General features: G+C 54.2%; 60 protein-coding genes, 1 tRNA gene and 3 pseudogenes (1 of these 64 only partly in view). 19 read left to right on the plus strand and 45 right to left on the minus strand.

From position 1 onward, the window contains the following. The 19 genes from secY to rplC form a co-directional block, all read right to left on the minus strand. The coding region (gene secY / locus JX360_RS07685; protein WP_244350071.1) for a preprotein translocase subunit SecY at positions 1-895 on the minus strand (895 nt) is incomplete at its 3' end. A 116-nt stretch (positions 896-1,011) separates the two neighbouring features. Then, entirely contained in the window at positions 1,012-1,467 is a 456-nt protein-coding gene (gene rplO / locus JX360_RS07690; RefSeq protein ID WP_244350072.1) for a 50S ribosomal protein L15, read from the minus strand. 37 nt (positions 1,468-1,504) lie between these two features. Beyond that, positions 1,505-2,041, minus strand: coding sequence for a 30S ribosomal protein S5 (gene rpsE, locus JX360_RS07695; RefSeq protein ID WP_244350073.1), 537 nt, complete (start codon positions 2,039-2,041; stop codon positions 1,505-1,507). Positions 2,042-2,151: 110 nt separating this feature from the next. Then, entirely contained in the window at positions 2,152-2,520 is a 369-nt protein-coding gene (rplR, locus tag JX360_RS07700) for a 50S ribosomal protein L18 (protein ID WP_244350074.1), read from the minus strand. A gap of 2 nt (positions 2,521-2,522) precedes the next feature. Further along, positions 2,523-3,068: a 50S ribosomal protein L6 gene (rplF, locus tag JX360_RS07705; RefSeq protein ID WP_244350075.1), complete on the minus strand. Its 546-nt coding sequence runs from the start codon at positions 3,066-3,068 to the stop codon at positions 2,523-2,525. Positions 3,069-3,103: 35 nt separating this feature from the next. After that, positions 3,104-3,508 carry a 30S ribosomal protein S8 gene (rpsH, locus tag JX360_RS07710; RefSeq protein WP_244350076.1) on the minus strand — a complete coding sequence of 135 codons (405 nt, stop codon included), beginning with the start codon at positions 3,506-3,508 and terminating at the stop codon, positions 3,104-3,106. Between the two features lie 65 nt (positions 3,509-3,573). Then, the gene (gene rplE / locus JX360_RS07715; RefSeq protein WP_244350077.1) at positions 3,574-4,116 is read right to left on the minus strand and encodes a 50S ribosomal protein L5; all 543 of its coding nucleotides are present in this window, start codon (positions 4,114-4,116) and stop codon (positions 3,574-3,576) included. A 61-nt stretch (positions 4,117-4,177) separates the two neighbouring features. Further along, positions 4,178-4,576 (minus strand): 50S ribosomal protein L24, encoded by a 399-nt coding sequence (rplX, locus tag JX360_RS07720; protein ID WP_244350078.1) that lies wholly within the window; start codon positions 4,574-4,576, stop codon positions 4,178-4,180. Then, the gene (rplN, locus tag JX360_RS07725; protein ID WP_244350079.1) at positions 4,576-4,944 is read right to left on the minus strand and encodes a 50S ribosomal protein L14; all 369 of its coding nucleotides are present in this window, start codon (positions 4,942-4,944) and stop codon (positions 4,576-4,578) included. The genes rplX and rplN overlap by 1 nt, the downstream gene beginning before the upstream one ends. Continuing rightward, a complete protein-coding gene (gene rpsQ / locus JX360_RS07730; protein WP_244350080.1) occupies positions 4,941-5,192 on the minus strand; it encodes a 30S ribosomal protein S17 in 252 nt (83 codons plus the stop codon). The genes rplN and rpsQ overlap by 4 nt, the downstream gene beginning before the upstream one ends. Next, complete coding sequence (gene rpmC / locus JX360_RS07735; protein WP_244350081.1) at positions 5,192-5,413, minus strand: 50S ribosomal protein L29; 222 nt, start codon at positions 5,411-5,413, stop codon at positions 5,192-5,194. The genes rpsQ and rpmC overlap by 1 nt, the downstream gene beginning before the upstream one ends. A 3-nt stretch (positions 5,414-5,416) precedes the next feature. Continuing rightward, positions 5,417-5,890 (minus strand): 50S ribosomal protein L16, encoded by a 474-nt coding sequence (gene rplP, locus JX360_RS07740; RefSeq protein WP_244350082.1) that lies wholly within the window; start codon positions 5,888-5,890, stop codon positions 5,417-5,419. A gap of 44 nt (positions 5,891-5,934) precedes the next feature. Further along, positions 5,935-6,681 (minus strand): 30S ribosomal protein S3, encoded by a 747-nt coding sequence (gene rpsC, locus JX360_RS07745; protein WP_244350083.1) that lies wholly within the window; start codon positions 6,679-6,681, stop codon positions 5,935-5,937. 51 nt (positions 6,682-6,732) lie between these two features. Then, the gene (gene rplV / locus JX360_RS07750) at positions 6,733-7,104 is read right to left on the minus strand and encodes a 50S ribosomal protein L22 (RefSeq protein ID WP_279611339.1); all 372 of its coding nucleotides are present in this window, start codon (positions 7,102-7,104) and stop codon (positions 6,733-6,735) included. A gap of 46 nt (positions 7,105-7,150) precedes the next feature. Continuing rightward, positions 7,151-7,432 (minus strand): 30S ribosomal protein S19, encoded by a 282-nt coding sequence (gene rpsS, locus JX360_RS07755; protein ID WP_244350084.1) that lies wholly within the window; start codon positions 7,430-7,432, stop codon positions 7,151-7,153. Between the two features lie 60 nt (positions 7,433-7,492). Next, a complete protein-coding gene (gene rplB, locus JX360_RS07760; RefSeq protein WP_244350085.1) occupies positions 7,493-8,377 on the minus strand; it encodes a 50S ribosomal protein L2 in 885 nt (294 codons plus the stop codon). Between the two features lie 55 nt (positions 8,378-8,432). Next, positions 8,433-8,732, minus strand: coding sequence for a 50S ribosomal protein L23 (locus tag JX360_RS07765; RefSeq protein ID WP_244350086.1), 300 nt, complete (start codon positions 8,730-8,732; stop codon positions 8,433-8,435). Next, positions 8,719-9,525, minus strand: a complete 807-nt coding sequence (rplD, locus tag JX360_RS07770) for a 50S ribosomal protein L4 (RefSeq protein ID WP_279611340.1) — start codon at positions 9,523-9,525, stop codon at positions 8,719-8,721. The genes JX360_RS07765 and rplD overlap by 14 nt, the downstream gene beginning before the upstream one ends. A gap of 58 nt (positions 9,526-9,583) precedes the next feature. Beyond that, the gene (gene rplC / locus JX360_RS07775) at positions 9,584-10,228 is read right to left on the minus strand and encodes a 50S ribosomal protein L3 (RefSeq protein WP_244350087.1); all 645 of its coding nucleotides are present in this window, start codon (positions 10,226-10,228) and stop codon (positions 9,584-9,586) included. A 414-nt stretch (positions 10,229-10,642) separates the two neighbouring features. Between rplC and JX360_RS07780 the strand changes: the two genes are divergently transcribed. Further along, complete coding sequence (locus JX360_RS07780) at positions 10,643-12,715, plus strand: hypothetical protein (protein WP_244350088.1); 2,073 nt, start codon at positions 10,643-10,645, stop codon at positions 12,713-12,715. 14 nt (positions 12,716-12,729) lie between these two features. On the opposite strand, the gene JX360_RS07785 is transcribed toward JX360_RS07780, so the two are convergent. After that, positions 12,730-12,954 carry a hypothetical protein gene (locus JX360_RS07785; protein WP_244350089.1) on the minus strand — a complete coding sequence of 75 codons (225 nt, stop codon included), beginning with the start codon at positions 12,952-12,954 and terminating at the stop codon, positions 12,730-12,732. Positions 12,955-13,776: 822 nt separating this feature from the next. Here JX360_RS07785 and JX360_RS07790 point away from each other — a divergent pair. Further along, positions 13,777-14,187 (plus strand): transposase, encoded by a 411-nt coding sequence (locus tag JX360_RS07790; RefSeq protein WP_244350090.1) that lies wholly within the window; start codon positions 13,777-13,779, stop codon positions 14,185-14,187. A gap of 153 nt (positions 14,188-14,340) precedes the next feature. After that, the gene (locus tag JX360_RS07795; RefSeq protein WP_244350091.1) at positions 14,341-15,003 is read left to right on the plus strand and encodes a class I SAM-dependent methyltransferase; all 663 of its coding nucleotides are present in this window, start codon (positions 14,341-14,343) and stop codon (positions 15,001-15,003) included. A 93-nt stretch (positions 15,004-15,096) separates the two neighbouring features. Here the strand turns inward: JX360_RS07795 and JX360_RS07800 are convergent, their stop codons facing one another. Beyond that, positions 15,097-15,597, minus strand: a complete 501-nt coding sequence (locus JX360_RS07800; RefSeq protein ID WP_244350147.1) for an FHA domain-containing protein — start codon at positions 15,595-15,597, stop codon at positions 15,097-15,099. Positions 15,598-15,822: 225 nt separating this feature from the next. Here JX360_RS07800 and JX360_RS07805 point away from each other — a divergent pair, with 225 nt between their 5' ends. Then, positions 15,823-16,599, plus strand: coding sequence for a hypothetical protein (locus JX360_RS07805; RefSeq protein WP_244350092.1), 777 nt, complete (start codon positions 15,823-15,825; stop codon positions 16,597-16,599). Here the strand turns inward: JX360_RS07805 and JX360_RS07810 are convergent. Beyond that, entirely contained in the window at positions 16,581-17,858 is a 1,278-nt protein-coding gene (locus JX360_RS07810; RefSeq protein ID WP_244350093.1) for an AGE family epimerase/isomerase, read from the minus strand. The two genes, JX360_RS07805 and JX360_RS07810, sit on opposite strands and share 19 nt — an antisense overlap. 54 nt (positions 17,859-17,912) lie before the next feature. After that, a pseudogene (locus JX360_RS17870) lies at positions 17,913-19,185 on the minus strand (RNA-guided endonuclease InsQ/TnpB family protein). Between the two features lie 520 nt (positions 19,186-19,705). Here JX360_RS17870 and JX360_RS07825 point away from each other — a divergent pair. From JX360_RS07825 to JX360_RS07835, 3 genes are all read left to right on the plus strand, one after another. After that, entirely contained in the window at positions 19,706-19,867 is a 162-nt protein-coding gene (locus tag JX360_RS07825; protein ID WP_244350096.1) for a hypothetical protein, read from the plus strand. Between the two features lie 137 nt (positions 19,868-20,004). Continuing rightward, complete coding sequence (locus tag JX360_RS07830) at positions 20,005-20,196, plus strand: hypothetical protein (RefSeq protein WP_244350097.1); 192 nt, start codon at positions 20,005-20,007, stop codon at positions 20,194-20,196. Beyond that, on the plus strand, positions 20,181-20,528 hold the full coding sequence (locus JX360_RS07835) for a cytochrome P450 (RefSeq protein ID WP_244350098.1): 348 nt from the start codon (positions 20,181-20,183) through the stop codon (positions 20,526-20,528). Before JX360_RS07830 ends, JX360_RS07835 begins: the two co-directional genes overlap by 16 nt. Before the next feature lie 34 nt (positions 20,529-20,562). Here the strand turns inward: JX360_RS07835 and JX360_RS07840 are convergent, their stop codons facing one another. Next, complete coding sequence (locus JX360_RS07840; protein ID WP_244350099.1) at positions 20,563-21,480, minus strand: 5'-nucleotidase; 918 nt, start codon at positions 21,478-21,480, stop codon at positions 20,563-20,565. Positions 21,481-21,825: 345 nt separating this feature from the next. On the opposite strand from JX360_RS07840, the gene JX360_RS07845 reads away from it, so the two are divergent. Beyond that, entirely contained in the window at positions 21,826-23,682 is a 1,857-nt protein-coding gene (locus JX360_RS07845) for an ABC transporter ATP-binding protein (protein ID WP_244350100.1), read from the plus strand. 29 nt (positions 23,683-23,711) lie between these two features. On the opposite strand, the gene JX360_RS07850 is transcribed toward JX360_RS07845, so the two are convergent. Then, positions 23,712-25,511: a DUF3352 domain-containing protein gene (locus tag JX360_RS07850; RefSeq protein ID WP_244350101.1), complete on the minus strand. Its 1,800-nt coding sequence runs from the start codon at positions 25,509-25,511 to the stop codon at positions 23,712-23,714. 128 nt (positions 25,512-25,639) lie between these two features. Beyond that, on the minus strand, positions 25,640-26,257 hold the full coding sequence (locus JX360_RS07855; protein ID WP_244350102.1) for a hypothetical protein: 618 nt from the start codon (positions 26,255-26,257) through the stop codon (positions 25,640-25,642). Positions 26,258-26,532: 275 nt separating this feature from the next. On the opposite strand from JX360_RS07855, the gene argB reads away from it, so the two are divergent. Further along, positions 26,533-27,435 carry an acetylglutamate kinase gene (argB, locus tag JX360_RS07860; protein ID WP_244350103.1) on the plus strand — a complete coding sequence of 301 codons (903 nt, stop codon included), beginning with the start codon at positions 26,533-26,535 and terminating at the stop codon, positions 27,433-27,435. Positions 27,436-27,441: 6 nt separating this feature from the next. Here the strand turns inward: argB and JX360_RS07865 are convergent, their stop codons facing one another. After that, positions 27,442-28,227: an AAA family ATPase gene (locus JX360_RS07865; protein ID WP_244350104.1), complete on the minus strand. Its 786-nt coding sequence runs from the start codon at positions 28,225-28,227 to the stop codon at positions 27,442-27,444. Between the two features lie 190 nt (positions 28,228-28,417). Between JX360_RS07865 and JX360_RS07870 the strand changes: the two are divergent. Both JX360_RS07870 and JX360_RS07875 read left to right on the plus strand, forming a co-directional pair. After that, positions 28,418-28,919 (plus strand): annotated as a pseudogene (locus tag JX360_RS07870) (transposase); the annotation flags it as partial. Positions 28,920-29,124: 205 nt separating this feature from the next. Continuing rightward, on the plus strand, positions 29,125-29,784 hold the full coding sequence (locus tag JX360_RS07875) for an OB-fold-containig protein (protein WP_244350105.1): 660 nt from the start codon (positions 29,125-29,127) through the stop codon (positions 29,782-29,784). A gap of 253 nt (positions 29,785-30,037) precedes the next feature. Here the strand turns inward: JX360_RS07875 and JX360_RS07880 are convergent, their stop codons facing one another. The 7 genes from JX360_RS07880 to clpX form a co-directional block, all read right to left on the minus strand. Next, positions 30,038-31,672 carry a DUF3352 domain-containing protein gene (locus JX360_RS07880; RefSeq protein ID WP_244350106.1) on the minus strand — a complete coding sequence of 545 codons (1,635 nt, stop codon included), beginning with the start codon at positions 31,670-31,672 and terminating at the stop codon, positions 30,038-30,040. Between the two features lie 86 nt (positions 31,673-31,758). Next, positions 31,759-32,253 carry a ribonuclease H family protein gene (locus tag JX360_RS07885; RefSeq protein WP_244350107.1) on the minus strand — a complete coding sequence of 165 codons (495 nt, stop codon included), beginning with the start codon at positions 32,251-32,253 and terminating at the stop codon, positions 31,759-31,761. Between the two features lie 450 nt (positions 32,254-32,703). Continuing rightward, the gene (locus JX360_RS07890) at positions 32,704-33,810 is read right to left on the minus strand and encodes a phosphotransacetylase family protein (RefSeq protein ID WP_244350108.1); all 1,107 of its coding nucleotides are present in this window, start codon (positions 33,808-33,810) and stop codon (positions 32,704-32,706) included. Between the two features lie 205 nt (positions 33,811-34,015). Continuing rightward, positions 34,016-35,188, minus strand: coding sequence for an RNA-guided endonuclease TnpB family protein (locus JX360_RS07895; protein WP_244350109.1), 1,173 nt, complete (start codon positions 35,186-35,188; stop codon positions 34,016-34,018). A 181-nt stretch (positions 35,189-35,369) separates the two neighbouring features. Next, complete coding sequence (locus tag JX360_RS07900; protein ID WP_244350110.1) at positions 35,370-36,794, minus strand: TrkH family potassium uptake protein; 1,425 nt, start codon at positions 36,792-36,794, stop codon at positions 35,370-35,372. Positions 36,795-36,803: 9 nt separating this feature from the next. Next, positions 36,804-37,469 (minus strand): potassium channel family protein, encoded by a 666-nt coding sequence (locus JX360_RS07905; protein WP_244350111.1) that lies wholly within the window; start codon positions 37,467-37,469, stop codon positions 36,804-36,806. 76 nt (positions 37,470-37,545) lie between these two features. Beyond that, positions 37,546-38,895, minus strand: a complete 1,350-nt coding sequence (clpX, locus tag JX360_RS07910; RefSeq protein WP_244350112.1) for an ATP-dependent protease ATP-binding subunit ClpX — start codon at positions 38,893-38,895, stop codon at positions 37,546-37,548. On the opposite strand from clpX, the gene JX360_RS07915 reads away from it, so the two are divergent. Together JX360_RS07915 and JX360_RS07920 are read left to right on the plus strand one after the other, a co-directional pair. After that, on the plus strand, positions 38,894-39,037 hold the full coding sequence (locus tag JX360_RS07915) for a hypothetical protein (RefSeq protein WP_244350113.1): 144 nt from the start codon (positions 38,894-38,896) through the stop codon (positions 39,035-39,037). The two genes, clpX and JX360_RS07915, sit on opposite strands and share 2 nt — an antisense overlap. An 86-nt stretch (positions 39,038-39,123) precedes the next feature. Continuing rightward, positions 39,124-40,011, plus strand: coding sequence for a Rieske 2Fe-2S domain-containing protein (locus tag JX360_RS07920; protein ID WP_244350114.1), 888 nt, complete (start codon positions 39,124-39,126; stop codon positions 40,009-40,011). A gap of 478 nt (positions 40,012-40,489) precedes the next feature. On the opposite strand, the gene ligA is transcribed toward JX360_RS07920, so the two are convergent. The 5 genes from ligA to JX360_RS07945 form a co-directional block, all read right to left on the minus strand. Next, a complete protein-coding gene (gene ligA / locus JX360_RS07925) occupies positions 40,490-42,586 on the minus strand; it encodes an NAD-dependent DNA ligase LigA (protein WP_244350148.1) in 2,097 nt (698 codons plus the stop codon). A gap of 10 nt (positions 42,587-42,596) precedes the next feature. Continuing rightward, the gene (gene gndA / locus JX360_RS07930; protein WP_244350115.1) at positions 42,597-44,006 is read right to left on the minus strand and encodes an NADP-dependent phosphogluconate dehydrogenase; all 1,410 of its coding nucleotides are present in this window, start codon (positions 44,004-44,006) and stop codon (positions 42,597-42,599) included. Between the two features lie 147 nt (positions 44,007-44,153). Next, positions 44,154-44,690 carry a pentapeptide repeat-containing protein gene (locus JX360_RS07935; protein WP_244350116.1) on the minus strand — a complete coding sequence of 179 codons (537 nt, stop codon included), beginning with the start codon at positions 44,688-44,690 and terminating at the stop codon, positions 44,154-44,156. A gap of 27 nt (positions 44,691-44,717) precedes the next feature. Then, entirely contained in the window at positions 44,718-45,920 is a 1,203-nt protein-coding gene (locus tag JX360_RS07940) for a carbohydrate ABC transporter permease (RefSeq protein ID WP_244350117.1), read from the minus strand. A gap of 165 nt (positions 45,921-46,085) precedes the next feature. Next, entirely contained in the window at positions 46,086-47,438 is a 1,353-nt protein-coding gene (locus JX360_RS07945; protein ID WP_244350118.1) for an extracellular solute-binding protein, read from the minus strand. Between the two features lie 211 nt (positions 47,439-47,649). On the opposite strand from JX360_RS07945, the gene JX360_RS07950 reads away from it, so the two are divergent. The 4 genes from JX360_RS07950 to JX360_RS07965 all read left to right on the plus strand — a co-directional run bounded on the left by JX360_RS07950 (position 47,650) and on the right by JX360_RS07965 (position 50,665). Next, the gene (locus tag JX360_RS07950; RefSeq protein WP_244350119.1) at positions 47,650-48,351 is read left to right on the plus strand and encodes a hypothetical protein; all 702 of its coding nucleotides are present in this window, start codon (positions 47,650-47,652) and stop codon (positions 48,349-48,351) included. Between the two features lie 291 nt (positions 48,352-48,642). Beyond that, positions 48,643-49,293: a Uma2 family endonuclease gene (locus JX360_RS07955; protein ID WP_244350120.1), complete on the plus strand. Its 651-nt coding sequence runs from the start codon at positions 48,643-48,645 to the stop codon at positions 49,291-49,293. A gap of 31 nt (positions 49,294-49,324) precedes the next feature. Further along, positions 49,325-50,260 carry an ADP-ribosylglycohydrolase family protein gene (locus JX360_RS07960; protein WP_244350121.1) on the plus strand — a complete coding sequence of 312 codons (936 nt, stop codon included), beginning with the start codon at positions 49,325-49,327 and terminating at the stop codon, positions 50,258-50,260. Between the two features lie 180 nt (positions 50,261-50,440). After that, positions 50,441-50,665, plus strand: coding sequence for a hypothetical protein (locus JX360_RS07965; RefSeq protein ID WP_244350122.1), 225 nt, complete (start codon positions 50,441-50,443; stop codon positions 50,663-50,665). On the opposite strand, the pseudogene JX360_RS17875 reads toward JX360_RS07965, so the two are convergent. The 4 genes and pseudogenes from JX360_RS17875 to JX360_RS07980 all read right to left on the minus strand — a co-directional run. After that, positions 50,657-51,124: pseudogene (locus JX360_RS17875) on the minus strand (RNA-guided endonuclease TnpB family protein); the annotation flags it as partial. The gene JX360_RS07965 and the pseudogene JX360_RS17875 overlap by 9 nt on opposite strands. 241 nt (positions 51,125-51,365) lie before the next feature. Continuing rightward, on the minus strand, positions 51,366-51,941 hold the full coding sequence (locus JX360_RS07970; protein WP_341830541.1) for a transposase: 576 nt from the start codon (positions 51,939-51,941) through the stop codon (positions 51,366-51,368). Positions 51,942-52,214: 273 nt separating this feature from the next. Next, positions 52,215-52,565 carry a Nif11-like leader peptide family natural product precursor gene (locus JX360_RS07975; protein WP_244350123.1) on the minus strand — a complete coding sequence of 117 codons (351 nt, stop codon included), beginning with the start codon at positions 52,563-52,565 and terminating at the stop codon, positions 52,215-52,217. A gap of 338 nt (positions 52,566-52,903) precedes the next feature. Beyond that, a complete protein-coding gene (locus JX360_RS07980; RefSeq protein WP_244350124.1) occupies positions 52,904-53,245 on the minus strand; it encodes a Nif11-like leader peptide family natural product precursor in 342 nt (113 codons plus the stop codon). 458 nt (positions 53,246-53,703) lie between these two features. On the opposite strand from JX360_RS07980, the gene JX360_RS07985 reads away from it, so the two are divergent. Together JX360_RS07985 and JX360_RS07990 are read left to right on the plus strand one after the other, a co-directional pair. Then, complete coding sequence (locus tag JX360_RS07985) at positions 53,704-55,173, plus strand: MBL fold metallo-hydrolase (protein WP_244350125.1); 1,470 nt, start codon at positions 53,704-53,706, stop codon at positions 55,171-55,173. A gap of 148 nt (positions 55,174-55,321) precedes the next feature. Next, positions 55,322-55,570, plus strand: a complete 249-nt coding sequence (locus tag JX360_RS07990) for a hypothetical protein (protein WP_244350126.1) — start codon at positions 55,322-55,324, stop codon at positions 55,568-55,570. A 13-nt stretch (positions 55,571-55,583) separates the two neighbouring features. Here the strand turns inward: JX360_RS07990 and JX360_RS07995 are convergent. Together JX360_RS07995 and JX360_RS08000 are read right to left on the minus strand one after the other, a co-directional pair. Continuing rightward, positions 55,584-55,655: transfer RNA gene (locus tag JX360_RS07995), tRNA-Val, on the minus strand. Between the two features lie 108 nt (positions 55,656-55,763). Further along, positions 55,764-56,007, minus strand: the 3' portion of a protein-coding gene (locus tag JX360_RS08000) for an antibiotic biosynthesis monooxygenase family protein (RefSeq protein ID WP_244350127.1). The gene runs 68 nt beyond the window's last position; only the last 244 of its 312 coding nucleotides appear in the window; its start codon lies beyond the right edge, outside the window; its stop codon occupies positions 55,764-55,766.

Below are 56,007 nucleotides of genomic sequence, written 5' to 3' on the forward strand. Positions count from 1 at the left end.
CCAAGGTCAGGTTCTGAGTGTACTGGGCCAAGGCCAGCGGCAAGGACATCACCGAGTAGGCGAAGATGATCGGCATCACGCCCCCTTGATTCAGGCGCAAGGGCAGGTAGCTTTTCTGCTCCCGGAATAGCTTGTTGCCCACTTGACGTTTGGCGTAGACAATCGGGATCTTGCGGCTCCCCTCCTGCACAAACACGATGCCGACAATCGTGGCTAAAAATATAGCCGTCAGCAGAAGAATCCCCCCAATACTACTGCTATCAGCACGGGCCAAACTAATGGTTTGCCCTAGGGCACGGGGCAAACTGGCGACAATGTTCACAAAAATCAACAGGGAAGGGCCACTCCCTACCCCTCGTTCCGTAATCAGCTCCCCCAGCCACATCACAAACATGGATCCCGCGGCCAAGGCCAAGGTGGTGGAGGCCATAAAGGCCAACTCGTTGGTGGTACTGGCAAACTCGCGTACCCAGAAGGAAATACCAATGCCCTGGATGATGGCCCATGCCAAAGTGACATAGCGGGTGTACTGAGAAATTTGTCGCCGCCCCTGCTCCCCTTCATTTTTCTGCAGATTCTCCAAAGCCGGAATGGCTGATGTGAGCAACTGCATGATGATCGAGGCGTTGATGAAGGGCAGGATCCCTAGGGCAAAGATCCCCAGGGCAGAAATCCCCCCGCCTGAGAACACGTCCAACAGCCCGAATACAGGGCTATTGGCAGCTTCTGCTGCAAATCGGGCTCGGTCAATGCCGGGGATCGGGATATAAATACCGAGCCGTACCAGCAATAACAAACCCAGTGTCAGAAATAGACGACCGCGCAGCCCCGCTGCTTGAGCCATCTGCATAAACGTCTCTTGAGCAGAGGGAGTAGAACCTCGTGTGTCAACCATGGGAAGGAAAACCTCGCGGGAGCGAAAAAGGCAAGCTGGTGAGCTATTTACCACTCTACGCCTAGGGTAGGGCAGTCGGCAAAAACCAGCCGTTTCGGATAGAGATCATTTAGAGATCATCGGGCATTGAGAATCTGCACCTGACCTCCCGCTGCCTCGATCTTGGCTTGAGCAGAAGGGGTAATGGCTGCGGCACTCACCGTCAGAGGAACGTTCACCTCTCCGTGTCCAAGGATTTTCAAGGGGCCATCGTTGGTGGTGACGATCCCCAGCTCCATCAAGCTTTCTAGGCTGACCTGTGTACCGGAGGGCAGCTCTGACAGAGAGCGCAGATTGATTAGGGTATAAACTGGGCGCCGCGTGTAGCAGGGAAAATGCTTCAGCTTGGGAACGCGGCGATAGAGGGGGGTTTGGCCTCCTTCAAAACCGGGCCGAGTACTACCCCCTTTACGGGCCTTTTGTCCACGCATGCCTTTGCCACAGGAGGCTCCCTGCCCTGCAGCGATGCCACGACCCAGTCGCCGCCGCCGTCGAGTGGATCCCGCTTGGGGTCGAATGTCTTCCAGTCGCATGGTCACCTCTGCTTCACGGATTCACGTTGTTTGATCTTCATTTGCTAAACAGACGACGCACATCGATGTCTCGATCTTGAGCCACCTGTTCAAAAGTTCGCATCCGTCGCAAGGCATCGACGGTGGCACGGGCATTGTTGAGGGGATTACTGGATCCCAGTTGCTTGGCCAAGCTATTCCGTACACCCGCTAGCTCGAGAACGGTTCGTACCGCCCCCCCTGCAATCACCCCAGTACCGGGGGCAGCCGGCATCACCAGTACTGCCGCACCGCCCCCGGCCCCGCGCATGGGATGCGGGACAGACAGGCCGTTGGTGAGGGGCACATCGATTAAGTGTTTCTTGCCATCCACAACCCCTTTGCGCACAGCCCCGATCACATCATTGGCTTTGCCCACGCCAACGCCCACCTGACCGCGCTCGTTGCCGACCACCACTACAGCCCGGAAGCTCAGCTTTTTACCGCCTTTGACCACTTTGGTGACCCGGCGGATCTGGATAACCCGCTCTTGCCACTCGCTGGGTTGCTCTTCGCGATTTTTCTTGTTTCTACGACGCTCTCTCTGCTCAGCCATGTGCGATTATCCTCAGTGACACTTGGGATCCCTTGGGAATGTTTGCAACCTGTACCCTACTTCTGTAAACAGGATCCGAATTCCTCCGATCCCGCTTGCCGAAGCTGCCTTTAGAACTGCAACCCTGCCTCTCGGGCAGCTTCGGCCAAGGCGCGAATCCGCCCATGATAAAGCTTGCCCCCCCGGTCAAAGACCACTTGGGAGATGCCCACCTGTAAGGCCCGTTCGGCCACAGAGCGCCCAATCAGGGTAGCCGCCTCTTGTGTGGCAGTCCCGATTTCCCTTAACTCCTCTCGTAGCTCGGTGTCGAGGGTGGAGGCGGAGGCCAAGGTATGTTGAGCTACATCGTCAATCACCTGGGCGTAGATATGCTGATGGGAACGAAACACAGCCAAGCGGGGCCGCTCGGGGGTACCAAAGACTTTGCGGCGAATGCGCCGATGGCGGTGTTGGGTGGTGGTCTTGCGGTTGGTTTTCATGGTTATTTCTTCGCTTTCCCAGATTTACCTGCCTTGCGGCGAACTTGCTCCCCTTGATAGCGGATCCCTTTGCCCTTGTAGGGTTCGGGTGGGCGGATAGCCCGAATGCGTGCAGCGGTATTGCCCACCAGCTCTTTATCAATGCCCGAAACCACAATCGTGGTGTTGTTTTCAACAGCCATTTGGATCCCTGGGGGAAACGGGATCTCCACCGGGTTGCTGTAGCCAACATTCAAAATCAACTTGTTGCCCTGAATGGAAGCCCGGTAGCCCACACCCACCAGTTCCAGCTTGCGCTCAAACCCTTTGGATACCCCGTCTACCATATTGGCAACCAAAGTGCGGCAGAGGCCATGCAGTTGGCGGGCCGGACGAGACTCGTTTACCCGGCTAACGGTGAGCATCTGTGCCGCCTGATCCACCGAAATCAGGGGGGGCAAGCTGCGGGAGAGTTGTCCTTTCGGGCCCTTCACCGAGATCTGCCGACCTTCGATTTGGATCTCAACCTTGGCAGGAAGGGCTATGGGACGTCTACCGATACGGGACATGGGAATACTCCTGACAAGACAATGACTCAAATGACTTAATACACAAAGCAGAGCACTTCACCGCCAATGCCGTTCTTACGGGCTTCTCGGTCGGTCATGATACCGCTGGAGGTGGAAATAATGGCAATGCCAATGCCTCCCAACACGCGAGGCAGGTCTTTGTGGTTGCGATACACCCGCAGTCCCGGTCGGCTCACCCGCTTCAGGCCATTGATGATCGGTTTACGACCTTTGCCCTTGTACTTCAAGCGCAACACCAGCTGAGCCTGGATCCCTTCCCCCTCTTCCTTCCATTCGCTCACAAAGCCCTCCTCATGCAGGACGCGAGCGATGTTGCGAGTCATACGAGTTGCAGGGATCGCCACCGACTCGTGCCGAGCCATTGTGGCGTTGCGAATGCGGGTGAGCATATCGGCGATCGTGTCGTTGGTGTGGGCCATGGGTGGGTCGGTGCTCCTCGGGAGATCGGTCAATATAAGACGGGCGTGAACAGTTAACAATGATGCTAGGAGGTAAAGGGCATGCCAAATTCTTTGAGCAGGGCGCGACCTTCCTCATCGGTTTTGGCGGTGGTCACAATTGAAATATCCATACCCCGCAGCTGGTCAACAGAGTCGTAGCTGATCTCAGGGAAAATCAGCTGCTCTCGAATGCCCAGGGTGTAGTTGCCCCGTCCATCAAACGCTTTGGGGCTGACGCCCCGAAAATCCCGGATACGGGGTAGAGCAACATTGATCAAACGGTCGAGAAAAGCATACATGCGCTCCCGCCGTAGGGTTACCATCAACCCCACCGGCATACCCTTGCGAATCTTGAAGCTGGCAATCGCTTTCTTAGCACGGGTGATCACTGGCCGTTGACCCGTGATGGCACTGATCTCCGCGATTGAGGATTCCAGGGCTTTGGCGTTCTGGGAGGCATCGCCCAACCCCCGGTTAATCACAATTTTCTCAAGACGGGGTACTTGGTGGATGTTGGTGTAGCCCAGATCCTTCTGCAACTTGGGGAGGATAACTTTGGTGTAGTGGGTTTGAAGACGTTGGGGCATCGGGGTTTCTCCTTACGGCTCTGGGCTGGGTCAGAGCCAAACCTTTTGGAAGAGAAGCGGGTTAATCGAGGATTTCACCCGTTTTCTTGAGCACACGGACTTTGCGGCCATCGGCAGTGATTTGATAGCCAATGCGACTGGCTACTTCCTGTTTTTTGGAATAAGCCATCACCTTACAAACGGGAATGGGGGCTTCTTTGGTTTCAATCGTGCCGCTTTCCCCTTCCCGTTGGGGTTTGCGGTGGTAGGTGACGATATTCACACCTTCCACCAAAACCATATTGCGCTCGGGGAAGGCACGCAGCACTTCGCCAATTTTGCCTTTGTCATCTCCGGAGATTACCTGAACAGTATCTCCCTGCTTAATGCGCATCTTGTATCGCAGCCCATTGCGGTGCTTGCGAATACCAGGGCGTTCGGTCAATCGGCGAATTTGGCTGGGTTTCAGGGGACGAGCCATTACAGTACCTCCGGCGCTAGCGAGATGATCTTGGTGAAGTTTTTCTCGCGTAGTTCACGGGCCACAGGACCAAAGACCCGTGTACCACGCGGGTTACCTTCGTTGTTGATGATCACAGCAGCATTGTCATCGAATCGAATGCTCATACCATCGGGACGACGTACAGTATCCACGGTACGAATGACAACGGCTTTGACAACATCGGATTTTTTAACGGGCATATTGGGCAGGGCATCTTTGACGACCCCGATGATCACATCCCCTAAGCTGGCATAGCGGCGACCACTACTGCCCAAGACTCGGATGCACATCATTTTGCGCGCCCCAGTGTTATCAGCCACCGTCAACATGGTTTGCTGCTGAATCATAGTTTCTTCACCTCCCGTAGGATTTCGGCCACTTGCCAACGCTTGGTGCGGCTGAGGGGACGAGTTTCAGTAATCCGCACCAAATCTCCCTCTTGACAGCGCTCTTCCTCGTCGTGAGCCTTGAAGTGCTTGGTTTTAACGACGATTTTTCCGTACTTGCTGTGGGCAACTCGGTTTTCAACCGCTACGACCACTGTTTTTTGCATCTTGTTGCTGACAACAATGCCAACCTTTTCCCGAACAGCCATTATTCCTTCTCCTTAGGACGTTCGCCCCGCTTGCGTTCCCCTTCCACAGTTAACAACTGGGCTAGCTTGTGTTTGCGCAGCCGAATCAGGTGAGGTTGATTCAATTGCCGTGTGGCTTGCTGCAGACGCAGTTCAAACAACTCTTTTTTGACCGCATAGATCTCGTTGCTTAGCTCCTCATCGGATAGAGCGCGGGCATCAGCAATTTTTGGCATTGGCATGGCTTACTCTCCTTGGACGCTGGTAGCGAGTTCTACGGCCCCACGCTTGGCCGACTCTTCTTCCACAAAGTCTGCCTTAGTAACAAATTTGACTTTGATAGGCAGCTTTTGGGCAGCAAGGCGCATCGCTTCTCGAGCAATGGGCTCGGCGACACCTCCCATTTCAAAGAGGATCCGACCGGGCTTGACTACGCAAACCCAAAATTCGGGGTTACCCTTCCCGGATCCCATCCGAGTTTCAGCTGCACGCTGGGTAACAGGCTTATCCGGGAAGATACGAATCCAGATTTGCCCCCCCCGGCGAACATAACGGGTCATGGCACGGCGGCTGGCCTCGATTTGCCGAGCGGTGATCCACGCCGGCTCGGTGGCTACCAAGGCGTATTCCCCGAAGTTGATGCGATTGCCTCGGGTGGCTTTGCCTTTCATGCGCCCGCGCTGTTGCTTGCGGTATTTGGTACGTTTGGGGCTTAACATGGCCGTTCCTCAACTGTGAACCGATAGGGATCCCTGACAAACCCTCAAGCATCTGCTGCCGAGCGATCTTCGAATGTGGGTCGCCGCCGTTGTTGCCGACGTTTGGGCTGTTGTAGCGGGGCCTTTTGTTCAGGACGCTCCTGTCCAGGGAGAACCTCTCCTTTGAAGACCCAAACCTTGACCCCGATGATGCCAAAGGTGGTACGGGCAACGTGCTCGGCGTAGTCGATATCCGCCCGCAGAGTATGCAGAGGGATCCGTCCTTCCCGAGTCCATTCGCTGCGAGCAATTTCTGCCCCATTCAATCGACCGGCAATTTGGATTTTGATCCCTTGTACACCTGCCCGCTGCGCCCGCTGAATCACCTGACGCACAATGCGACGAAAGGCGATCCGCCGCTCCAACTGCTGGGCGATGTTTTCTGCTAGCAAGGCTGCTTCTGCATCGGCACGGGTCACCTCCACCACATTGATGCGAATCGCTCGCTCGGTGCCACCCTGGAGGCCGAGTTCCTTTTGCAAACCCTGACGCAAGGCGTCTAATCCAGATCCACCTCGACCAACGACCACCCCAGGCCGGGAGGCACGGACTTCCAAGTCAATTTGATCGGCTTTGCGCTCAATTTGGATATCCGCCAAGCCAGCACTGCTCAGTTGTTTACTCAAGTAGGTACGAATGTGCTCGTCCTCTTGCAACAAGGCCGGATAGCGAGCTGGATCGGCAAACCAGCGGCTGCGATGTTCTTTAATCACGCCGAGGCGGAAACCGTTGGGGTGGATCTTTTGTCCCATGGTGGTGTTGTTTGAAAGGTCAAGGGCTAGGAATCAATGCGGAATAGAAAATTAGGAGGCTGTTGCTGCTTCGGTTTCCATGGGCCGGACAGCAATGGTGATGTGACAGGTACGCTTGCGAATTTGGTAGGCCCGACCCTGGGCACGGGGCCGGAATCGTTTCAGCACTGGCCCCTGATCGGCGTAGGCTTGACTCACCACCAAGTCGCGGGGATCCAGTCCGTTGTTGTGTTCTGCATTGGCCACTGCTGAGCGCAGCACCTTGCGGATGGGTTCACAGGCGGCATAGGGCATAAACTCCAACAGGATCAGGGCATCGGCATAGGTGCGCCCACGGATTTGATCCAGCACCCGACGCACCTTGAAAGGCGACATACGGATGTAGCGAGCTACTGCTTTGATGTCAGATGAAGAATCAGCCATGATGCTCTCCTGTTGGGATCACTCTCCGATAGACTGCCCGCCTACTTCAGCGGCGAGACGCTTTTTTATCGCTACCCGCATGACCGCGGAAGGTACGAGTCGGGACAAACTCCCCCAGCTTGTGGCCAACCATCTGATCGGTGATGAAGAGGGGCACATGCTGCTTGCCGTTGTGAACGGCGATGGTGTGACCGATCATCACAGGCAGGATGGTGCTGGCCCGCGACCAGGTTTTTAGCATTTGCTTCTCATTGCGCTCATTCATCCGCTCCACTTTGAGAAGTAGTTTGGCATCGACAAAAGGGCCTTTTTTTAGTGAACGTCCCATGAGAACCTCGACAGTCTGGCAAGCGAAAAAGATCAAACTGATAAGTAGGCAGATAGGCTGCTATTGAGCTGCCCGTCCACCTTTGTTGCGACGGCCTCCGCGACGACGCCCCCGCACCACCAATTTGTTGCTGGCTTTGTTGCGTTTGCGCGTCTTGTATCCCAAGGTGGGTTTACCCCAAGGGGTAACAGGGCCACTGCGCCCAATCGGAGCCCGCCCTTCCCCGCCTCCATGGGGGTGATCCACGGGGTTCATCACTGACCCCCGCACTTTCGGGCGACGACCCAACCAGCGGCTGCGACCGGCTTTACCTAGGCTGAGGTTGCTGTGGTCAACGTTGCCCACTTGCCCGATGGTGGCGTAGCACTCAGCCCGAATCATGCGTACCTCGCCGGAGGGCAGCTTGAGGGAGACATACTTACCCTCTTTGGCCACCACCTGAGCCCCAGCCCCGGCAGCCCGGACAATCTGTCCGCCACGACCGGGATACAGCTCAACATTGTGTACCACGGTTCCCAACGGGATCCGCTCCAGAGGCATGGCATTGCCAATCTCAAAAGGAGCCTCAGGCCCAGCCACGATGGTGGAGCCGACCTCTAAATATCGAGGAGCCAGAATGTAGCGTTTTTCCCCATCTTCGTACTGCACCAAGGAAATGCGGGCGTTGCGGTTGGGATCGTACTCAACAGTTTTCACCAGCGCAGGGATCCCGCGCTTATCGCGACGAAAATCAATCACACGGTACAGCCGTTTGTGGCCGCCGCCCCGCCGCCGACTGGTGATGACACCCCGGTTGTTGCGTCCCTTTTTGCGATGGATAAATTGCAGCAGCGACTTTTCCGGTCGGTGGCGCTTACCGTTCTCGTCCCGAGACAGCTCCTCAAAACTGGAAACTGTCATTTGACGGGTGCTGGGGGTATAAGGTCGGAAGGTACGAATGCCCATGGTTGCAGCGGTGGTGGAGGACTTAGTGCACTTAGCTCAAGCAGGAAAGGATTGCTTAGGTGTCGGGGAAGAGGGTGATGGAATCTCCCTCGGCCAAAGTGACCACAGCCCGCTTAGGACGGGTGCGATAGCCGACGAAACGACCGACTCGCCGTTGCTTACGGGCCGGTTTTAAAGTGTTCACCGAAGTCACTCGTACCCCAAACATCTCTTCAACAGCTGCTCGGATCAAAGGCTTAGTGGCAGTGGGCATGACTTCAAAGGTGTACTTGCGCTGTTCCATCAGCACCGTTGCTTTTTCGGTGATGATCGGGCGCAACAGGACATCCGCCAGGATCCGCTTACTCTCGGTCATCGCTTTGCTCCTCCACTTCCGCTTCTACTGCCTCTACGACCTCTCCCGCTTCTACTGTTTCTGTATCTACTTCTGTATCTACAGCCTCTGTAGCAACAGCTTGGGCTGACTCGACCGCTACGGGAGTGGAGGGGGAATCTACAACTCCAGATGCAGTAGATTCGGATCCCCAACGGGCCTTGAATTGTTCCAAAGCAGAGGTGGTGATCAGTACCCAATCCACGTTGAGCAGATCAAACACATTGATTTGATCCAGACCAACCAACTTGACTCGAGCAATGTTGCGAACGGCCCGTTCTAGAGTTTCCGTGCGCTCTGGCACGATTAACAAAGCCGATTGATCTTCCATTACCCCCCACCGCAGCAGGGCTTTAGCCACCTCGCGGGTTTTGGGCGGATCCAGCTGGGCCAGGAAATCCTGCACCACAATCAGATCCTCCACCCGGCTTTGCAAAGCGGTACGCAGAGCCAGTTGCCGCTCTTTGCGGTTCATGGCCAGGTTGTACTCCCGCTTGCGAGGGCCGAAAATAACACCCCCCTTCCGCCATAGAGGGGAGCGAATCGAACCGGCACGTGCCCGCCCTGTCCCTTTTTGCTTCCAAGGTTTGCGCCCGCCACCCCGCACCTCAGCACGGGTTTTGGTGTGGGCATTGCCCTGGCGAGCATTGGTCATCTGCCGACGCACCGCCAAGTGGAGAATATGGGCAGCCGTTTCGGGACGAGCCACTTTCAGGCTCAGTTCCGCACTACCCACCGTCTCCCCTTGCCAATCTTTAACCACACAACTTGCCATTGTTCCCTCGTCTTTGCAGATGCTTAGCGGCTTCGGTCTCTACAGGGATCCCTTCCCCCTAGCGCTTGTTCCCCACTTGCTTGGCGGGGGTAATTTCCAACAGTCCACCCTCAACACCGGGCACGCAGCCTTTGATCAAGAGCAGATCCCGCTCCACATCCACTTGCACCAACTGCAACTTACGGGTCGTAACCCGAGTGGCTCCCAGCCGTCCTGCCATCCGCAACCCTGGAAACACACGACCGGGGGTCGTGCCGGCACCGATGGAACCCGGTTCACGATGGTTTTTGGAACCATGAGACATCGGGCCACGACCGAAGTGGTGACGCTTTTGGTTACCCGCAAAGCCTCGCCCAATGGAGGTGCCCGCCACATCCAGCAACTGTCCGGGGGTGAACATCTCTACCGTCAGGGACTGACCCAGCTGGTAACGCTCTGGCTGCTCAACGCGAAACTCGCGCAAATGGCGCAGCATCTGAGACACACCTGCTTTGTTGAGGTGACCCCGCTGCGGTTGGGTGAGGTGTTTCTCGGCAGTAGGCAAGTAGCCGACCTGCAGAGCGTTATAGCCATCAGTGGCTTGGGTTTTGATTTGCGTGACGGTACAAGGCCCTGCCTGCACCACCGTGACAGGAATGGCCAAACCCTCTGGAGAGAAGATCTGGGTCATGCCAACTTTTCTTCCAAGGATGCCAAGCACCACAAGAGCCTCCCATCGAGCCAACAGACTCGCCTTGATCAACTTGCATTTGGCTCAACGAGCCGGAGTTGGGTAGAGATACGCGCAGCAGCACCATCGGGTTGAAACCAACGCTGCTGAGAAGCTTCAAGGTGAGGGAATCACACTGGATCCCTAGAGAAAACAAAAGAGCACAACTGCTGCTGAGCTTCTTGCTTCAACTACCCCTGAGTTACACGCCAAACTGCTCTCTCAGACTGCTCGGACTTGCCTGCTAAAGAAGGCAGTATCCGGGATAGCAGTACCCTACAGGTTGCCGGAGATCTTCGCCGCAATGGGCAGATTCAATTGGCAACAGTAGTACATCATAGTGAAGTGAAGACCCCTTTGTCCAGATCTTGACGCAACAAATCTGCTCCTGTTGGGAGGACAGTATCGATGATGATAGCTCCAGCCCAGGTAGAACCATACCCTGAGGGGAAATCCTCTCGGTTTCAGAGTGTGATTGGATGGGCAGGCAGTGGCTTGACTCAGGCGTGCATCCAACGCTACTCGAATTTGCTGAAAACGGGAGCCGATTCAGGGCGGATTTTGTTTTTGGTGCGTAGCCAACGACAAGCGCGTGAGATTTTAGAACGTCTGCAACGGGAAAATAACTGCTTAGTGGGGCCGTGGCGGGTGGAGACTTTTTTGCAGCGGGTGGGACGTTCTTTGGCAGACCACTGGCCGCAGGTGCGAGCCGGGATCCCGCAGTTACCGGCCAGGTTTGAGCCGGTGCCTTTGGCCAAGGACTTGACCCAGTTTCTTTGTGCGCGGGTGTGTACCCTTTGCCCTCGCCATGGAGAAGCTTTTGCCAATATCGGCCTGAAGGAGTTTCAGGTTTGGGACCAAATCAGCAGTGCGGCCTATATTGCTGGGGCCTCTGGCTTGCCTGCCGAAGCGGTGGGATCCCGTTTGGCACAAGCTTGGCCAGAAGATGCCAGTGCCCCAGGTCGGGCAGAGGCTTTACAGGCCATGAGTTGTTGTGTGGGACGGTTGTGGGCGGCAGCTCTTGAGCTGGGATCCCTGGACTTTGGCTTGCAAATTCGTCTATTTCAGGAACATATTCTACCTCTGGCGGACTTTTGGGCGGAGTGGGATCACTTGATCGTGGATCAAGCGGAGGACAGTTGTGCTGTGGCCTTGGAATTTTATCGACAGGGCCAATCTCATCTGCAAAGCCAATGGTTTAGCTACACGATTGGGGGTGGAGCCTCTTTCACGGGAGTCCCGGAAGGGGTGGCCCGTTTTTTAATGGAACAGACTCAATTCCAGCTTCTTGAGAATAGCCATCGAGCCTCAAAGGGGATGATTCGGCTAGGGTTAAAAATCGCGCAGGTGCTGGATCCGCAGTTTTCTCATCCTCTGTCAACACCAGACCCTCATTGTGTTAGCGGGACGGATTCTTCCGAGTTGCCTTCCCTCCAGGTTTTGGAAGGAGAAACCCAGTTTGCGGCGGTGGAGGTGATGGTGGCCCAGATCAAAAACCTGCTGGCGGCTGGTGTTCAGCCCTCTCGCATTGCCATTCTTTTACCCCGTATGGATGCGGGGGTTAGCCTCCGTCTCCAGGAACAGTTGCCTGAGGCATGGCCGATTGCTCCGTTTCCGGCCTTGATTCGCTACCCTCTGGTGCGGGCAGTGTTGACGGTGGCGGAATTGGCCCATCCAGAGTGGGGTACTTTTCCCACTCTGCCAGAATGGCGGCTGATGCTAGGGCTGGTGCTGGGGCTGGATCCGATACGGGCGGCTTTGTTGGCCGAAGATACATTAGATCCGGTTGGACGTTCTTTACGCCCAAAAACGGCGATACGGCAACCGGAGCGGGTCGGGTTTGCCAACTTAGAGCGCTACCAAAAGCTATTCACTTGGTTGCAAGGGTATCGATCGTGCTCCGCAAGGGCCGGAGGGCCATCCGGATCCCCGCTGGCTCACTTCTTCCAACGGCTTTTTGCGGATCATCTGGCCAATGGAGTCACTTCGCCACAGGAACAGGAATTGCTGCAACTGTTGATCGAGGCGGCCCAACGGTTTCGGCAAGCCTTTCCCACTGAGACGGATCCCTCTTTTTTGGCCATGATCCGTTCGGGGCAAACCCCCAGTAGCAGTCGCTATGAGCCTAACTATTCCCAACATTTGGTTGTGGCTACACCTGTAGCTTATATCAATCGGGGGTTAGAGGCCGATTATCAATTTTGGTTTGATATCACCAATCCCAGTTGGTCCCGCTCTCTCTGGCACACCCTCTACAATGACCGGGTGCTCACCCCAGATTGGGACGGGGGGGTTTTTGATCCGGTTCAGGATTTACAAGCTCGGCAACAAGTTCTAGCCCGTACTTTACTCAATCTCTGTTGTCGGAATCGTCACGGCTTATGGCTGGTACGCTCGACCTTTAATTATCGGGGTGAGGAGAATACCGGTATTTTAGATCATCTAATTTTGAAAGGATTTCGGGCGATGGCACCTATTTGAATAATGACAGCCAGCTAACCAGAGAATGGGATCCCTGTAGACTGAGTTTGAGGAGGCATATAGGGCAACTCACAAGTAGGCGGATCCAGGGTTGAGATATCGGCCTTATCCCTTGTCCAGTAGGTCGGGCAGTCGGGAGGACTGGGAAGTGGAGCCGGAGAAGGTGTTGGGGTAGGTCTGGGGGTGGGTTGTTGCTCCAGTTGGCGGATCAGGTTCTCAAGATAGGCAAGAAACGTCACCTTCGTGTAGCCAGAACTAGGATCCAGAACAATCACTCCCTAATTGATGGCCTAGATGAGCGTTCTCGGGACAGAGGGCAACCGCAAACAGGCATTGAACACCCGACGTGGATCTGCCGTTAAAAGGCTCAGGAAGGATATCTTCCTCCACAAGTGTTGCACGATAGCTTAAAGGGAAAAAGGAAAGGGCCAGATATGATAATCTAGGCCCCACAAACAAAATATTTAGCAATGACTAGCTTAAGCTCTTTTCCGAGGATTGTCAAACCTCTACTGGCTAGCCTCCCTAGCCACGACTATCCGGTGATGAACACCCAATTGTTCGTCAAGATCTGGCTGACCTATATTTTCGATAAATCAGTCACAAGCCTGAGAGACCTATTCTTCCAACTTAACCACAGCGGTGTGAAAGGTAGTTTATCTTCATTCTCTAGAGCGTGTTCAAGCCGGGGATTACAGTCTATCAATCGCTTATTTGTGGAATTGCTCCATCAAGTTCGTCATCGATCCAGCCGAAAAGATGTGATTATCTGCCCCTTTGACTCAACAATAATTGGATTAACGAGTAAGCTCTTTTGGGCGGAGCACTATCATCAGGTCAAGCTGTTAACTTCATTAAATCAAGAGACACGAGCACCTAGCGAGTTGTTAATCCATTTTGGAGAGAGACATGACGCATATTTTGGGGAGTTAGTCTTAGGAATGATGAGAATGGCTTAGCAGTAGGGGATAGAGGGTTTGCGAGCAAAGAATTATTCAAGCAGTTTATCGACAGTGAAAATTTATTTCTAGTTCGCATCAATAGCCACTGGACTATCCATAATGATAGTTAATGATAGTTGCATTGATGTGGATGGGAAGAAGGTGAGGGTGGTTAGTTTTTGTGACCTAGAAAAGCGGACAGAGTATCGTTTAGCCACGAATGTGCCCCAAGAAGTGATGGGAGATGAAGAGATTATTGAAGCGTACAGACAGCGATGGGGAATAGAGCTGCTATGGAAGTTTCTCAAGAGCCATCTAAAACTTGAGCGACTTGCGACAAAGAGTGTGAATGGAGTAACGATTCAAATATACATGGTGTTGATAGAGTATCTAATCTTATTGATGATAGAAATTCCGAAAGTGTATGGACAGAAATTACTAGACAAGTTGAGATACATTCAACTGATTATCTATCAAGAAGGCAGTTTTGTGGCTTGGATAACCCGCATAGCTGGAGACCCTAAAATGTAAAGTATTGTGTCTGAATGCAACACTTATGGGTAAGAAGAGATTGCCCATTTATCTGTGCGGCATCGTTCGCGAAGCGTCTTTGCAGGAGAAACCGCTTGCTTGGCGCTCCTATCCCTCCGCATCCACAAGGGGATGCGGTTTCCCGGAGGTCACATGAATATCTATCGTCGGGTGATCTTCCCGCGGCTGTTGGATCTATCCCTCTCTGGAGAAATCGTGGGATGCTATCGGCGGGAGCTTCTGGCCAATGTGCAGGGGGCTGTTCTGGAGATTGGGTTTGGTACCGGTCTTAACTTGCCCCACTATCCGCAGCACGTCGAAAACATTACTGCGCTCGATCCTAACCCCGGTATGGGATCCCTGGCTCGTCGGCGCATCGCTTGTGCTTCTATTGCGGTCGATTGGCAGGAGGGGGATGCACAAGAATTGCCTTTCCCAAATCAAAGCTTTGACAGTGTTGTCAGCACCTGGACGCTGTGTAGCATTCCGGATTTGGCCAGGGCTTTGCAGGAAATTCAGCGGGTGTTGCGAGGAGGGGGCAAACTGTTTTTTCTCGAACACGGCCTCAGTGAGGATCCCGAGGTTCAGAGATGGCAAAATCGCCTGAATCCCATCCAGAAGGTGATCGCAGATGGCTGTAACCTGAATCGGGATATGGCCCAATTGATCCGTGAGGCAGGGTTCCAGTTTGAGGAACTGGAGCGATTTTATATGCCCAATGAGCCTAAGTTTATTGGCTACATCTATCGAGGCATCGCGATTCCTGCTCCCGCGAGGAAACCAGAGCTTAAGGAGGAAGCTGACAAACCGAGGTAGAGGCAAGTGCCAGAACTCATCCACTCAAGAGGGGAGTGTCAAGCATTGCTGACGAATCCTCGGGTAAAGCTTGTCCCATGATTTTGTGAGCACTCACTCTTTAGAGGCTTTAGAAGGGCGCTCCAGCCGGGTTTGATGAGGATCGGAAATCTCTGCCTTGACACTGCGAAAATCCACCCGTTCGGTGTAGCGGGCAAATTCTTCATCCGTCAAATTGGCACTGGCATAGTAGCCTGCTGTTACATCGCTGCTGAAGATGATGATGTCCCCGTGAACCAAATCGTGGCTCTGGCATCGGTGGCCGTTGACGGTGATGCCGTTGGTGCTGGGCTTGCCCTCCAGGTTGCCGTCGATAATGCGAAACCGGTAGCCCTTGCCCTGTGGCCCTGGCATACGCAGCAAAATGGCATGTTGGCGGGAGGCAAAGTTGGAATTGAGCAGGATGGCACTGGCGGGATCCCGTCCGATGGAATAAGTAGCGGCCTCTAAAGAGATGGTGCGCCGTCCCTTGGTATCTTCCACAACCAAGACATGGCGAACCTGTCGGCGTTGGCCCTGTGTATCGCTATCTTTGTCGAGCGGCACCACTATCACTCCTGGCAAAAGAATCGGATCCCACGCGGGTCGGGAATGTCTTGTTTGTATCATCATCGACGTTTGCCCCCCAAGCCATTAGCTTGATAGTGGCAGGCTCACAGGTGTCCAAGCGGTGATCCAGATCGCTTGGCCCGTCAGGTTTTGGCCAGATCTACCCAAGTTTGCCTTGACAAAGCAATACCTCTGAACATGTATTGAATTCTACGCCCTCCTCACAATCTCATGTCTCCTTTTCAGCGACGCACCGTACGGCTTTCGGTCATCGGCTGGGCCATGGCCCTGATTCTGATTGTGGCCGGTTGGGGATCCCTGCATCCTTGGGTTCCCCACCTGTTTGGGGTAGAAGCGCTCCAGGCACAAGCCCAAACTCAGGCCCTGCCAGAACCGGTTCGCCTGCAGTTGCCCCCCGGATTGGCGCGCTATACCTATGATCGCTCTGCTGGAGATTATCTGGAGGAGATTGACCTGCGCTTGCCGGGTGGGGCTTATGTGCAGTGGGCGATCTACCCGATTCCGGTTTACATCCAAGCGGATCACCCCCAGTGGAAAACCTTTGTCGAGCAGGCAGTGAAGGAATGGTCGGCTTATATCCCGATGAAGGTGGTGGCCAAGGAAGAAGATGCTTTTTACGGGCTGAGCATTTACCGTGTCCCTCCAATTGGGGGTGGGGTGGCGGGGGCGGCCCGTCCGGAGTTTTTCTTTGCTTCGGATGGCTCTTTGCAGCAGCGAGTACACATCATCATTGGGGAAGGACAGGGGTTGGCGGAAGTGACAGCGGTAGCCCGGCATGAAATTGGGCACGGCTTGGGGTTGTGGGGACATAGCCCGAATGTGCGGGATTTAATGTATGGCGGTCACCATGCGGCGGCCACAGGCAATCGACGGGTTTTACGGGTACCTAACATCACCAACCGCGACTTGAATACTCTGAAACGGGTTTATGAACAACCGACGTTGATTGGGCAAGTGTTTCCAGAAGCCTATCGCCGCTTGTTTTGAGGGTTCACTCCCTGTACCTGCAGATCTAGGGCACGACCAAGCCATTGATCCGCCCACATCAAGGCACGCGGAACATGGAAGCACCCTTTGTAGGGGCCACCCTTGAACCGTTGGGACACCTGCCCTTGTCGATCCAAATAGCCAAACCACTCTCCATACTCGGGATCCGGAAAATGGGCAAAAGTATAGTTTGCTACTTGCTCAAAACGCTGCCACCACTCTAGGGATCCCGTTATCCCATAGGCTGCCAGGGTTGCCACCATCGCCTCACAATGGGGCCACCACAGCTTCAGACTCCATTCCAGCTGCACCGGAGAATAGCCCTGCCGATCCAGAAAATAAAATAGTCCCCCATATTCTGCATCCCAACCGACAGCCAACGACCCAGCAATCATTTCCAGGGCCATCGTTTGCAGGGATCCCTCGGGATCCCCTGTCCGCTCCCCGTACTCCAGCAAAAACCAGCCCGCTTCAATGGCATGACCTGGATTCAGTAGCCGCCCTTCCGGGGTATTCAACAGAGTTCCATCCGCAGCCACCGTTTCCAAAACCAGGTTCAGCTCCGGGCGATGGTGCAGTCGGATGCGGGCCAAACACCACTGTTCCTGCTCTGGGTAGGATCCCGCCAATTCCCCGATCACATTCAGCAGGATCATCGGCACTGCCAACTCGCTTACCTCGGGGGATCCCGGCCAACGGGGACGGCCAGGCGGGATTGAATCCTGCGCCCAGTCGGTCTGACTCTGGCTCACCCAACTCCAGATGGCGGCAAACACCTGTTCCGCTTCCTGCATCAGGGTGGGATCCGCGAACAGACGAGCGCACTCCGCCAACGCCATCACATAAAAGCACTCGGAGAAAATCTTGCGCTGTAGATAAACCGGCTGTCCCTCCCGGCTCAGGCAAAAATACACCCGCTGATCCTGAGGACGATAGGCAAACCGACGCAAAAAATGCAGACCCAACGGAACGGCTTCCAGCCATCGCTGCCGCTCAGGGTGCTCGGGGTACATTCGGCAAAGGCGAGCCAACATCCACACCTGCCGCCCCTGTAGCCAGACGTATTTTTTGTCGTCATAGCGTTGGCCATTGCGATCCAGGCAATTGAAGTAGCCGCCCCACTGCCAGTCGAGGGAGTGATTGAGCCAAAAGGGGATGACCTGTTGCCAGAGTTCCTGTCGGATGCGCTGCTGCCAGGTTTTGAGCGAGGTGGACAAGTCTGTGGGCATCAGGGGGCTTGCTTCTGTAAACTCCATCATTTTCGTGACATCCTCCCGACGCTGACTCTACGTTCGCGCTAGCGGCGCGGAGCGCTAGTACAGCGCGGGCTTCCCAACCTCGCGGTTGGGCATTCCTGCCCCACGCCACTTGTCTAGGTCATAGACCCCCGACAGACCGACTTGGCAGGCGGTTTCCCTTCCCCAGAGTCCCTGGGCTACTACGTTCTCTAGTCCACGATGCAACACCATCTCGGCGGCGGCATGATCCCGATGGGTGCGATACCCACACTCAGGACAATAGTGCTCCCTGACTTCCAAGCCTTTACGCACAGTGGCAAAGCAGGATGGGCAGGTTTGACTGGTGCCGTTGGGGTTGACTTTAGCAAAGAACACTCCCCGTTTCCAGCACACCCATTCCAGCAAAGCGAGAAACTGCCCATGGGCAGCATCAACACAATCTTTCCGCAATATCCCCCGCACCAACCCTTTGGCGTTGAGGTCTTCGGCGAAAATGGTCTGCGCTTGGTCACACAGCTTATGAGCCGTCTTCAGATGAAAATCTTTGCGACGGTTGGCAATCCGATGGTGCATCCTAGCCACTTTCGTTTGCGCTTTCTCCCAGTTTTGCGACCCCTTCTGTTTCCGTACCGCTCTGCGTTGCAGCAATTTCAGCTTGCGGTGCATCGACCTGAAAAACTTGGGGCGCTCCTGGAAGCTGCCATCCGAAACCGTCAAGAATCGCTCCAATCCGAGGTCAATGCCGATGGCACGACCATGAATTGGAATGTATTGTAACCACCACGTACCACTGTGTACCCCGCACCCTAGACACCACTCGCACCTGCTTCACCTTGAACCCGTCAGGGATAGGGCGATGCAGGCAAATCGGCACTTCCCCAATCTTGGGCAGCTTGATCGTGCTCCGCACGGCGCGGAGCGCCATCATGTTGCCTTGAATAGGGTTTTGCTTGAACTGCGGGAACACAAAGGACTTGAATTGCCCCCACTTTTTGAATCGTGGGAACCCATACCCCCGCTTCTGAAACGCTTCCCAGGTATCGTGCAGTCTACGAATCGTAGTTTGCAAAACCTGAGAATGCACCTTACCCAAATGCGGGAATTGCTTCTTAGCTTGGGGCAGGTTGTTTTGCTGACGGTGGTAAGACGGGAATGGCTCGTCAGCGGGAATGATGTACTCCTTCTCCAACGAGCATCGGTCTAGCGGACACTTACGCGAAGCAATCCAGTCTTTGAGTTCGCGCAAAGCGTAGTTATACACGCCTCTGCATATCTCAAGCCACTCCAGCAACTGAGCTTGCTGCGTGGCAGATGGATAGATTCGGTAGGTGTAGTTCAGGGTCAGCATAGCTACAGTTTACCACAACTAGAGCGCGGTGGTAAATGCTTGCTTCGGGGGTATCGTTGGCTCAGCCTGCGCGAAGCGCATACCCCACTGCTACAGCAAGCGGCGAGACTCCGTCTTGCTACGCACGGCCCGTAGGGCTTTGTATCCCGACGCTATGCCTACGGCACGCTAGGCGAAGACCTTTCAGGTACAGCGCGGGACTTATGTTCTCGCGCTCTTAGGAGTTAAAACCAAAAGGGAAGTGCTGACGTAATCAACTAGGATGCAGGATTTTAGATGCTTTCAAGGACTGAGGCAGAACAATGCAGGCTAGGAATTTTGAGCTTCCAATCGCCTCATTGCATGAGTTTTGTCTCAGGGAGATTTAGTCCCAATCTAAGAAAGGCCTCATCCTCAGTTCAGACAGCATTGGTTTGATCAGAATATCAGGTTCACAGTTAAGCAAATCCAGGAAAGCCTTCCTAAGATTTTGAATTTCTTAAGGACTTGGTGCCATTCACTCACCCTCAAGGAGATTACCATGACCGCATTGTTTTTGGGCAATACCTACCCCTACACTCAGTCCAGCAACCGCTGCTCAACTTATAAAGGACAATTTCGTGGCATTGCGTTTGAAGTCAAGTCTGCTTCTGCTCAGCTCACTTCCAGTACTCCGGTTGTCTATCGAGGTGTGGCTCACTAAACCCTAAAGGTCTTATCAGGATTGGATCCCGAATGGTTTCACCCTCAGTTCGGGATCCCAATCCAATTTTTCAGATTGCAAAGTAGTTCCATTGGTTTAAATAAATCTCTGTAAACTAACCTATCTAGGATTAAGTCATGAGTAACCATGAGCTTCTCTCTTGGAGTGGATCCCTTTTGGGTGTGGGTTTGCTCTCCAGTTGGGGGCTGCTGCGGCTGTGGTATTTTTCCCGCATTCGCCGCCTACAGACGCAGGTGCAACATTCCAATGGCCAGCCAATGGCCAGCCATTACCCGGACGGGATCCCCGCTTTTTGGTGGGCAATCTAACAGAGGTTTATGGTTCAGCCAATCGGCTATCGGGTTATCTCAGTTTTCACGAGAATTTCGGCAAGATCGTACAAATTTTTTGGTTGTGGAAGCAGCAGATCTCGGTCGCTAGCTATGCCATGGCCCATCATATCTTGCAAGCTCGGGCGAGCCATTATCAAAAATATCACCCCAATGCCCTAACCTTTTTTACCGATGGTGGCCATTTTACCTTTGATGTCTTTTTTTTGGATGTGGTTATATTGGCGTTATCGAGATTGACTCAGCATTATTGCCATGCACATTGTGATCGACTGGATCACGGTTGGTCATTTGTATTTTCCCTGGTTTGAACCTTTTCAGCTTGCCTAGAAGTTCTGAGGGATCCTATTCATGGGTCACGGTCGAACGAGTGAGATAGGGAACTCTGCCTGTCGGTACAAATTGGGCGGCATGATCACAATGAACCGTCTGATCATCAAAATAGATATGTGGGCGAAAGGCTTTCAGCACCTCTCCTTTCGGCATTCCCCCTAAGAAAAAGGTTTCATCCAGGCGGACACCCCATTCCCGTAGGGTACGGATCACCCGTTCATGGGCAGGACTGCTGCGGGCGGTCACCAGAGCTGTGCGAATCGGGGATCCCTGACTGCAACCTTGGTTTTGTAGGCTGGAAATAGCTCGCAGTAACTTGGCAAACGGCCCTTCCGGCAACGGTTGACGCGCATTCTCTTTTTCGTGGGCGACGAAGGCTTCTAAGCCCTGTTCTTGGTAAATGCGCTCCGACTCATCCGAAAACAACACCGCATCTCCATCAAAAGCAATACGAATTTGTTGGATCTCAGTTTCGATCGGATCGGTTGGCTTCTCGTACACCAGCGCACTGGCTACCCCAGCATCAATGGCCGCCTGTACATCATCTTCGTAAAGGGATAGGAACAAATCCACACGAAATGCCTGCAAATAGGGGGCCAAAGCAGCTCCTCCAGTCAAAGCGGCACGGGTAATATCCAGCCCATAATAATCGATAGAATTGAAAATACGCAGACTGGTTTCAGCCGCATTACGGGACATGATTACCACTTCCGTTTGACGGGATCCTGGAGAGAGAGCATTGAGGCTCAGCAAGGCTTTAACTAAAGGAAAAGCGGCCCCAGGTTTGAGGATATACTGTTCGTTTTCCAGTTGGTGATCTGCGTAAGCGGCTAGCCCTTGAGTGCGGAAGATCTCATCTTCGTAGGAAAGATCAAAAAGAGCGCGGGAGGAGATCCCGACCACTAGATATTGACTGAGATCAACAGGCATTCTTATGAAACGGATCACAAAGAAACTGAGTTCTTTTTCATGGTACCCTGCACGAGGTCGCCTGACACATTCCGTTTTCCGTTCGCTCGGTTAGAATCATGAAGGATGAGTGAGGATTCCTATATCTTCTTGTATCCCTTGTATCTGGAGTAGAAGCGGCTCCTGCATGCAGCTTTTTTATTTTCTTTTCTATAGTGACATTCTCCCGACCTGACCCTAAGGGTTGTTGCTCCGCAACCCTATGTAAGCAGCGCGGGTTTCCCGTCACGCCAACCGCACGATCCGAATCCCTCAAAAGTTAACCTCCTGCCGTGAATTGGATCCTATGGGATCCCTGAGTGGCCCATGTCAGAGTCTCGCTTGCGCACTCGCTATCAACCTTCCCCCAATTGGCGGGATATGCGTTCGTTTCAATCTCCTGTGTCACTACTGGGTTACGGTTGGCGAGCGGTCGGGTTGGTGTGGAGAACCCACCGTTGGCTGACCTTGATCCTGGCAGTGTTGACGGTGATCTCAGGTTTATTACCAGCGGCCATCGCCTATACCGGCAAGCTGATCGTGGATGGAGTGGTATTGGCAGCTCAGACCGGGGAGGCGGTGGATCGACACTGGGCCCTGCGCTACGTGGCCCTGGAAGCTGGGATCCTGGTGGTACAATCGGCTACTCAGCAGGGGATGCAAACCTGTCAGTCCTTGCTGCGGGTGTTACTGGGCCAACAAGTGAATGTGCTGATTTTGGAGAAGGCCCTGACACTGGAGCTGGCCCAATTCGAGGATTCAGAAATTTATGACCAGATGACCCGCGCCCGCCAAGAGGCTTCTAGCCGACCGATCAGCTTGGTGACCGGTAGCTTTGCTTTGGCGAAGCATCTGCTCGCGTTGCTGACCTTGGGAGGATTGTTGCTCGCCTTTTCTCCCTGGGCGGTGGGGATCCTGTTTTTAGCCGCTTTGCCCAGTTTTATTGCTGAGACTCGTTTTGCCGGGGAAGCCTTTCGCATTTTTCGTCGACGCGCCCCAGAAACCCGACAGCAGGTGTACCTCGAAACCCTGATTGCCCGTGAGGATTTTGCTCGTGAGGTGAAGCTTTATCAGCTGGGGCCGCTATTTCTGGATCGTTATCGAGAGATCTTTCAGCGGCTGTACCAAGAGGGGCGGGATCTCACGTTGCGGCGGGGTTCCTGGAACTTTGGTCTGGGGGCACTGGGTACGCTCACCTTCTACGGGGCCTATGCCTGGATTGTTTTGGAAACGGTGGCCGGCAGGATCACACTGGGGGATATGACCCTTTATTTGACGGTTTTTCGCCAGGGCCAGACCACCCTTTCGACTCTGCTGGGATCCCTGGGGGGTTTGTATGAAGATGCCCTGTATCTCTCCAATTTGTATGAGTTTTTGGAGTTGCGGATCCCACCCTGCCTAGGGGGCGCCGATCATGGCCCGATTCCGGGAGATGGCATTCGCTTTGAGGGGGTGAGCTTTCGGTATCCTGGTAGCTCTAAACCGGCGCTGCAAAACATTACGTTGCACATTCGCCCTGGGGAAAAGTTGGCTTTAGTCGGCAAAAATGGCTCCGGAAAAACCACGTTAATCAATCTTTTGGTGCGGATGTACCCACCGGATTCCGGACGCATCACATTGGATGGCCTGGATTTGCAAAAGTGGGATCTGGAGGTACTTCATCGCCGCATTGGGGTGATTTTTCAAAACTTTGTCCGCTACCAGTTTACTGCTGGAGAAAACATTGGCTTGGGGGATGTCCAGCATTTACAGGAGCGCCCCCGCTGGTTTTTGGCTGCCGAAAAAGGAATGGCACGACCTTTTATTGAAGAACTGCCGCAGGGGTTCGATGCCCAGTTGGGCAAGTGGTTTCGGGATGGGGAGGAACTCTCGGGGGGGCAGTGGCAGAAGATTGCTTTGTCCAGAGCTTTTATGCGTTCTCAGGCGGATATTTTGGTGTTGGATGAACCCACTGCTGCTATGGATGCCGAAGCAGAATATGAAATTTTTGAGCGCCTGCATGCCCTCACCCAAGACCAAATTGCCATCTTGATCTCCCATCGGTTTTCCACCGTGCGCATGGCGGATCAGATCGCGGTGATGGAGGAGGGGCGCATCGTTGAGCAGGGATCCCATGCCGAGCTGTTGGCCTTGGGAGGACGCTATGCCCATTTGTTTTCCCTACAGGCGGCAGGGTATCAATAGCCTCCCCAGCAACCGAGCTCAATACCAGCTCAATACCACTGCCAAAACAGTTTGCCCACTTGCGTGATCCAACCGCCTTGGTCAGGATAGGGAGCGGCAGCCGCGGTGAGGGCAGTCGTGGTGAAAACCACCCGTGTGGAAGTCAGTCGAGCTCCTTTGAACTCCTTCAAAAAGGGCAACTCTGCAAAACCCAACAGGGATCCCAGAGAGGTGTAACCATAGCCAAGATTGCGGTGCGGCAAAGGAGACACCAGCTTGCGCCAGCTCCGCTCAGCACTGAGGGGGGGATCCTGCAAGGCCGCTTCCAAAACCGCCAGAGAAGAAGCCAGATAGCAGTACCCATTCCGGTCAACGTGATAGACCTGGGCCAGCAACGGGGGCGGTTCCGGGATCCCTTCCAGGTTGTCGGGGATAGCCTCTGCCAAAGGGGACTGACCGGCAGAAAAAGCACTCACTTCCGGTTCTGAGATTGCCAGGATCGGAGCCTCGGAGCGATAGGTCGATTGGGTGGACTGGGATGCTGCAGGGGAATCGGGTTCAGCCCCCTCCTGCTTCACCGGTTTGGCCCAAGCTGTTGCTGTACCTTGGGCCATGGGAATGGAAACCACCTGCCAGCCTTGGGCTTGCACGGCCTCTTCTAAAGTAGTGCTCGATTCTGCTGGGATTTCGCTCACCAACAACCAGGAGGGATCCGCTTCTTCGGTTGGGGATCCCAGGCGGGCTAGGGCAAATTCTCCCCTTTTCGGCAACAGGGGCTGCCACTCCAGATCCACCTGGGTGGCCAGCGTGCTCAGCCACTGACCGGGATCCACCTGTAACCCCAGCGAGCCGATAGAAAGGGGTTGAATCTGACCCAAGCTGCTCCACACCTGCGCCAAGTTTTGCCCGGAAATCAAGGCCGAGGTTTCATCCGGCAAGTGTTTGAGAATCTGCGGGCGAAAGGCTTCCGTGCTCGGTAATGAGAACCCTGGCCGGGCATGCCAAAGGGCCGCGCTTTGGGCCACTAGGCCCTGAAAATTCAGCCCCAGAGCCAAGCCGACCGCCTCTAACCTGAGCGCCTGGTCCTCTCCGTCCGGCAGAGCAGGATTGACAGCAGGGGAGCCGCCGTTTCGCCAAAAGGCCCAACCCACATGCGCCTCCTGCAACGGCTCGATCACCTGTTGAAACTGTGGCTGAGTCACCAAAGACAGCTGCGGCAGCTGCCAGGCATCGATCGCCTGCCGGATGGCGGCGGCTTGCTCCGCCAGCAACACATACCGTTCGCCAAACATCGCTGCGGAAAATCCATCCAACCGCGGCAACGGGCTAGATACCACCTGAATGCCTTTGTAGGTTTGGACCTGCACCGGGATCCCGGCCAAGCTCTGCCGTTCCCACAACAGATTCAGCTCAAATTGTGCGGCTGCTGGATTACGGGTTTCTAAAGCAACCAAGGTGCCCAACTGGGGCAACTGGGCTAGGAGCGTGCTCTGCCCCAGCCAGGGACGAACTTCCCGCTCAAAATCAAGGGATCCCCCGGCCAGGATGGATCCCAGCCAAGCGGGGCCTTGGGGTGAGAAAAACTCCCGCCAGCGCTGACGAGTGGCCCGTCGTTTTGCAGGGGGGGTAGCGGCTTGCAAAAAGGCTTGCAGATCCTCGAGGGGGGTAGCCAGCACCAGCATCGCCTCCGTAGAACGGGGGGCTAAACCCACAATCGGCGGCAAATCGGGGTGAGCCAGCAGCAAAGCCACTGGACTTTGGGTCAGCAGCCACGTCACAACCCATACGGTCATGGCCACCAAAAGCCCCAGCCCAATCAGGATCCCGCGTAAGAGTCGCCGTTGCCCCATAGCCCTATTCCCCAGACACAAGCCTGTGCCGTCCTGCCCTTAGCAAGCCAATGCCAACAGGTGAGCGGTGCGTAACCATCTTACCTGTGAGGGGGACTGTGCTTATGCCCAACCTTCCTCCCCCTGGCCTAGGTGCCAGGTGTGGGTGCTGGCGGATCGGCTTCCTCTGACGCATTCTGCAACATCCAGGCCAAATTATTGCCCGTCACTGCCCCATTCAAAACGCCCCGCACCAACAACAAGGCCACCACAGCCCAAACGTTTTCCGGCAAGTTCCCTAGAATCTGCTCAGCCAACTGACCTAGCCCAAAGGCTGTTACCCAAGTGGCCATCCATAACCACACCGTTACCCGCGAGGCAAACTGACGCAACACCAACCACTGCGCCAAACCGAGAATGGCTCCGGCCACCCCGACTCCCAACCAAGCATTTCCCGTTTGTTGCACCAACCACAGGCTGGCGCCAGCCGCGGCTGCCCAACCCAAAGATGTAGCCCCAACCCAAGCCACAGCTCGCTCTGTTGTCGCCAAAATTTGGGATCCCAAGGCCACCCCTTGGCCGATTCCCACCCCCAAACCGCGGGAGAAGCCCAGCAGCAACCCCAATACCCAAAGTGGGGGACGAAAAAACTGTGTCAACAGCAACACCATCAGGCCGAAAAGGACTAAGCCAGCCCCCTGCCCCAGTAGCGTGGCCAAAGTCCATTCCAGCCAAAATCTCTGCCAACGGGATCGCAGTACAGTCATGGGAGCTTTCCTCCGAATCAGATGGCCAAGATGTTCCCATCAAGATGCCCCTATGATAAGCGGCGGATTTTGCCGATCGGTTCGAGCTAGGGATCCGTCGTGGAGCCGGACATTGAGTCTCAGGGCTTACCGATCTGGGCCATGGCTGGGACAACCCAGCAGGTTGAGTCCGAAACCTGCAGAATGCGATAGTCTAGGTCAAGTTTTCTTACTTATTGGGACTGACGGCAGTGCTGACCAACTCTTCCCTTTCCGATCCAGCCGGATCGCAGGTCATGCAATGTGATCCTCTGACGCGGGCTCAAATCCTCAGCGAAGCGCTGCCCTACATCCAGCAATATCAAGGTCGAGTCGTGGTGATCAAATATGGCGGTGCCGCCATGGTGCATCAAGAGCGACGAGCTGAGGTGCTACGGGATATTGTCTTTCTCTCCTGTGTTGGTATTCGTCCGGTGTTGGTGCATGGAGGGGGGCCGGAGATCAACAGTTGGCTGCAAAAGCTGGATATTCCCTTCAAGTTTGTGGATGGCCTACGGGTGACGGATGGCGCCACCATGGAAGTGGTGGAAATGGTGTTGGTGGGTAAAGTCAACAAGCAAATTGTGCAGTTGATCAGCTTGGCGGGCGGATCTGCAGTGGGGTTGTGTGGACGGGATGGCAACTTGATCAAAGCACGCTCCCAGGGTCGGGCGGAAATCGGCTTTGTGGGGGAGGTGAGCAGCATTAACCCCAATTTGATTCAAACCCTGTTGGAGGGCGGACAAATTCCGGTGATCTCCAGTGTGGCTGCGGATGAAACGGGCCAAGCCTACAACATCAATGCCGATACAGTGGCCGGGGAACTGGCGGCTTCTCTGGGAGCAGAAAAGCTGATTTTACTCACCGATACCCCTGGCATTCTTAGAGATCCACAGGATCGCAGCTCTTTGGTTACCTTGGTGGATATCGAAACTGCCCGCCGACTGATCCAAACGGGTGTCGTCAAGGGAGGCATGATTCCCAAGGTACAGTGTTGTATCCGGGCTTTGGCCCAAGGGGTACGGGCTGCCCACATTCTGGATGGGGGATCCCCGCATTCCCTGTTGCTGGAGATTTTGACCGATGCTGGGGTGGGTACTAAGTTGGTTCCCTCCCAGTATTCCGCCCAGGTGGGGGAAGCAGGTAACGGATCCCGGTGAGTCTGTTCAAGCCTCCTTCACAAAGCGCAAGATCTCCCGCACATGGCTGAGAAATTGGCTGTCAATGCTCAGCTGAGCCACCGCTTGTTGGGCCTCTCGCCGCAGTTGCTCATGGTCTAGGTCGTTGCTGGCTCGCAATTGCTCCACTTGCGCTTGGGTTGTGGCCAGTTCCTGTCGCAGGTAGCGCCGGGTTTCTTCTTCCCGTTGGGCCCAAGAATTGGGATAATGGGGATCCAACTGGTTTTGCATGACCTCCACTTGGCGCTTCAGATTCTTCACCTGAAAAGCCAGCTCAATCGCATCTTCTCGGGGCACCAAAATTTGTCGTTGCAATTGCGTCAAACGATCCGCCAGATATTCATATCCCCGCAAGGCAGGACGTAACGCCGTGAGCAACAATGCTGCCACAGAACTGACATAACCAATTGGGGTAATTTGCCAAAAGGCCAACCCGTAAAAAACCATTGCCGAAACCAAATGCAGAGCAATGGCGATCCGCAGGGACCAGTAGGTGAGCTTACGAATGTAAGTGAATGCCTCTGCTTCAACCGGGATCCCTCGCTGCTGAGAAACCTGCGCCTCCCGATGGACAGCCTTGGCCTGAAAGTAGATAGTCCAGGGAATCGTAATGATTACCACCAACCACCAAAAGCTCGCAATGCCGATTGCCCAATCCGCCAATTCCCCAATTTGTAAATTCAAGGCTCGAAAGATCCCAAAGAGGATCCCTCCGAAAACCACCAAAAATAGCCCTGCGCCCCCAACGGGATAAAACATCCTGTAGTAGTCCATCGCCGCAACCTCCTCAATTCAGATGTGTTCAGCCTGGCTGGATTTGGCTTAATGGGGCGTGAGAAGGGGTCAGTTTTCCATCTGTCCCGGAGTTTCCAACGTACTAGGGATCCGCTCAGGAATTCAGGGCCTGGAGTATTCAGAGGAGCAGGCCAACTTGGCTGCTTACACCTATCTACTGGGTGGGTGGATAAGGTATCGAGAACGAGACCAGCAAGAGAGAATCAAATACTACAGGGTCTTGCGAGAGCTCATACAGAAATATGGCAGTGATAGCTTAGTTTATATTGACGAGACGAGTTTTGATGAGATATGTACATGTGTTTATGCTTGGGCAAAGAGAGGGAAGAGAGAGAGCCTAGTGGCAGGTAGGAGGAAAAAGAAGAAGGACTTGATAGCACCTATGCTTTTTCAAGGCAGCTTAAATGCAGAAGGATTTGAAGGGAGGCTGGAGCGATACTTAATACCGAGCTTAGAGAGGCCATCTGTTTTAATTATCGTAAGGGTAGGATAAAGGAGTTGGTGGAAGCTGGGGGACATGAAGTAGTCTTTCTGCCCAGGTACTCCCCAGACCTAAATGACATAGAGCATGATGTTAGTGCTCTCAAGAGGGCAAGGATGCATGACCAAGGATGCATGCCGACATTGGAACTTCTATTGATGAAGTGATCCGGAACTACTGTGCTTGCTAATGTCTCATTCTTATTTTTCTTATTTGAATTGACTGTGGTTCCAGTCAACATATCCCGTCAAGGTGCTGTAGGCATATCCGAAGGGATCCCCTGCCATAGGATGGGCTCTAGATGGCTCTAGATCTTTCTCCAAGCTGATACGGTAGAGGTAAGAGATAAGCGGGGCGAGTGGCGCAGATGTTTGAGTGTCGTATTGAGGCCCGTTATGCTCTTTAGCTTGCTGAATTTGCCCTATTGGATCCTGTTGGGAGTTGGGGTCGGCCTGTTTCTATTGGTGATCCTGGCGGGTGGGGGAGATGAAGATCTGGAAGTGGAGTCTAACTTGGATCCAGAGCTAGATGCGGATAACGGATCCCTATTGGGGTGGTTGGGGGTGGGGGAGGCACCGTTGGTTTTGCTGCTAGCCTTGGATTTTTCCCTCTGGGGGTTACTGGGCTGGGGGCTTCAGGTGGCGTTGCTGGGTTGGTTGGGATCCCTCGGTAGTATGGGGCAGTTTGGGATTTTGATGGGATCCCTAGTGGTTTCTATCGGCTTGGGGCGTTGGATTGCCCGTCCGATAGGTTTGGCATTCGCCGGGTTTGGGGAAGATACCAGCGAGGAACGGTTGATTGGGCGGGTGGGCACAGTTAGCTCACAGGAAATCCCCCTGGGAGGGCGCATCGGCCAGGTGGATGTCTTGGATGCCCACCGCAATCGGGTTACCGTCAGCGCCCGACTGCCTGAATGGGCCACCACCGCACCGAAAAGAGGCCAAGAAGTCATCTTGATTGAGCACGGATCCCAGGGATATGTGGTGATCTTAAAAGATGGGCCCGATGAGGCCCGCTGGCTACAATCTGGCTCTTCTCCCGTTTTGCCGAAGTAGACTCTGTCTTAATTCACATATTTCACATATTCAGGTAGAGCGTCCCTAATCATATGAATCCACATGAATTGAATCCACATGAATTGGATGACTGGTTAAGCATTGGCATGATAGGCAGGGATCCGACTGGGTTGGATGACCCTTCGAGATCTGCTTGACCCTGACATTGTGTGAGGCTTTTGACTTCAAGTCGCCAATGGAGCCGACATGATGCCTAAATGCCTTGCAGCAGCAGGGGAGTGAGGGGATCCGGCTAGGGCTTCGCTGGCACCGTCACCAGGAATTCCAGACCCAACCCATGCCCCCCAACGGGATAACTGGTCACCCCTAGCCCGTCAATGCGAGTCAACAAATCCTGTGCTTCTGGATCCAGTGTGGCCAACCCACCCGGCAAGGCTGCTTCCAAAAGGGTACGGATCCCTTGCCAGTTGAGCAAAAAGTAGCCGTAGTTGGGCTTGTGCAGTTGATCGTAGAGGGTTTTTAGGGGTTCGGTTTGGGGCAGAAGGTTGCCCTGCCGTTGGGCAATGGTTTGTAAGGCGCCAGTGCTGCTGGTGATGATTAAGTAATTGCCTTCCCAAGCCCGAATCAGCAGCGGCTGGTTAAACAGCGAATCCGCCCAAATCACTTGGCCATTGGCTTCTGTCACCCTTGCCCCCGATTCCTGGGCCAGTTGATCCAACTGAGCTAAGGCGGTGTTGGCCTTGTCTTTTTGGCTGCTCTCGATCACCAAAGCTGCCCCCATACCCTGTAAGAGCGGATGGGCCTGAGCATCTGGCGCCACCAACAGAGCCAGTTCCCCATCCATCCAGGCGAGCACATCTTGTTCCAAATCCAGTTGGGTACTGGCGCGAAACTCAGCCCGCAGCTCCTCCAGCGACTCTTTCACCAGCGGATCTTCCTCTAGCTTAGGCAACAGGGCTTGCCAACGTTGGGCAATCTGTTGGGTGCTGATCACGGTCAGAGCGTTACCTGGCAGGCGTTGGATCAGCTCCCCACGGGCAGGTTGCAATCCAGCTTGTAAATTGGCCTCCGGATCGGTTTGGGTGAGCATCCGGACTCGTAAGCCCTGCTCCTGCCAGTGGGCAGCCATGGCCAAGGAGCGAATCGGCTTCAGAGACTTCAGTGCCGCTGGATCGACTTCCTCCATCCAGCCCCCCCATTCGGGGTTGTCCTGTAAAGTCTCAAAGTTAAGGTAGGCAAAGGCCAGGGCTCCATCGGTATACAGCTCGGCAGCGGCAGAGCGGAAGCGTTCAGAACGGCTGATGGATTCTGCTTCACCACGATAAACAGCCACCGCCTGCTGCATCACGCTTGGATCGTTGGCCACAGCCACAAAACGGTTGCCAAATTCTGCGGTCACCCACTGTTCGCCGGGATCCCCGTTGGTTTGGACGTGGAGGGTCACCCCTTGCTCTTGGCGACGTTCGAAGTTAGCCCCTTCTGCTTCCGCTTGTTGCCGCACCTGGGCCAAAAATTGCCCAGACAAATCGGTGTTGCGGGTACTGGCCCCGAACAGGATCCCAGGGATAGGCTCAGAGGCAGTCGGCACCAGATTGGGCACCACCACCGCCATCGTAAACTGCTCCCCAGCCCAGTTTTGGATGTCCTCTCTGGGAAACTCGCTGCCGGTTTCTGCCAAGGCTTCTGAGGTCCAGGTTTCCCATTGTGCCAACAGATCAGGATGGGTGCTGAACGCTGCTTCTGGGTTGGTGGCAAAGGCCAACACCATCGGTACAGATTGGGGAACCAACACCGTCTCCGGCAGAATATCCCCTGGCAGTTGGGCTTCTGGAGCTTTTCGCTGACAGGCCCCGACCAGCCAAGCCCCTCCCAAAGCCAGCAGGGTCAGGGAGAGAGGGCGAAAACCACGATGAAGTTGGGCCTGCATGGAAACACCTGCAACGAGCCATCTCTCTGAGCATAGGCGATGGGCTGGAACCTTGTCTGCTACTATCGGCTTAGATGTGATCTGAATCACTTCGCCTGCAGCCGACCGCGGGCCACCAACTCATCTGCATATTCGTTCCAACGCATCCCTTTGTGGGCCTGAATCCAGCTCACCTGGATGTGGGGGCACTGCTGTTGTAATTGATGCAGCTGTTGCACCAAATCCAAGTTCTCCACGGGGCCAGTGCGTCGCCGCCATCCCTGCGCAGCCCATTGGGACATCCAACTGTTGTAGGTTTGTACGCACAGGTTGGAATCGCTGTAGATGGTGTGAATGGTGTTGTTTTCAGTGTCGCGGCAATACCGCAATGCCTGAATTAAGCCGGTTAACTCCATACGGTTGTTGGTGCTAGCGGGATCCCCACCGTACCACTCCTCCACAATTTGATCCTCCTGAACCACCACAACAGCCCATCCCCCTGGCCCCGGATTGGGAGAACATCCTCCGTCGGTGAAAATGCCAGTGCGAGGACAAGTCACCAATCGAGTCGGTCGTGCCGCTTTGCGAGAAACTGTGGCCATGCTCAAGGGATCCCTTCAAACCTTGCAAGGACAGAACCTGCATCCTATCGCCTTGCGGTGTGCCGTCGCTACTGCCCTAGGATAGTGTTAATAGCCGCAAGAATGAAGGCTGTCACACTATCGGTAGTAGAAACCTAAGCATTCTGTTGTCAATCCAGCAAAACTCTATTCAAAATCGTCCAAACAAAAACCCCCAGATAATCTGGGGGAGGAGTGGTGTGTTGAGGTGATGAATACGTGCATGATATCCCTCGAATCCAGTGAGTAGGCTAGGCTGGTGAGAGATTCCTGCGTTTTTTTGCAGAAATGATTGCAGGCGTTGGAAAGTTTCCAACACTAGAAATAGATCAACAAGAAATGAGCTCTTTCTCGCTGTCTCAGGTATAGTGCTTAGATTGATATTTTTTCTTTACTAACACTAAATGCAGACAGGTTGACACTGTAGCCTTTTTACGTCCGCGCCGCCGACACTAGGGATTGTGTCAGGCCAAGGTGGGCATAAAGACGGGAAAAGTCAAAATTTGATGACATTAGCTCCTGGATGCAGCGCACCTTAACCTCTTCGTGGAGGCGGATTTGTCCGAAGACCCGTTCGATACGATTGATGGTGGTGAAGGTATCCAGATCGACTGAGAGGATCGGTACCTCCAACTCTTCCGCCCGCGACTGAATGCGGGGATCCAAGGGCAACTTGCCGGTCAGGATCAGACAAAGCGTCGAGGTTTCCAGGGCGGCCAATTGGATATCGGTGCGATCTCCACCCGTGATCACCGCTTTGTGTTCCGATTTACGGAAATATTTCAGAGCCGAGTTGACGTTCATTGCCCCCACCGCAATATCCTCCACCATCAGATCCAGCCGATCCGAGCAACAGAGCACCTCCGCTTCCAGTTGTCGAGCCAGTTCTCCGACACTGATGCTGCGTAAAATGCGGTGGGAGGGCAGTACACCCAACACCGGGATCCCGCGGCCCTCCAGGAAAGGCTGGATCACGGTTTTCACCTGTTGCAGTTGGTTTTGCGGTACATCGTTCAGTAAGACCCCCGCCAAATGGGATCCCAGTTGGGTATGGGCAGCAAGGATAGAATCGACCGCCAATGGCGAGTGGTAGCGGCTGATCAACAGGACAGGGGCTTGCAAAGCTTGGGCCATTTTAGCCAGTGACAAACCAAACAGCTCCCCTTCGTAGAGATCGGCAGGGCCTTCCAGCAACACCAAATCCGCAGGGGATCCCTGCACAAATTCCAACAGAGGCGCAATCGGATGGTCTGGGGCAGACTCCCCAGGATTTTGCTTCATTTGCGCCAGCAGAGCATCTCCGTTCAGTTGTAGAAGCATCGGCGGCATTTGGGCAATGGTGAGCCGTAGAGACTCCGCCACAAAACGCATGTCCGGATCGCCCCCTTCAATGGAGCAATCTTCCGTCATGCAAGAGCCAATCGGCTTGCCGTAGGTTATCTTCATCCCTTGCTGCTGCAAATGCTTAGCCAAACCCAGAATGGCAGCAGACTTACCACTGAAAGGCTCGGTAGAACCGATAAGGAGGAACTTGGACACAGATAAAGGGCTCCCAATTGGATAAGGGACGAAGAAATGAGGGGCTTGCAGGAGAGGATGACTCGTTACTCAGTCTAACGGAGGCTGCTCAGGGGTAAGCTGGATTCTGAACTGGGGAGAGTTGGGCATCTCTTTCTGAACTTTGCTCCCAGAACGCCGATGGAGTTTGACACTCCCCCGTTTATAAAACGGGGGATTCTCCCTTCTAGCTCCCCACAGCTTGAAGCTGTGGAGGATTCATGGAGTTCAGGGGATTGCCAAATACCCCATCCCCTGAGCCGACCCTGCCTATTACGGGCAGGGCTTCTTTTAGACTCAAGGGACACGAAAATCCGTCCCACCGAGCAATGTTTATTGCGGCATTCCAGTCCGCGTCACAGCAATACCCGTCCTGCCCGGTGAACAGATACCCACTCCTTTTCCCAATCAATCCTGTCCTGTGGTCGGTTTTGGATGTGTAGGCAGCAGGACGTTTATGCAGCGTCCTGCCCGCCATTTCCAGCTTGTAGGCAACCTTCCACTCCAGGTCGTAGTACGACCAGGTATGGCGCGATTTCCCGGCATCCGAACGCGCCTTCTGGCTCTGTCTGGATTGGCGGATACCTGAGAGGTCTTCCATCCACACATCTGCATTTACCGCCTTGGCAAACCGCACAATGCGACGGCTAACGGTGTGGTTGACCGCCCTCATCCAACGGGCTTCTTTGCGCTCCAGTCGCTTGAGTGCTCGGTATTTACCCGCCTGTTGCAACTGGGCACGACGCTTCTGGAAACGACGACGACGATAGGCTACCTCTCCACCCCCAAAAAACACCGCCCGACCCCAACGGGTGGCCGCCACTGCCAAACGGTTCTGCCCCCGGTCAACACCTAGTCGCTCCGTACTCTTCACTTCGGGAACTTCCCAAGTGATAGACAGAACAGCATACCAAACCCCACGTATTTGCATCAGTTTCAAGGTTCCCCGTTCACAATCCTGCTCAGCCAGGATGCGCTCAAGACGCTCGGCATAGTAGGAACTGCCAACCTCAAGGGGAACCCGCTTGTCACCCTGAATTGTGGGAAAACTCACCGAGTAGGTGCTACCTACTTTGTGCAGCTTCCAGTTTTGGTTGTTGACCTCTGGCCAGAACACTTTGAAGTGTTTGACCCGCTGGCCGGCTTTCCCCTTCAGGACACGAATCACCTGGTTGGAGAGGGCCGACTTGAGTGGGGTTACCACTTTGGCGGTTGTCAATGCTTTTCGTTCCTTTGGACTGATGCGGAGCAGTTCGTTTGCCAGCTCGGTTGTCGCACAAACCGTCTGGTTAAACATCTCTGCTTTGACCACATTGAGGTCAAGAAACTTGAGCTTGAGTGTGGTGGTGACCCGTTTCATGGGGACTATTGTATGTACTATTTCTGTTGCTGAATAAATTCAGCCTGTGCGCTTATATCCCCCGGTTGGAAACCGGGGGCTTTACGCTGTTTTTCGTAAGCTCCGACGCAGAATCTTGCCCCTCAAGTTCCCCAAATCCAGAAGGCGAAGGCTCTACCCTTCTGGTTTCCGGTTGGCAGGATTAACCGATTAAAATCGGCTCCTCAGGATAAATCACCAACTGTCGCGGTTGTTGTTGGGCCAAGGCCAAAACAATCGTCAGCGCCCCCAACCGTCCCCAGAACATCACCAGAGCGATGATCAGCTGGCCAAACAGATTCAGGTCTGTGGTAAACCCGGTCGAGAGACCGCAGGTGGCAAAGGCGGAGATGACTTCAAACAGCACCGGATCCAGACGACTCTCCCCATGGCTCATCAAAATCAACCATGCCGCCAACAGCACCACAAACAGTGAAACCGTCAACACTGCCGCTGCTTTACGCACCATGGAAGGATCCAAACTGCGCCCGGCAATCTGGGCACTGGGTAAGCCGCGGGCATAGCCCCACAAAGCCAGCACCAACACCGCAAAGGTGCCTGTGGTAATCCCACCTCCCATCGAGGCCGGAGCGGCTCCGATGAACATGAGCGCCATCAAGAGCAACTGGCTCGGTGGGGACAAATCCTGAATCGGGATCCCGGCAAACCCGGCTGTCCGGGCCGAAACCGACTGGAAAAACGTCAGGCCCAGGCGTCGGGGCCAGCTCACCTCCAGCAGGGATCCCCCTGGCAAACTTTCTCCCAAGAACAGGCCAATACCGCCCGCGCAAAGCAGCACCACCACCACCCCAAGCGTGATGCGCGTGTGCAAAGAAGGGCGATGCCCCCGCGGCCAAGTGAGCAAATCTGACAAGACAGGAATGCCCAGTCCGCCAATAAAAATCAAGGCGGCCAAAATTGTCAAAGAAAGATTATCCGTAGGGATCCCGGCTGTCCCAAACAGATCAAACCCGGCATTGCAAAAGGCGGAAACCGCGTGAAAAACCGCCAGAAAAATGGCCTGCTTCGGTCCATACAAGTCCCGCCAATGCAACCACAACAGCAATGCCCCTCCCAACTCGATCAAGGTAACTGAGAGCAAAACTTTACGGGTCAAGGCCAAGATCGCCCCCGGATCGATCAGCCCCAAAGAATTGCAAAGGGCCAGGCGATTCAACAGAGAAATGCGCCGCCCCATCAGCTGAAACACCACCACCGCCAGCACCATGAAGCCCACCCCGCCAATCTGGATCAAGATCAGCAGCATGATTTGGCCAAACAAGGTGAGATCATCCGCCACTTGGATAATCGATAGCCCCGTCACACTCAGGGCTGACATTGCCGTAAACAGGGCCTCATTCCAGCTCAAGGGATCCCCGCGCCCAATCCCTGGCAACATCAAAATGAGGGTACCCACCACCGCCAACAACCCCAACCCCGTCACCAGGCGCAACGGCGGTGGCAACCGGCGACGCTTGTCTCCCAAAAAGAACCGATTAAAACGTTCCTTAAAGACATTGGAGGGTTGAGCCGCTCCCGAGTCGGTTCGTGTCAGCGGGACGAAGTCCTTAGTCACCTCCGATTCCATCGGGATCCCTCACAGCTCATTGAGCCGACTGATGTTTGTGTTGGCACCCAGCACCACCAAAAGATCCCCTTCCTCCAACACATAATCCGCCGGTGGCGAGACGATCAAAGATTGCTTGCGTTTCACGACCAATACCGTAATGCCAAAGCGACGCCGCAAATCCGACTCCGAGAGGGTATGCCCCATCAGTGACTGCGGCACTCGCAGCTCCGTAATACTGTAGCCTGGCTCCAGCTCCAGTTGATCCAAAACGCCTGGAGCCGTCAAGACCTGGGCCAAGCGCCGCCCTGCCTCCTGCTCCGGCAGTACCACCCGATCCGCCCCTACCCGCAGCAAAATCGAGCGCTGACGCTCCGTTGAAGCCTTACAGACCACATTGCGAACCCCCAAACTTTTCAGAGCTACCGTCGTCAGCAGATTGCTCTCAAAGTCGCTCCCAATCGCCACCACCACGGTGTCGAAGGAGAGAATATCCACCGCCCGCAGCGCATCTTCATCACTGGAGTCGAGAGCCACCACCTGGGTGAGCTGATCCGCTAACCGCTGTACAATCTCTCGACTGCGATCAATTCCGAGAACATTATGCCCCCGCTCCACCAGCGTTAGGGCCAAGCTAGAGCCAAAGCGTCCCAGTCCGATCACCGCATACTCGTGATCCACCCGCTGCCGAGCCATTCGCCTTCTCGCCCCTTACCTCGAACGAACGGATCATACATCTAGGCATCTAGGCAGACTGAAATCTAACTTATATCTAAGCAGACTCCGGTTTGGGCAAAGTGGAAGGGTGGGGAATCAGCTCGCGGGTGGAACGGCGCTCCACCATCTCAGCAGTGATACGAATGTGCTTGACGTCGCGGCGAGAGGGAACCTCATACATCACATCCAACATCAGCTCTTCGACAATAGCCCGCAGGGCCCGTGCTCCGGTCTTGCGGCGGTAGGCTTCCTTGGCAATGGCGGAAATGGCAGCGGGTTCGAATTCCAGCTCCACTCCATCCATGCGCAGCAGCTTTTGCGATTGCTTGAGAATGGCATTTTTGGGCTGGGTCAGGATGGCCTCCAAGGCTTTCTCATCCAGTGGCTCCAGCGTGGCCACCACTGGGATCCGCCCCGTGAACTCGGGGATCATGCCGTACTTGACCAAATCATCCGGCTCCAAGGCTTTGAGGGCATCTGCCATGCGCTGATCGCGGGTGACCGACAACTGTTCCCCTTGTTTGATAAAGCCCATCGATTTTTTGCCGATGCGCTGTTCGATCACCTTCTCCAAACCGACAAAAGCCCCTCCACAAATGAAGAGGATGTTGGAGGTATCAATTTGAATGCAGTCTTGGTAGGGGTGCTTGCGGCCTCCCTGGGGCGGCACGTTGGCGATGGTCCCTTCCAGCATTTTCAGCAGAGCCTGCTGTACTCCCTCGCCGGAGACATCGCGGGTAATGGAGGGGTTCTCACTCTTGCGGGCAATTTTGTCAATTTCATCGATGTAGATAATGCCGCGCTGCGCTTCTTCCACATCCAAATCCGCCACCTGCAACAGGCGCAGGAGAATGTTTTCCACATCCTCGCCCACATACCCCGCTTCCGTGAGGGTGGTGGCATCCGCTACCGCAAAGGGTACGTCTAACATGCGAGCTAAGGTTTCCGCCAGCAGGGTTTTGCCGGAACCGGTGGGGCCGATGATCAAGATGTTGGACTTTTGCAGCTCCACATCGTCCAGGTCAGAACCTGCTGCACCGTTGCTCGGGGTGGCTTTGGAAGAAAGCCGCTTGTAGTGGTTATACACTGCCACTGACAGGATCTTTTTGGCATTTTCTTGCCCGATTACATATTGGTCGAGATAGCGCATGATCTCGCGGGGCTTGGGCAGTTGTGCCAGAGAGGGCAGGCTACGGGAGGATTTTTTCGGGGCTTCCCGGCGGCTGGCAGCAGGAGTGGCGGCGGGGGGGGTGTTGCCGTCGTAGAGTTCTTCATCCAAAATTTCGTTGCAGAGGTCAACACATTCGTCACAGATGTAGACCCCCGGCCCGGCAATCAACTTACGAACTTGATCCTGGGACTTATTGCAAAAAGAGCATTTCAAGTGGGAGTCGTATTTGGCCATGGAATCCTCGGTGCTGCTCGCTCTCGGCTATCCTACTCGGCAAAAGCCAGAAGAAGGCTGGACTTCAGACAATGTGCAGCAAATCGGCGGCGGTAAAAGGGCAAGGATGCCGGAATTTGTGCAAATCTCACTGACTTCCTAGTCTAGCATTTCTAGTAGGTTTGTTGCGTTTGCTTGTCCTGGGCGCGAGATTGCCAGCGTGTCCCGAACCCATGCCAGGGGGATTTTATGCAGGATGTGCGTCGTTGTGGGGTGAATCTGGATTACTGGTGGCCGGTTGCCCATGAGCGCAGTTTTCCGGCGAGGGGGCTATTGGGGGTGCGGATTGGGGCATTGGAGCTGCTGGTGTTTCGCTCACCCACAGGTCATTACAGCGTGTTTGAGGATGCTTGCCCCCACAAGCGGGTGCGGCTGAGCCGGTTTGGCGAGGTGGTGGGATCCGAGCTGATGTGCGGTTATCACGGCTGGCGCTTTACGGCGCAAGGGAAATGCAGCCTCACCCCCGGATTCAACGGACTCGCAGCCAAGTTTTGCCTGAAAAGCTACCCGGTGCGGCAATATGGCGGCTGGATTTGGGCTTTTCCTGGGGATCCCGCTCGGACTGAGGAGCGTGCCTTGCCGGTGATTCCCCCTGCCACGGATCCCCGCTATCACCCAATTCCGATGGAGGGGCCTGTCCATTGCCACTTCAGCTACATGACTGAAAATGCCACCGATCTATTCCATGCCCAGTTGCACAGGAGCCAACAACCCTGGGTCAATCCGGTTTTGTTGCACCTAGAGAGCGACGAACGCACGGTTCGGGCCTTGTACGAAGTAGAAGCGCCACGATTGTTGGCGGCTTTAATCGGGCAGCGGGGCAAAAATCGGATCCAGGTCACCTATGAGTATCCCTATTTCCATTTGGCTTCAGAAGACGGGGCTTTTTATCTGTTCGTGGTGTATGTGCCCACCAGTTCTACGAGCATTTGGGTGCATTCCACGTTTTATTTTCGGCATGTGTTCGGGATCCCATGGATCTTAGCGATTGCTGCATCCGGTGTTGGATCAGGGCACCTTCCGTCAGGTGTTTGGGCAGGATCGCCGCGCTGTGGAGGAGGAACAAAGAGCCTATGATTTGCATCAACAAGACCTGAGCCGCGAAACCAACCCGGTCTCTCACGCGGTTCGGCAGGTGATTCGCAAACAAACCTTGACCTGTCTACCGTTGCCGGAGCGGATCCCAGGATGAAGCCTCGGGGAGTCCGTTCATAGGTTTAGTTCATAAGAAAACCGCCCGACTTTACGCCGAGCGGAAGATGGTGTGAGGAGTGAACGGAAACATGCGTCTCCGCTAACCCCATCATAGTGGAATTCGATTGGCCCTGGCAAAGACAGGGGAAAGAGACTGTCGCGCTTTTCAGCTAAATTGGATACTTTTTGAGAAGGGATTCTTGCACCTTTTCATACCATTCATACCAAAAGAGGGAAGGGACTGTCCGTGTTTCGTCCGCTTCCCCCTATTGGCGTCCACTCCTCACCTGAGCCGTATCATAGAACATCCTTGCGGGTGGAACAACCACCTTACCCTAGGTTTTTCTAGACTCTACCCTTGTCAGTGATGCGGATCACCGAATTCGGCAGTGGGATCCAACGCCAATAATTCTGCTTCACTGAGCAAAGGGATCCCCAACTGTTGCGCCTGTTCCAGCTTGGAGCCTGCTTCGGAGCCGACCACCACATAGTCGGTTTGACGACTGACGCTGGCGGTCACTTTGCCCCCTCGGCTTTCAATCCAGCTCTTGGCTTCTGTGCGGGAGAGGGTGGGTAGGGTACCCGTGATAACAAATTTTCGCCCGGCCAGTACTTTGGCCACTGTGGCCGCTGCTTGGGTAGGGGCAGGAGGGATCCCCAAGGCTTGTAACGCCTCCAGCAACTGACGATGCTCCGGCTCTGCAAACCAGGCGACCACGGCTTCTGCAATTTCAGTTCCCAACCCATAGATCTGGGCAATGGTTTCTGGACTGGCTTGGGCAAGCAGATCTGGGCTGGAGAAATGGCTGGCCAGGGTTTTGGCAGTGACCACCCCCACATGGGGGATCCCCAATCCGTACAGCACCCGTTCCCAGGGTTGTTGGCGGGATTTCTGAATGGCCTGGATCAACTTTTGGCTAGAGCGGGATCCCATCCGCTCTAGGCTCTGCAGTTGCTCTGCGGTGAGGTGATACAAGTCCGCCACGGTTACCACCCCTAGCTTTTCCACCAATTGGGCCACCAGTTTTTCCCCCAATCCTTCGATATCCAGAGCATCGCGGCTGGCCCAGTGTTGCAGTTGGCCGCGCAGCTTGGCCGGACACTTGGGGTTGGGGCAGCGGGTCACCGCCTCCCCCTCTAGGCGAATCAAGGGTGTGCTGCATTCGGGGCAGTGGCGGGGCAAGGTGTAGGGAACGGCATTAGCAGGGCGTAACTCCTTCAGGATGGAGACAACCTCAGGGATAATCTCCCCTGCCTTGCGAACGACGGCGGTATCCCCAAGATGCACATCCAGCTCCCGCAGGCGATCGGCATTGTGCAAACTGGCGCGGCTGACGGTGGTACCGGCCAACACAACCGGATCCAACTCCGCCACCGGAGTAACGGCACCAGTTCGACCAACACTGGCCACAATGGCCCGAATACGGGTGGGGACCTGTTCGGCTGGGTATTTTAAGGCAATGGCCCACCGGGGGAACTTCTGGGTGAAACCGGCTTCCTCCTGAAGAGCAAGGGAATTCAGTTTCACAACCACGCCATCGATGGCGTAGGGAAGCTGGGCTGCTCGCCACTGCTCATAAAATTGGCTCACTTCCTCAAGCCCCCGACACAGCCGCGACAAAGGGTTGGTGCTCAACCCGAAAGCCTTCAGCTGGTGTAGGCAGTCCCACTGGGTTTTGGGGGGATCCCCTTTTCCCCATCCCTCCGGCCAGTGCAGGGTATAGGCAAAAAAGCTGAGCTTGCGGGCGGCAACAATGCGGCTATCCAACTGGCGCAGGGTTCCGGCGGCACAGTTACGCGGATTGGCAAAGGGGGGATCCCCAGCGGAACGACGCTCTTGGTTAATCCGCTCAAACTCGGCAATTGAAAGATAAGCTTCCCCCCGCACTTCCACAACCGGCGGCGGATCCGATACCGCCAACCGCAGGGGAATCGAGCGAATCGTGCGCACATTTTGGGTGATGTCTTCTCCGGTTTGCCCATCACCACGGGTAGCGCCCCGTTCCAGCACCCCATTGATGTAGGTAAGGGCCAAAGCGGAGCCATCAATTTTCAGCTCACACACATAGTCCAGCTCCTCCTGGGAGGACTCCGTCCCGCTGTGGCTTTCCGGGTCATGGGGATCCCGATCGGGACTGCGCCCCAAAACCCGCAGCAAACGCTCCTGCCATTCCCGCAACTCCTCCAGGTTGAAGGCATTTTCTAGGCTGTAGAGCGGGATCCGATGGGGAACGGTTTGGAACTGGCTGGCTGGTTTTTCTCCCACCCGTTGGGTCGGGCTATCGGGGGTAATCAGCTCTGGATAAGCCTTCTCCAGCTCCTGCAGCTCCCGGTAAAGACGGTCATAGACGCTATCTTCCAGGATAGGGGCATCGTGGACATAGTAGGCAATGCTGGCCTTTTGGAGCAGAGCCCGCAGCTCTCGTACCCGCTGTTCTGCCCCCTGTTCCCCAGGCATATCCACCCACTCAGGCACTCCACTCGTGATGGAAGACACCGGGTTTGTCGGTTCGCTCAAAGGTGTGTGCCCCAAAGAAATCCCGCTGGGCTTGGGTGAGATTTTGCGGCAGATTGGCAGTGCGGTAACTGTCGTAGTAGGCCAGGGAGGCGCTAATGGCTGGAATCGGGATCCCTAAAGCTGCGGCTGTAGCCACGACTCGCCGCCAGGATCCCTGCCGCTCCTGAATTGCCTGCTTAAACTCCTCATCCAACAACAGGTTCACCAGCTCCGGATCCCGTTTGTAGGCGGATTGAATTTCTCCCAGGAACCGCGCCCGAATGATGCACCCACCCTTCCAGATGCGAGGGATCTCGCTGAAGTTGTAAACATAGCCGTGGGTGGCAGCCGCTTTTTTGATCAGGGCCATCCCCTGGGCATAAGAGCAGATCTTGGAGCAGTAGAGGGCGGCGCGCAGGTCTTGGATGAAGCTCTGGGGATCCCCTTCAAAGTCGGTGCCGGGGCCTTTGAGTTGGGTAGAAGCGGCGACCCGTTCCTCTTTGATGGAAGAGAGGATCCGACCCTGTACGGCTGCTTCGATGGTGGGTACAGCCACCCCCAGATCGAGGGCATCTTTGACCGTCCACAGCCCGGTACCCTTTTGTCCCGCTTTGTCCAAAATCAAGTCCACCAAGGGTTTGCCGGTCTCCGGATCTAGGGTTTGAAAAATCTTGGCAGTAATTTCTATCAAGAACGACTCCAGCTCCGTCTCGTTCCAAGCCTGGAAAATCTCCTGCATCTGGGCTGCCGACAACCGCAAGCCTCTGCGCATCAGGTCATAGACCTCGGCAATCAGCTGCATATCGCCGTATTCAATGCCGTTGTGCACCATCTTCACGTAGTGCCCACCCCCCTTTGGCCCGAGGTAGGTGACACAGGGGCCATCCGGCACTTGCGCCGCGATCTTGGTTAGGATCGGTTCCAGTTCTTGGTAAGCTTCTGGGCTGCAACCGGGCATCAGACTGGGGCCATTCAAGGCTCCTTCCTCGCCGCCACTCACCCCCATGCCGACAAAGTGTAATCCTGTTGGGGCCAGCGCTTCGGCGCGGCGATCCGTATCGGTGTAGAGGGAGTTGCCACCGTCAATGATGATGTCCCCAGGGTCGAGGAGTGGCTTAAGTTCGTCAATCACCGCATCCACCGGTGCACCGGCTTTGACCATGATCAAGAATTTGCGGGGCCGCTCCATCACCTGCACCAATTCCGGCAGGCTGTAGGCAGGGGTAACCTGTTTACCTTGAGCTCGTTCCCGAATGAACTGGTCGGTTTTGGATCCGGTGCGGTTGTAGACGGCAACGGGAAAGCCATTGCGTTCAATGTTGAGGGCAAGGTTTTCCCCCATCACGGCCAGACCGATGACAGCAAAGCTGGGTTTGCTCATAGTTGCGGATCCTTTCGGGAGAGCGGCAAATCACCAATGACTCACCCAATCTAAAGGCCGATCCGGCTGCAACCCTTAAGGGATCCTGTTTTCTTCACCTTTGGCATCGCCGGTTGGATCTCATGAAACGCTCAGTTGGCAGCTGTTTCAGGGGCAGCCCAAACTCTCGCGGGTCTCCACTCCGGTAACCGGATGGGATCCCCTGGCCCGTTCACAGAGCTGCCGCTGCGCCGCCCGATCCACATAGGCTTCACTAAAATCTGCCCCCGTGATATCCGCCCCCTGCCAGACAGCACGAGCGGTAATGGCACCGGTGAGGTTGGCTCCCTGCAGATTGGCCCCTGTCAAGTTGGCCAAATCCAGTAAGCTATGGCTCAAATCCACTCCGGCAAGATTGGCCTCCGACAGATCGGCTTTGGTCAAGGCCGCCCCCGCCAGATTGGCGCCGTGCAGATCCACCCCGTGTAGATTGGCACTAACAAAACTACTGCCCCGCAAATCCTGGCCAGAAAAATCCTGCCCTTGCAAATCGGCATTGCTGAGGTTGCGATGGGTTTGACTCCAAGTCGGGGATCCCCCTAGATAGAGCAATAGCAGCGCCAGCAGCCCTACCCATAGCCCTCTCATTAAAGGAGTCGGTCTTGCGGTGAGGTTCATGCGGGATCCCGGAGTGGCATCTCCCATTCTAAATTGGGTCGCTTTGTTGAGGATTCATCCACCATAGGTAACATTGCGCTCTGTGGTGCGGAATTGAATCAGGGTGAGACCGACCACCATCAAAAACAGCACAATCGATTGGGCCGCCGCTTTGCCCAAGTTACCTGAAGAGACCCCGATCTTGTAAATCTCATAGATCAACACTGACGTGGATCCAGAAGGGCCACCGGCAGTGAGCAGATCAATGGTGCCGAAAATATCAAAAAATGCGTAGGTCATATTGGTAATTACCAAGAAGAAGGTAATTGGGGATAACAAGGGAACTGTAATTGACAGAAAGCGGCGAAAGGCTCCTGCTCCATCAATGGCAGCCGCCTCCTGCAAGTCATTGGGCAAGTTTTGTAATCCAGCAATATAAAACAAAATGTTGTAGCCCATCTGCTTCCAAACACTGGCAAAAATCACCACCCAGGGGGCCAAGTTGGGATCACCTAACCAGTTCAAACGAGGGATCCCGACCAAACTCAATACATAGTTAGCCACTCCCCCCAAGGGGTTAAACATAATGAAAAAGATGATCCCAGCCACCGCTGGAGAAATAGCATAGGGCCAGATCAACAGAATGCGGTAAATCGTGGCTCCTCGAATCGGCTGATAGGCTAGCGTGGCAATCAAAAGGGATCCGGTTAAACCAAAGACAATAATGGCGGCGGAAATCGCGAAGGTGATGCCGATACTGCGCAGATAGGTGGAATCCGTTAAAAGACTGGTGAAGTTATCCACACAGACAAAGCGGCTACGCGGGGCGCCGACAAAGGTGAGAAGAGTGGAAAGGCGGAAGGTATCCAGCCCCGGATAGTACAGAAACAGCACCAAAATCGTTAGGGTGGGCAAAAGGAACAGCCAGGCCAGCCACCACTGCTTAAAAATGCCCTTGTGTTGAGGGGGTGTGGGTCTTATTCCCAGGTGGCGGTGATACTCCTGTTGGGTCCACGCCAGCAGCGGCCCAAGCGGGATGGCCATCCCCACCAGCACCAACCCCACCCCAAATACCGCATCGATCCAGTTGCGCTCCGGCTCAAAAGTACAAAAATCCAGTGGAGCCATAAAAATCAGGGATCCCAAGCCCCCTGCCAGACCTCCACAGGCTGCCCCCACTAGCCCGGAACGTTTCATGCGCCGAAAACGGGATCCCACCCAAACGGCCCCAATCAACCCCGCTAACAGTGGCACCAGTATTTGGATAAGCCCGAACATGGCTTTCTACCTCAGTCCCTCTCTGACGTTGCCTACAGCCAAGATCACAATTATCAGAAACTCAGAAACAAAAAAGTATCAGAACCAAGAAAGGGGTAGGCTGTCACCCACCCCTATCCCTGGATTCAGTACCCCCAAAACATCACCATCAGGATTGTTTCAGAGCTAGTTGTAGAGAGAGTTGTACTCCGCCAACAGTTGATTGGCCTGCTGGTTGGCCTGAGCCATGGCTTGGGCTGGATCCCCGCCCTTCAGCATGAGATCCTCCATGGTTTGGGTGATCACATCGCGGATTTGTGGAAAAGGCCCTAGGAGAGCGCCGCGAGTGGCCGTGGTCACGGTGGAGTTGTTGATTTGATCGCTAGCCGTGTAAAAGTTGGGGTTTTCTTCAAACCAGCCTTGAGACTCCAGCAATTTCACAGAGCTTTCCCGAATCGGCAAATACCCAGTCACCTGGTGCCATTCCGCCGCATTTTCGGTGTTGTTCAGCCACAGCATGAATGACAGCGCCCCCTCTTCCACCTCTTTGGGCAGATCCTTGACCAGCCAGAGGCTCGCTCCCCCAATCAGGTTGCCTGTCCAGCCGGTTTCGGCATTGTAGGGCATACGGGTGGTGACGATGTCAATGTTGTTTTCTTTGGCAGCGTTGGTGATGTTAGCGGCATCGGCACTGCTGGTGATGGCCATAGCAACGGTGCCAGTTTGAATCGCTTGCTCTGTCGCGGCCCAATCCCGTTGCCGACCGCTGTAGACGTAGTAGCCTTGATCTTCCATGCTCTGCCACCAAGAGGCAATGGCAATTGAAGGCTCAGAATCCAGGAAAAGCTCAGTGGCTCGGCCTTCTCGTCCATTTCCATTGTTGGCTAGGACAGCATCTTGTTGGGCCATCCACTGCTCGTAGAACCAACCATGGTTGGGCCATGTAATGCAACCTTGCGGAGCATCGGGAAGAGCCATGATTTTTTCACAGGCAGCTTCCACTTCTTGCCAGGTAGCAGGTGGCGTATCGATGCCAGCTTTTTCCAGAATGGCAGTGTTGGAGTAGAGAATGGGGCTGGAGCTGTTCCAAGGCATGGAGGTGAACTTTCCATCTAGGGTGTAGTAGCTCACCACGGGCTCAATGAAGTCATCGAAATCTACTGGGATCCCGTTCACTTCCGTGCGGTCGCCCAAAGCATCGGCAATAGACTTGAAATAACCAAAATCCCGCGCCCGTTGGGTGCCCACTTCAAACCACTGCACCACAGCGGGAGCGGCATTCTGCTGAATGGCTAGGTCGGTAGCCTGCTGAATTTCTTCGTAGTTCCCGTACCCTTCAACGGTGACATTGTATTGGGGAAATTGTTCGTTGAATTCAGCCGCTTTTTCGCGGGCCCAATCGAGACGGTTATCCGTGAAGGCAATCCAAACTTTGACATCGGTAGGAGATTGAGCAAAGCTGTCGGCAGCCAAGAAAGCAGCACCAGAGGCAGCCACCAAGCCAGCCACAACAGCCAAGAAGGTACGACGGGTATTCATAGAAAAAGGCAGTCGGGTGAATTAAAGCCAGCTCTGAGACTACAGCAGCAACATTAAGAGTAGGTTATAGCTCTGCCGTCAGCCCAGGGATCCCGTACCGGTGTTCACGTACCGATTGAACCTTCTAGGTGGAGTCAGAGTCTGATGGGGTGAAGGCTGCAGTTGAGTTGTTGGTTCACGGTTGGGTCACTTTACATAAGGAGTTCTTGGTATGCGTTTTCGTCTGTCACTCATCCCCCTACTCCTGTTGGCTTTTGGGCTTTCCCCCACGGCTCAGGCCCAAACCCGTCAGCACACCCGCATTACCACCCCCCCCTCCGGTGGATCCCTGAATACCAGCGGTGAACGCACCTCCACAGGCCCCGGCACCTTTACCCATTCCGGCAGCTACACCCGCACCGGGCCAAATGGGGGATCCGGCAGTGGTACCTATTCCGGGCAGGGATCCCGGCGATTCATTCCGGGTCAAGGGATGGAAGGAGAATATTCCGGCCAAGTCACCAGCGAGCGCGGTCAGACCTGGCAGCTGAACCATCAGCACACCACCACCCGCACCGATGAGGGTTGGCAACGGCAGGGCAATACCACGGTGGAAAATGCTGCGGGGGAAACGGTAGGCAGTAGCTCGGCCATTATCAAAGGTCAGCCGGGAGAAGGTTGGCAACGGACTGGTCAATTCAGTAACGCCCGTGGACAGAGCGTGACCACGGAGTCTAGCGGCACACCGACTGGGCCAGGGCCAGGGCAGCGTAAAACTCGTATTTTCAATGACGAGGGGGAACTGCTCGGTGGCTCTGATACGGATGTGCAATATCAATGGGTGCCAGGGCAAGGCTGGGTGAGAACGGTAGAAGGCAACACTCTGAACGGGCAACCGATCCGCCGCACTACGACAGTCAGTCCCAATCCATAAAGGATCCCCCTGCGGATGGCAGAGATGCGCTTGCTGGTGTGGCAATTCGACTTTTTTGGATTTTCCTGAAGCCTGTGTCCTTGCCTGAGCCCTCTCACGCTGGAGGGCAATGAGAGTGATCTGGAAGACTGGAAATGGGCTAGTGAGACAGCAGGGTCTTAGTGAATGTGCAGTTGAACGCTGATGCTCTGTCAATATTGTGAAATAAGGCAAGGGAAGCTTTAATTAGCTGTAAATCTAGTAAAAATTCTATTTGGTAGACTGAAAGTATTGATTAGGTAAAGTTGACCTATGGCTCTTGTAATTCCCTCTGGGACGGCACAGCCGAACGACCAGCTAACACAGCAAAAGCTGCTCACCTTGGATGAATTCCTTGCCCAGTATCGTGTTGATAACCGCTATGAACTGATTGATGGAGAGGTGTTCGACTTGGAACCAACAGGTCAACATGAAGAAGTGGCCGCCTTCATAACTGCAAAAATCTGCGCCCAGATCGAGGGGATAGGTTTACCTTGGCTTGTTCTTCAACGAGCACTGTTGCGCCCTTCTAATGTTGGGATGACAGCGTTTCGACCTGATGTTTTGGTTGTCAATCGGAATGAATTGATCAAAGAACCATTTTGGTCTGAGCAATCAATTCTAACTCTAGGCAGTTCAATTCAATTTGTGGCGGAAGTTGTGAGTAGTAACTGGCAAAATGATTATGCTCGCAAGGTCGAAGATTATGCAGATTTAGGTATTCCAGAATATTGGATTGCTGACTACGCAGGGTTAGGGGGCACTCTGTATATAGGTAAGCCCAAACAGCCGACCCTTTCCATCTGTACGCTAGTGGATGGAGAGTATGAAATCCAGCAATTTCGAGACAGTGAGATGGTCGTCTCTCCCACTTTCCCAGGTTTGAAACTAACGGCTGAACAAGTTTTGAGGGCAAATATGTAATGATGTACTCACTTGATCCTTAAGCCAATCGATGGTGACCACGCAAGAACGATATCAGGGATCCCTGCTGGGTCTGGCGGTGGGGGATGCCCTCGGAACCACTCTGGAGTTCAAAGCTCCCGGATCCTTCACACCGCTGACCGAGATGAAGGGGGGCGGCCCGTTTAACTTACCCCCCGGTTACTGGACAGACGACACCTCGATGGCCCTTTGTCTGGCGGAAAGCCTGCTCATTTGCGAGGGGTTTGACCCTGCCGACCAAATGAACCGCTACGTGGACTGGTGGCAAAACGGTCATCTCAGCTCCACCGGCGAGTGCTTCGATATTGGCAACACCGTCCGCAGTTCCCTGGCTCGTTACCTGAACGACGGGGATCCCTATAGCGGCTCTAGCTCCCCTAGATCTGCCGGTAATGGATCCTTGATGCGCTTGGCCCCGATTCCATTATTTTTTCTAGGGGATCCCCACCTCGCTTTGCAGCGGGCTGCCGACAGTTCCCGCACCACCCATGCCGCCCCCACCTGTCTGGATGCCTGTCGCTACTATGCCGGGTTGATCATCGGGGCTCTGCAAGGGATCCCGAAGTCTGACCTACTGACCCCTTACTTCTCTCCAATTGCTGATGATTGGGCCGCTCGACCCCTAACCGATGAGATTGCCGAAATTGCCGCCGGATCCTTTCGACAGCGCCAACCCCCGGAAATTCAGGGATCCGGCTATGTGGTTAAGTCGCTGGAGGCGGCTCTCTGGGCCTTTTATCACAGTGAGAGCTTTGCTGAAGGGGCGCTGCTGGCGGTGAATTTGGGGGATGATGCCGACACCACCGGGGCCATTTACGGACAACTGGCCGGAGCCTACTACGGGAAGCAGGAGATCCCGGAGTCCTGGCTGGAGACCCTCGCCATGCGCGAGACTATCGAAGACTACGCCACTCAGCTCCACAAGGCTGCACGGAACCAGCTTTGAACGCTAAACCCCTTCCTCGCTTTCCTGGCAGCAGTTCTCCATCATATTATTCGAGAGACCCATTTCAAATCCCTCAAAAATCCCCTGATTGAGGAACTTAGACGACAGGGATGTCCAGTGCAAGTGGTAAACCAATACGATACTGCCCTTGACTGCCTTTATCCCAGAGAGAGCCCCGTTATGGCCTATGGGAGCAGTAAATTTATTCGCCAAATCCAACAGATCTATCATTCTGAAGCCATTGCTACTTTCGAGAACTTCAAGACTGAGAGCTACTATCCTCACTTTCGGCCCTACCTGCTCAACAAAGATGCCGAGGTGATGCAGATTCAATCCTTGCTGACCCAAAAGGATCGATTTCGAGATCAGTATGGTGAAGATTTGACACTCCCCACACTAAAGTGACGGGGATTCTTGAATAGCCCAGAATCGGACTTGCAACGGCGTTGTCAATGACCCTCCGGGTCATGCGGAGCACGATGCGCCTCTACTGACTCCACTGAGGTCAAGCCCCAATGTTGCCGCTACTTTCCGGAGTATATTGGCAGCTCCATTGCCATCCGCATTCAGATACCCATTTCCTGCGGTTCGATAGAGTCCTCGTTTGACACGCCGTCCTGACGCTTTCCAGCCTTCGGGTTTTTCACCGTATTGGGGAAGAGCGTCCTTGTCCAGAAAACTTGCTGCTGAAGTATTCGCTTCCTCTGTTTCAACAAATCGGATGCCATACGGCTGGCAAAGCTGAGATGCTCTCTGCTTCAACCGGGCGGTGGGAATTTGGACAAACTGCTGATTCATTTTTCGCCCCATGTTGGCTGGGTCTTTTTGCCTTGGGTTCCAGTCAAAGACAACCGTTCCGGCCCTCCCGGACTTATGGTGATCAAGGATTACTAAGGCCAGAAAGCTGCCAATAATCTGGCTCTGAAGTTAGTACAGCCCTTTGCGCCAAGGGCACGCTAGCGCGACCGTTAGTCACCTAGCACGGGGGAATCCCCTTCGCGACAGCGGTGCGGAGCACTCTAGCGCTTTCAAAATAGGTTCAAAATAGGGTAAGGACACAACTGTTGTTGTAGCAAACCCACGTTCACTTTAGGCATGCGGAGCATTAAAGGGCTGTAATGTTGGTAAACCCATACCCTTGTCGCTTGATTACCTTGATCCGGTTGTTGATTCCCTCCATGATGCCACTGGTCACACGATTGGCAAAATACTGACAGATTCCCTGAAGATGATTCTGGATTGTTTTCACCACATCGGTGTAGATTCTTCGAACATCTTTCAGCCATGCGACTATTTGAACCTCTCCTTCTTTTACGGTGATCCTGCTCTCGAAAATGCTTCGTAGTCTTTCTTTCAGTGTATAGGCTTGCCTCAGTTGTTGACTTTGTCTTAAATAGATTGCTAGTTTTGCTTTTTCTTCCGCAGTTAAGTCTTCATTATTCTTAAGTATGATTCTTCTTGAGCCTTTTTCTGTGAGTCGAGACTGTCGTCTAAGTCTGTCTAATTCTTTGGCAGCTTTCTGCATCACATGAAATCTGTCATAGACAATATGTGCTTTGGGAAATACCGGCTTGACTAGCCTGGCAAATCCAGCCCACATATCGATGCCAACCTCTTCGATATTCAGCCTCTCTTCCTCTGTCCATAGGCTTTCTAAGAATTGATTGAAATCTGAGGTGATAGGGGGCCTACCCTCAGCTCAGTCGAGGTGGGTCGTAGACCACGATTGGAAAAGATCAGAAACAACTTCTACTCAACCTCGACAAACTCATCCAACAGAGAGCAAGGTTAGGGACTGAGAACAAACATCTGCTGCATATCTCAGCTGCATATCTCAAAAGAGGCAAAGGCACGAGACAAAAGCAGACTAGATTTGCTCTAGCCTGCTTCATACATCCATAGGAGTCTACATCCACAGGATACAGATCTGCTCTGTATCCTGTGGAGAAAGAGACTACCACTTCGGCTTGGGGATTTTGATTTGAGGGGTCAGAGGAATCGCTGCTGAGGCAATGGTACTAATGGCACTGATAATAGCTGTGGCAACCACAGCCTCACCACCGGCAACCGCTTCCAACTCTTCATCAGAGAGTTCACCAGCATCTTGACGCTCGCCAAATTCCGCTTGGCGTTTCTGCACTTCTTCCCAAAGCTCGTCGGGAGTGACGTCATAGCCTTTGCTAACAGCAAGCTGGGCGGCAGCACCCCGATCATCCTCAGCTTCCAGAGCTTTCGCCAACTCTTCTAGCAAAGAGGCATCTTCTCCCACCTTATCCAAAAACTCAGCAGCAGCTTGAGTGCTCATATTGAAGACCCAATAAACGAACAAGAACAATTTACCATCAAACAGTCGCAGTCAATTATTAAGAATTACTAAGGCTTCTTCCCTAGGGATCCCAATAAGCTATCCCCTCAACGCAATTTCAACTGCTGCCGAGGTGCGCTAATCAAGACTTACCACTTGGGTCTTGGCAAGGAGGATTATTCGAGAAATGCGTTAACAGCCTCTATGCTCATGATCCTCACTTCAGGGTTGAAATGAGATGGTATAGCCAAAAAAGAGCGGCTTGGACAATGGATATCACTAGGCCGCTCCAAAAGATATCTGCTAGTTCACACGCTACATATTTAGGCAGAAAATATTCACCACTTGGGCTTAGGAATCTTGGGCAAGGGGAAGGGCAGACCACCCCCTGGGCCCCCAGGAAAGCCAGGGATTGTGACAGGGACTGTGAGCGTTGGCCCTAAGAAGCCCCCTGCAACAGATTCAAGTTCTTCATCACTCAATTCAGTACCCGCTTCTGCCTGACGCTTTTGGACTTCTGCCCATAGTTCGTCGGGAGTAACGTCATAGCCTTTGCTAATGGCTAGCTGAGCTACAGCGGCTCGATCATCCTCAGCTTCCATAGCTTGCGCCAATTCGTTCATCAAAGCTTCATCCTCTGCGACTTTTTTGAGAAAGTCGCTGACAGCTTCTGCACTCATACTAAACACCTCGGGCTGGCCTACGAGTGAACTATAACACTAGCCACCCAAATTTCAGTCAAAGGAAAGGTTAAGAAACTTTCGTATTATGGGCCTCAATACATATCCGATAAAATTTGCCTGCGGAATCTACAACTCTGCAGTATTGTGACTGGTTCGTTTGGTTCAGAAGCTTGCCTTAAATGAAATATTCAAGAAGAGATGGTTTCTGTCTGTCACAGCTTCATTAAGGCTTTATCTAGCTAGATGTTCCCTTTGGAATTGACATGTTAGTATCAAGCAGCACTGCATCAAATGCTCATAAGTTGTGCTCATAAGTTGTGCTCATAAGTTGATTGAGGGGTTGCTTGCGCCTCTATACTCTTTCGAGCATTGACTGAGATTGTGAACTTCCTAATCCTTTTTTTAGGGCTGTATTGAATTTATCGTTCTAGTAGAACAGGAAAGATTTGTTGAAGATGCATGATATTCTAACTTTTGCTCGCGGATCCCAGTTCTTGGCCGTAAATGGCAACGACCAGATTTGCTATGCCGTGCAGCCATTGATACAGGCACTGTTGCAGGATTTTGTAGATACCCATGACCTAGGGCTTTCCATACAGCGGGGACTGCAGGTGCAACCGGAGGTGGCCGAGGCTTTATTCGACATTGACCTGGACTCGCCAGAGCCCTTTTCCCTCAAGCCGCAGTTCCTATTCCCGGAAACGAACCCCCTGCTGGGTCTTTTCTTTAGCAATACCCGGATCCCGTCTTTTTTGCGTAGAGAGGGGCGAGAGGCTATTCAAGATGAGGCCATCTTGCCGGCGATTCATCAGTTGCTGGCACAGTGTGGTCGCGGCACCCAAACCCGTCAACAGATTCTGGAGCAGCTGCCAGAAGAGGTTCATCCCCTGTTGGAAAAGTTAATCGCCTCTCAGGTCTTGGTGGAGCAACCCTATACTCCTGTTGCAGCTCCTTTGGGATCGAGTGGGGTTTATCGCCTACAACATGCCGCACTCCTTTACCGCTCGGGCACCACAGGTATTTTGGTGGATCCGCAGTTTCACTCCAACTACGGGCGGGAAGGACTCAAAGCCGATATCACCCGCGCCATGGTGGAAGGTCAAGTGGATGCCATACTCATTTCCCACAGCCATTATGACCACTGGCATTATCCCACCCTGATGATGTTTCCTGCGGATATCCCGGTGATTGTGCCCAAAGTGCCTCGGCCCAGCTTGATGTGCGAAGACATGGAAGGACGCTTGCGCAGCCTGGGGTTTGAGCAGGTCATCGCGGTAGATTGGTATGCCGACCCGATTCGGATTGGGGATATTGATGTGCGTGTGCTGCCCTTCTACGGGGAGCAACCCTTGGTGCCCCGATTTGACAGCCCACAGCATCCCGACCTGCGCAACTGGGGCAACACTTACCTACTGCAATGCGAAGAATTCACTTCATGGTTCTTGATCGATGCGGGGTTTGAGCCGGCGGCTTCGATGGTGGAGGTAGCCGAATATGTGCGGGATCGCTTTGCACCTTTGGATCATTTGATCAGCAATTTTCAAGCCCTCTCCTACAATTCCATTGGTACCGACCTCTCCAGCTGGGGGGTTGATATTGTTGCCAACCTACTCAGCAACCCGCGTATTTTTTCGGTCACTAATGAACAGGAGGGCGGCTACATCGCCACTTTAGGACCCGCAGGCGTCGCCGAACTCAGCAGCATTACTCAAGCCAAAGCCTGCTTACCCTATGCCGATAGCTGGTCAGACTTGGGAACCCCTGGGATCCATGATCGAGAACTGATTGAGGCTACCCTCGTGGAACTTCAAAAACGGGGTGCGGCAACGGCAGTGATCCCTTGGCACATTGGGGATGGCTATGTCTACTCCAAAACGGGATCCCCTCATCAACTGCTTCGGAATGCCATTCGTTCAGGGCGTTGACACTCCCCCGGCTATTAGCTTGCTTCCGCGAAGCGGTAGAGCCGGGGTTTTACGCCGCTTTTCGATAAGATTTCTGTGGAGTCGGGTTTGGCGAGCTAGACACGGCGGTAAGACTTAGCAAGTCCAGCGCACAGGAGGGATCCCAGCAATGAGTGAGCCAACATTGAGGGATGTGCTGGCGGAGGTGAAAGCTACCCGTCAGGACATCCAGGCGTTAGAGGCACGTTTAGAGAGTGAAGTTAAGCGTTGGGACGAACGGTTCTTTCAGTCTTCCAGAGATACCTTGAACTTCACCCGGAACGTAGTGGTTATTGCAGCAGTAACGGCTGTGCTGATCCCCCTGTTGCGGGATGTGACTCCCCTGATCATCGACATCATGAAAGAAACGAGCAGGTAAGGGCTTTAGGGAATGGGCTGTGCTGGAATTGAACCAGCGACTCCCACCGTGTCAAGGTGGTACTCTACCTCTGAGTTAACAGCCCCCTTCAGGGATCCGACTGAGCTTAAATCACAAAGCCGGAAGTCGATGATATCACATCTGTTCGCGACTGAGTTTGGGTGTCAAGAAGACCCGATGGCGGTGGGCTGACTCAGGGGGATCCCGTCAGCAACTGGTAATGCAACACCTGCGGGGGCTGAGCAAAATAGGGGCCAATCAAAGCACGCCACCGGACAAAGTTTTCCGACTGGCGGAAGTTCACCAAATGGGCATTCAGGGATCCCCACTGAATCAACAGCAGGTATTGCTGAGGGTGTTCTAAACAACGTTGCAGTTGGTGCTGTCGGTAGCCCTCGGTTTGCTGCAAAAAGACAAACGCTTGGGCAATCGCCGCT

Origin of the sequence: Thermostichus vulcanus str. 'Rupite', from assembly GCF_022848905.1 — a bacterium.
Classification (GTDB): domain Bacteria; phylum Cyanobacteriota; class Cyanobacteriia; order Thermostichales; family Thermostichaceae; genus Thermostichus; species Thermostichus vulcanus_A.

Coding starts and splice junctions, on each gene's coding strand:
- rplN (WP_244350079.1), bottom strand. CDS start 4,944: ATGATTCAGCAGCAAACCATGTTGACGGTGGCTGATAACACTGGGGCG.
- JX360_RS07880 (WP_244350106.1), bottom strand. CDS start 31,672: ATGCAGGCCCAACTTCATCGTGGTTTTCGCCCTCTCTCCCTGACCCTG.
- JX360_RS07790 (WP_244350090.1), top strand. CDS start 13,777: ATGATAGTTAATGATAGTTGCATTGATGTGGATGGGAAGAAGGTGAGG.
- JX360_RS07805 (WP_244350092.1), top strand. CDS start 15,823: ATGTCTCCTTTTCAGCGACGCACCGTACGGCTTTCGGTCATCGGCTGG.
- argB (WP_244350103.1), top strand. CDS start 26,533: ATGCAATGTGATCCTCTGACGCGGGCTCAAATCCTCAGCGAAGCGCTG.
- rpsQ (WP_244350080.1), bottom strand. CDS start 5,192: ATGGCTGTTCGGGAAAAGGTTGGCATTGTTGTCAGCAACAAGATGCAA.
- JX360_RS07850 (WP_244350101.1), bottom strand. CDS start 25,511: ATGGGGCAACGGCGACTCTTACGCGGGATCCTGATTGGGCTGGGGCTT.
- JX360_RS07900 (WP_244350110.1), bottom strand. CDS start 36,794: ATGGAATCGGAGGTGACTAAGGACTTCGTCCCGCTGACACGAACCGAC.
- JX360_RS07955 (WP_244350120.1), top strand. CDS start 48,643: ATGGCTCTTGTAATTCCCTCTGGGACGGCACAGCCGAACGACCAGCTA.
- rplO (WP_244350072.1), bottom strand. CDS start 1,467: ATGCGACTGGAAGACATTCGACCCCAAGCGGGATCCACTCGACGGCGG.
- clpX (WP_244350112.1), bottom strand. CDS start 38,895: ATGGCCAAATACGACTCCCACTTGAAATGCTCTTTTTGCAATAAGTCC.
- rplP (WP_244350082.1), bottom strand. CDS start 5,890: ATGTTAAGCCCCAAACGTACCAAATACCGCAAGCAACAGCGCGGGCGC.
- ligA (WP_244350148.1), bottom strand. CDS start 42,586: ATGCCTGGGGAACAGGGGGCAGAACAGCGGGTACGAGAGCTGCGGGCT.
- rplE (WP_244350077.1), bottom strand. CDS start 4,116: ATGCCCCAACGTCTTCAAACCCACTACACCAAAGTTATCCTCCCCAAG.
- JX360_RS07810 (WP_244350093.1), bottom strand. CDS start 17,858: ATGATGGAGTTTACAGAAGCAAGCCCCCTGATGCCCACAGACTTGTCC.
- JX360_RS07825 (WP_244350096.1), top strand. CDS start 19,706: ATGACCGCATTGTTTTTGGGCAATACCTACCCCTACACTCAGTCCAGC.
- rpsE (WP_244350073.1), bottom strand. CDS start 2,041: ATGGCTGAGCAGAGAGAGCGTCGTAGAAACAAGAAAAATCGCGAAGAG.
- gndA (WP_244350115.1), bottom strand. CDS start 44,006: ATGAGCAAACCCAGCTTTGCTGTCATCGGTCTGGCCGTGATGGGGGAA.
- JX360_RS07975 (WP_244350123.1), bottom strand. CDS start 52,565: ATGAGCACTCAAGCTGCTGCTGAGTTTTTGGATAAGGTGGGAGAAGAT.
- JX360_RS07950 (WP_244350119.1), top strand. CDS start 47,650: ATGCGTTTTCGTCTGTCACTCATCCCCCTACTCCTGTTGGCTTTTGGG.
- JX360_RS07940 (WP_244350117.1), bottom strand. CDS start 45,920: ATGTTCGGGCTTATCCAAATACTGGTGCCACTGTTAGCGGGGTTGATT.
- rpmC (WP_244350081.1), bottom strand. CDS start 5,413: ATGCCAATGCCAAAAATTGCTGATGCCCGCGCTCTATCCGATGAGGAG.
- JX360_RS07960 (WP_244350121.1), top strand. CDS start 49,325: ATGGTGACCACGCAAGAACGATATCAGGGATCCCTGCTGGGTCTGGCG.
- rpsS (WP_244350084.1), bottom strand. CDS start 7,432: ATGGGACGTTCACTAAAAAAAGGCCCTTTTGTCGATGCCAAACTACTT.
- JX360_RS07965 (WP_244350122.1), top strand. CDS start 50,441: ATGGCCTATGGGAGCAGTAAATTTATTCGCCAAATCCAACAGATCTAT.
- rpsC (WP_244350083.1), bottom strand. CDS start 6,681: ATGGGACAAAAGATCCACCCCAACGGTTTCCGCCTCGGCGTGATTAAA.
- JX360_RS07865 (WP_244350104.1), bottom strand. CDS start 28,227: ATGGACTACTACAGGATGTTTTATCCCGTTGGGGGCGCAGGGCTATTT.
- JX360_RS07895 (WP_244350109.1), bottom strand. CDS start 35,188: ATGAAACGGGTCACCACCACACTCAAGCTCAAGTTTCTTGACCTCAAT.
- JX360_RS07885 (WP_244350107.1), bottom strand. CDS start 32,253: ATGGCCACAGTTTCTCGCAAAGCGGCACGACCGACTCGATTGGTGACT.
- JX360_RS07915 (WP_244350113.1), top strand. CDS start 38,894: ATGGAATCCTCGGTGCTGCTCGCTCTCGGCTATCCTACTCGGCAAAAG.
- JX360_RS07935 (WP_244350116.1), bottom strand. CDS start 44,690: ATGGGAGATGCCACTCCGGGATCCCGCATGAACCTCACCGCAAGACCG.
- rpsH (WP_244350076.1), bottom strand. CDS start 3,508: ATGGCCCACACCAACGACACGATCGCCGATATGCTCACCCGCATTCGC.
- JX360_RS07765 (WP_244350086.1), bottom strand. CDS start 8,732: ATGACCGAGAGTAAGCGGATCCTGGCGGATGTCCTGTTGCGCCCGATC.
- rplR (WP_244350074.1), bottom strand. CDS start 2,520: ATGAAAACCAACCGCAAGACCACCACCCAACACCGCCATCGGCGCATT.
- JX360_RS07840 (WP_244350099.1), bottom strand. CDS start 21,480: ATGCCTGTTGATCTCAGTCAATATCTAGTGGTCGGGATCTCCTCCCGC.
- rplF (WP_244350075.1), bottom strand. CDS start 3,068: ATGTCCCGTATCGGTAGACGTCCCATAGCCCTTCCTGCCAAGGTTGAG.
- JX360_RS07905 (WP_244350111.1), bottom strand. CDS start 37,469: ATGGCTCGGCAGCGGGTGGATCACGAGTATGCGGTGATCGGACTGGGA.
- JX360_RS07845 (WP_244350100.1), top strand. CDS start 21,826: ATGTCAGAGTCTCGCTTGCGCACTCGCTATCAACCTTCCCCCAATTGG.
- JX360_RS07830 (WP_244350097.1), top strand. CDS start 20,005: ATGAGTAACCATGAGCTTCTCTCTTGGAGTGGATCCCTTTTGGGTGTG.
- JX360_RS07875 (WP_244350105.1), top strand. CDS start 29,125: ATGCTCTTTAGCTTGCTGAATTTGCCCTATTGGATCCTGTTGGGAGTT.
- JX360_RS07980 (WP_244350124.1), bottom strand. CDS start 53,245: ATGAGTGCAGAAGCTGTCAGCGACTTTCTCAAAAAAGTCGCAGAGGAT.
- rplB (WP_244350085.1), bottom strand. CDS start 8,377: ATGGGCATTCGTACCTTCCGACCTTATACCCCCAGCACCCGTCAAATG.
- rplD (WP_279611340.1), bottom strand. CDS start 9,525: ATGGCAAGTTGTGTGGTTAAAGATTGGCAAGGGGAGACGGTGGGTAGT.
- JX360_RS07985 (WP_244350125.1), top strand. CDS start 53,704: ATGCATGATATTCTAACTTTTGCTCGCGGATCCCAGTTCTTGGCCGTA.
- JX360_RS07990 (WP_244350126.1), top strand. CDS start 55,322: ATGAGTGAGCCAACATTGAGGGATGTGCTGGCGGAGGTGAAAGCTACC.
- rplV (WP_279611339.1), bottom strand. CDS start 7,104: ATGGCTGATTCTTCATCTGACATCAAAGCAGTAGCTCGCTACATCCGT.
- JX360_RS07945 (WP_244350118.1), bottom strand. CDS start 47,438: ATGAATACCCGTCGTACCTTCTTGGCTGTTGTGGCTGGCTTGGTGGCT.
- JX360_RS07795 (WP_244350091.1), top strand. CDS start 14,341: ATGAATATCTATCGTCGGGTGATCTTCCCGCGGCTGTTGGATCTATCC.
- JX360_RS07855 (WP_244350102.1), bottom strand. CDS start 26,257: ATGACTGTACTGCGATCCCGTTGGCAGAGATTTTGGCTGGAATGGACT.
- rplX (WP_244350078.1), bottom strand. CDS start 4,576: ATGGCTCGTCCCCTGAAACCCAGCCAAATTCGCCGATTGACCGAACGC.
- JX360_RS07780 (WP_244350088.1), top strand. CDS start 10,643: ATGATGATAGCTCCAGCCCAGGTAGAACCATACCCTGAGGGGAAATCC.
- JX360_RS07920 (WP_244350114.1), top strand. CDS start 39,124: ATGCAGGATGTGCGTCGTTGTGGGGTGAATCTGGATTACTGGTGGCCG.